Here is a 56238-nt window from a genome sequence, read left to right on the forward strand (position 1 = left end):
GCAGCAGCTGGCCCAGCCCCGGACCACCCGGGACCACCAACAAGGTAACGGGAGGCGGGTCAGGGGCGCTGGGCGACGGCCTCGATCTCGACCCTGGCGCCCAGCGGCAGGGCGGCGACTTCGAAGGTGGCACGCGCCGGCAGGACCGGCCCCGTGAAGAATCGGGCGTAGACCTCGTTGACGGCCGCGAAGTCGGTGATGTCCGCGAGCAGCACGGTGGTCTTGACGACGTCGTCGTACCCCAGTCCCGCTGCCTGGAGAATGGCGCCCACGTTGGTGAGCACCCGCTCGGCCTGGGCGACGACATCGCCGTCGACCAGCGCCCCGGTGGACGGGTCGAGCGGCACCTGGCCGGAGACGAAGACGAGCGAACCGGGCCCGGCCCCGGTGGAGACTCCCTGGGAGTAGGGGCCGACGGCGGCGGGCGCACCGGTGGTGGAGACGGCAGTGGGCATGGGGGCTCCTTCGCTGGGGTTCTCTCGCCGACCCCGGTCCAAGACGGGCCGGCTCGGACCAGCGTATCCGCGCCCGCCCCGCCGCACCGGCACGCCCCGACAAGCTCCGGAACCACCCGCCCCTCCAGGCCGGCACCCCGCCCCAGTCGGCCCGGCAGGGGCCGGCGCACCCGCGACGAGGAGACGAAGAGACGGCGTACCCCCGCTCGGGACCCGGGCGTCCACCTAGCGGGACTCCCAGGACATCCTCAGTGACGGATGACACACTTGCCGCATGCACTCACGCGCAGGACTCCCCGCCCAACCAGAAGACCTCATCGACGTCGACGAGGTCGTCAACGCCTACTACGAGCTCGTCCCCGACCCCGCCGACCCCACCCAGAAGGTCGTGTTCGGAACCTCCGGGCACCGCGGCTCCTCCCTGGACACCGCGTTCAACGAGGCCCACATCGTCGCCACCACCGCCGCCATCGTCGAGTACCGCCGCAACCAGGGCACCGACGGCGTGCTGTACATCGGCCGGGACACCCACGCCCTGTCCGAGCCCGCCTGGCGCACCGCCATCGAGGTGCTCGCCGGCGCCGGGGTGACCACCGCCGTGGACTCCCGGGGCTCCTACACCCCCACCCCGGCCGTCTCGCACTCGATCCTCCTGGCCAACGGGGCCACCACCCCCGGCGGCGTGCGCACCACCGACCCGGGCCTGGCCGACGGCATCGTCGTCACCCCCTCCCACAACCCCCCGCGCGACGGAGGGTTCAAGTACAACCCGCCCCACGGCGGCCCCGCCGACTCCGACGCCACCGGCTGGATCGCGGCCCGGGCCAACGAGCTTCTGGCCGAGGGCTGGCAGAGCGTACCCCGCGTGCCCATCGCCGAGGCGCTCGACGGCAACTACGTCGTCAAGCACGACTACCTCGAGACCTATGTCGCCGACCTGGAGAACGTCGTCGACATGGAGGCCATCCGCGAGGCGGGGGTGCGCATCGGCGCCGACCCGCTGGGCGGGGCCTCCCTGGACTACTGGGGCGCGATCGGTGAGCGCTACGGCCTGGAGCTGACGGTGGTCAACCCCAAGGCCGACCCGGCCTGGCCCTTCATGACCCTGGACTGGGACGGCAAGATCCGCATGGACTGCTCCTCGCCCTACGCCATGGCCTCGCTGCGCGGCGCCATGACCCCCGACGCCGAGGGCCGCACTCCCTACGACGTCGCCACGGGCAACGACGCCGACTCCGACCGCCACGGCATCGTCACCCCCGACGGCCTCATGAACCCCAACCACTACCTGGCCGTGGCCATCGAGTACCTCTTCACCCACCGCCCCGGTTGGCCGGCGAGCGCGGCCGTGGGCAAGACCCTCGTGTCCTCCTCCCTCATCGACAGGGTGGTGGCGGTCATGGGCCGCGAGCTCATCGAGGTGCCGGTGGGCTTCAAGTACTTCGTGCCCGGGCTGCTCGACGGCTCGGTGGGATTCGGCGGGGAGGAGAGCGCCGGCGCCTCCTTCCTGCGCAAGGACGGCACGGTGTGGTCGACCGACAAGGACGGCATCATCCTGGCGCTGCTGGCCAGCGAGATCATCGCAGTGACCGGCAAGACCCCCTCCCAGCTGCACGTCGAGCAGGTCGAACGCTTCGGCGCCTCGGCCTACGCCCGGATCGACGCCGCGGCCACCAAGGAGGAGAAGGCCAAGCTCGCCGCCCTGTCGCCCGAGGACGTCACGGCCACCGAACTGGCCGGGGAGCCGATCACGGCGCGCCTCGTGCGCGCGCCCGGCAACGACGCCCCCATCGGCGGGCTCAAGGTGACCACGGAGAACGCCTGGTTCGCTGCGCGCCCGTCGGGCACCGAGGACGTCTACAAGATCTACGCCGAGTCCTTCAAGGGCGAGGAGCATCTGGCCCTCGTCCAGGAGGAGGCCAAGAAGGTCGTCTCGGCCGCCCTGGGCTCTTGAGCCCCACCCGGCACCATGGCTGACACCTTCAGGGTCGACGGCACGGCGGAGGCGACTCCCGCCGCGCCGTCGACCCGCTCCCGGCGCGCCCTGGGCATGGTCCGGGTCCTGCGGGCCCTGCGTACGGGAGCCGTGGTCGGGATCGTGCTCCTTGTCCCACTGAGCGCGCTGACCTGGCCGGGATACGTCCCCACGTTCCCGCCCGAGGGCAAGTACGTCGGCATCGCCCCCTCGTGGGCATGACCTGGGTGGTCGTCAGGCTGCAGGACGACCTGTGGCGGCCCGAGCCGCTGGGCCCCCTGGGCAGGCTTCTCCGGCTAGACAGGCCCCTCCGGCTTCCCGCCGCCCCGTGGCGCGGCCGCGGCGCACCCGATGGTGCCGCACCTGACCGCACCGCGCCCGGGTTCCTGCTGAGCACGGCCGTTGCCGAGGACCCCGACGCCGACGGCAACACGTTGGTCAGCACCACCCCGGCGGGCTGGATCGGACCGCCGGGGGACGGCCAGGTCCACCACGACCCCCTGACCCGGGTGCAGTACCAGGACACGAACTACTTCGAGAAGACCACCGTCGCGGCCGCTCCCGAGCCCATGTCCGGGCAGTGACGCCCCACCAGGCGGCAGAGGCGCGTCGCCATGGTCCGGTTGACCACGGCGACGCGCCCTCCGCAGCCTGGGCTGGGCCGCCGCGCATGCCCGATTGGTTAGGCTCACCGTTGTGACACAGCAGCGTCCCTCCGATCCTTCCCAGCGTCACGTCGAGTACGTGTCGGACGAGCCCGAGGCGGAGCCTGCGGCGGCCCCGCCCGCCTCCCCGGGCTCCGAGGACCCCGCCGACGGCCGCGAGCGCGCCGCGATCCCCCACCAGCAGTCGCGCCCGGGCCCCGAGGACGACCGGCTCCTGGCCACCGGTGAGCGGGTGCGCCCCTCCTCGGCCCGCCAGGGAGAGACCGGGCCGACGCCGCGGCCCACCCAGGAGGAGATCCGCCGCCAGCCGGGCAGGCGGGCCTGGGTGCCGCAGCAGCACGGCGCCTGGTCCATGCTCATCGTCCCGCCCCTGGTGGGCTGGGTCGTCGGCGGGGTGAGCTGGGTCAACCTTGTGCTCCTGCCCGCCTGGTGGGGCGCCTACTTCGCCTACTGGGCGTGGTCGCAGTGGCTCCGCACCCGCTCGGCGCGCAAACGCGCCCTGCTCGTGCTGCCCCTGGGCGTATACACCGCGTGGACGGCGGGTCTCGCCCTGCTCACCATCGTCGCGGCGCCCTACCTCATTGAGTGGGTGGTGCCGCTGGCCCCACTGCTCGCTCTCGCCGCCCACCAGGTCTGGCGGGGTCACGAGCGCTCGCTGGCGTCGGGGCTGGCGACAACCGCCGCCGCGAGCCTCATGGCGGCGGTCACCTACAGCGTGGCGGTCGACGGCGCCGGGGGGTTCCTCGGCACGGGCGCCGCAGTGGGGCTGCCCGGCGCGAGCCCCAACGGGGAGCTGGCCGGCTGGTCGTGGATGTGGCTCGTCACCGGGCTGACGGCCGCCTACTTCTGCGGGACGGTGCCCTACATCAAGGCGATGATCCGCGAGCGCTTCAACACCCCGCTGCTGGCGTGCACCGTGGCGACGCACGCGGCGGTGGCGGCGACGACCGTGTGGCTGGCCGCGGGCGGCTACGTGTCGTGGGCGATGGCCGCGCTGTGGGTGGTCCTGGCGGTGCGCTCCCTGGTCATGCCGCTCCTCCAGTGGCACCTGGCCCGCTCCCGCCACCGTCCTTTGCGCCCCGGGGTCATGGGGGTGGTCGAGATCGTCATGTGCGTCCTGCTCCTCATCTCGATCGCCGTGGCCTGACCGCACCACAGCAGCACCGCGCCGCCCGACCGGCCGGCACGTCCTCGCCCCGTCGCTCGACCGGTCCGGTCCGCCGGGTCAGGGCTGCGGCCGCCGTCGTCGGCCCCCTGTCACGCCTCCCGGCCGGCGCGGAAGGCTGCGGCGGCGGCGAGCACCCGCTCGTTGTCAGCCGTGGTGCCGATACTCACCCGCACCCCCTCGCCCCTGAAGGGTCGGACGAGCACGCCGGCCTCGGCGAAGTGCGCGGCGAGCTCCTCGGTACGGGCGCCGACCCCGAGCCAGAAGAAGTTGCCCTGGGCATCGGGGATCTCCCAGCCGCGGTCGCGCAGCGCCGCCACGACGCGGTCGCGCTCCGCGGCGACGACGGCGGCCCTCCGGGCGGTCTCGGCCAGCGCCTCGGGGGCGAGCGCGGCCAGCGCCGCCGCCTGGGCAGGCAGGTTGACGCCGAAGGGCGTTGACACCGAGCGCACCGCACCGATGAGGCCGGGCTCCCCCATGAGGTAGCCCACCCGCATGCCCGCCAGGGCATGCGCCTTGGAGAAGGTGCGTGCCACGACGAGGTTGGGGTGGTCCTCGAGCAGATCAAGGGCGTTGCCCACACGCGCGTCGGTGACGAAGTCGAGGTAGGCCTCGTCAACGAGCACGACGACGTCGGTCGGCAGGCCCTGAACCAGGGCGCCCAGCTCGGCCCGGCTCAGCGTCGGACCCGTGGGGTTGTTGGGGGTGCAGGCCAGGACGACGCGGGTGCGCGGCGTCACCGAGGCGATCATGGCCGGCACGTCGTGGCGGGCGTCCTCGGTCAGCGGCACCCTGACGGCCCTGGCCCCGGCGACCGCGGCGCAGATCGGGTAGGCCTCGAAGGAGCGCCAGGCCATGACGACCTCGTCACCGGGCTCGCAGACCGTGTCCAGCAAGTGCTGAATGAGGGCCACCGAGCCGTTGCCGACGACGACCTGCTCGGGTTCCAGGCCGTGGCGGGCGGCCAGCGCCGCGACGAGGGTCTGACCGGTCATCTCCGGGTAGCGGTTGACGCCGGCGGCCGTCTCGGTCAGGGCGGCGAGGACGGAGTCCTGGACCGGGAAGGGGAGCTCATTGCTCGACAGCTTGGCGACACTTTCGCTGCCGGGTCGCGCTCCCGGGACGTAGGAGGGCAGGCTCGCCACGGCGGGACGAATGCGCACGGGACTCGTGGAGGCGCTCATGGACGCATCCTGCCACCACCGTCCGGTCCGGCGTCCGGTCCGGCGTGCACAGCACCGGCACAGGCCGGCCTGGCAGGATGCTCCCATGGAGTTCATCGTGCGCACCATCGGCAACGCGGCCGGCCTGTGGCTGGCCGTGACCGTGCTGGACGGGATGAGCGTGCCGGGGGCACCCTCGACGCTGCTCATGATCGTCAACCTGCTCGTCGTCGGCCTGGTCCTGGCGCTGGTCAACTCGCTGGTCAAGCCGGTGGCGCGCTTCGTCACCTTCCCGCTGTACATCCTCACCTTCGGCCTGTTCGCGCTCGTGGTCAACGGGGCGATGCTCATGCTGACCAGCCGCCTGACCGACGCGCTCGTGGGGGTCGGCGCCGAGGCCGGGGTGGCCCTCGGCCTGCATGTCGGGTCCTTCGGGACCGCTGTCGTCGGTTCCCTCATCATCGCCGTCGTCTCCTCCCTCATCGTCAGCCTCCTGGGCTCCCAGGACGACTGAGCCCCGAGGCGGGCTCCCCCACCCACCCGGGTGTCAGTCCCGCCACGGCTAGCTGGTGTCCTCGGGGAGCGGCTCGACCTCGCGGGTGATGTCGAAGACCATCTCCGTGGTCTGCGCGTTGTCCTCGCCGGCCCCGGTCAGGGCCGCCAGGCCGTCGTTGTACTGGTCGATGCTCGGGTTGCCCGTCATGCCGTCGGTGGTCTGGGCGTAGACGCTCTGCGCGTGGGGGTGGGTCTCGATGTCGGCGTTGCTGGAGTCGATGGTCACCACGGTGCGCGAGGTGGTGCGCGGGGTGCGGGCCCCGTCGAGGGCGGGCACGACGTCCCGGTCGTCCTCGATGTGCACCGCCTCGACGCTCGAGGGCAGCACCGCACCGGCGGTGGGGGCCCCGGCGGTCAGGACGCTGGTGATCGTGAACTGCTCGGCGATGGCCGGATCGGCGGCGATGTTGACCGCCGTGGCCCCGCCCTGGGAGTGGCCGTAGAGTCCCACCGGCTCCCCGGGCTGGATGCCCGCCTGCCGCATGGCGGTGACGACGGCGGTCTCCATATCGGTCGGGCGGCCCGAGACCGCCTCGAGGTTGGTCAGCTGGTCCTGCGGGTTGGAGTCTCCCAGGGTCCATTCTCTCGTGCCGGGGATGACGACGACCCATGAGTTCGTCCCGTCCTCGTGGGTGGTGCGCAGGATCGAGACGACGCCGCTGTCGGGGCCTTCGGCCTTGACGGAGTCGGCGTACTCGATCAGCCCCGAGATGGAGTCCAGCCCGAGCGGGTCGCTCGTGCACTGCGTCTGGCAGGCCTGCCCCTCCTGCGCGCCGACCCCGCTCCTCAGGGTGCGCCCCTGCGCCCAGACGCCGCCGCCCACGGCAGCCACCGCCGTCCCCAAGCCGAAGGGGTCATCCACCCCGGGCGGGACCGTGACGCCCTGCCCCCCGCGGGGGGTGACCGTCACGCCGGTGCGCCGGCCGAACTGGGTCTGACCGTTGGACTCCGAGAGCATCGCCAGGTAGTAGGACACGCGCTGCATCGGCGTCAGCGAGGAGGTCTCGACCATCCTGGAGCCCACCTGCACCTGGTCGGGCAGCTGAGCGCTGACCGCGTCGTCGACGCGCGCGGCGGTCTCGGCCAGGTACTGCTCCATGACCGGGGAGACATCGCCCTGGTCCGCCTTGGCGGCCCAGCTGGCCAGGACGGCGAGCAGCAGGAGGTCCCCCGCGACCCAGGTCGTCAGCTCGGCGTCCTGGAGGATGACCTGGAGGTTCTGCAGCGCCGCGGCCGTCCCCGCATCCAGGCTCCCCACCTCCCCCAGGCCCAGCGTGCGCGAGACCGCTCCGGCCATCATGACCACCGCGCCCCAGTTGCTCCACCCCATCGTCAGCGACATGACGCGCACGTACCGCAGGGCCGCCTCGACCTCGGGGCTGGCTCCGGCCGCGTTCTCGGCGGTGCCGTAGGTCTCGGAGGCCTGCGTGACCTGGGAGGCCAGGTCCCGCAGGGACAGGGCGGCCTCGTCGAGGCCGTCCAGGAGGGACTCGAGCGCGTCCTCAGCGGTGGCTCGCCGCATCTCGAAGGCGGACAGGATCGACGGAGGGCCGACAAAGTACGGCACGATGGGGGTCATGGAGGCGTAGATGGCCGCACGGCAGATGGGGCGGTAGAACCCCGGGTGCGCCCACGGGGCCAGAATCGTGATGGGGGACTGTGTACCGAAGGACTCCTCCGGGCCCGCGTCAGGGCTGAAAGGCCCGCCGAGGCTCACCTCGTCGTCGGGCGGGGCCTCGGCGGCACGCACGGCTGCCAGGGCGTCCTCGGCGTGGATCGCGGCGTCATCCAGCCACTGCGCGGCGGAGGTGAGCGTGGCGGCGAAATCGTCCAGCTCCTCGGTGCTCACGGCGTAAGCACCCCCAGTGACGTAGACGGTGGTGCCCTCCTGCTGGCCCGGCCACATGAGCTCGCCCGGGCGGCAGATCCCCGTCTCGGGCTCAGCGGTCGGCGCGGGGCCGGGGGTCGCCGACGGCGTACGAGCCGGCTCGTCGGACGGGGCCGCCGCGGGCGTGGGTGCGGGGTCGGCTGCCGGATAGGGCGCCGGATTGCGTCCCGGTGCGGGGTCGGCCACCGGAAAGCCCGCTGAATCGGCGACGGGATAGGGCGCGGGCGCTGTCGAGCTCATGAGGACTCCTTGTGCTAGTCGGTGCTAGTCGGCGGCCATGTCGTCCAGGGCGGAGATGGCGTCGTAGGCGGTGGTCAGCAGGGCGTCGAGCCCGCTGAGAAGGAGGACGGCCTCGTCGAGGTCGGTCTGGCAGGCGTTGGCGGCCAAGCCCGTCCACCCCGAGGGGACCAGGGTCGGCACCATGGCGACCGCGGTATCGGCGTCGTCCTGCGCGAGGGAGACGTGTGAGGAACTCATGCCTCGACCGTAGGCGGCCCACGGCGCCCGCCGCTCAGGGCCTGTGGACGCGACGGGCGCCGGGGTGCACGAACCGTGCCTGTGGAGCACCTCTATGCGGGACTCCACTGGCCGGCAACCGGCGCCCATGATCGCCCTCACCCGGCCGTGACCCGCTCACCCCGAGACCGGGACTCACGTCCTCGGCCCCGAACTCGTGCACCCAGGCCGTGGCTCCCACCCCGCCCCGGAGAATCAATCCTCTAGACGAGGTCGCGACGACCCACGAGCCAGGCGCCCCCGGCCAACAGCGCCGCCGCCAGACCCGTCAGGACCAGTGCACCCGTCCAGTCGAGAGCGGGCGAGCCGGGGCCCAGCGCCAGGACCGGTGGCACGTGCTCAAGCACCGACAGGTTCCGCAACCACTGGGGCAGGCCGAGCAGGTCGGACACCAGGGTGAGCATGGCCGTCCAGGCGAACAGCCCCCACACCGCGGCACCCACCGCCCTGCCGACGCCGGTGACCAGTGCTCCCGCACCGATGAGTGCGAGGCAGGCCGGCCACGCGCCGAGCGCGGAGATCAGTGCGTCGCGGGCCAGTTCCCACTGTCCGGTCGTCGCCGCACTGGTCACCCCCAGGCAGGCGGCGCCCGCGACGATGGTGGCCAGGCTGCCTGCGGCGGCGGCCGCGGCCACGGTGCACACCCGCTGGGCGCGGGGGCGAGGAGCCGCCAGGATCGCCTCGGCGCGGCCGGCGAGCTCGTCGCGCCACGCCGATGCCACGACCGTCATGCCCGCCCCGGCCGCAAGGAGCGCCACGAAGGCGAAGAAGACCGACACGTAGCTGCGCGGGGCGAAGCTTCCCCCGAGGAAGGCGGTGAAGTACTCCGACTCCTGAGAGATCGTGCCGAGAGCTCCCTCGAGGGAGCCGGCCAGTCCGCCATAGAGGGCGGCCATGGCCACCGCCCCGGCCACCCACCACAGCGCGGCTCTCGCCTGGATGCGCAGCGCCAGGGCCCACGGGCCGCGCGGCCCCGGTCGTCCCAGGCCGGGAGGGCTCGGCCAGGCGATGGCCGGTGCCTCCAGGTCGCGTCGGGAGGCCAGGCGCAGCGCGAGGAGGGCCACGGCGTCGGCGACGAGGATGAGGACCACGGCCCACCCCCAGCTCTCCCCCGCCCAGGGGCGCATGGCCTGGGCCCAGCCGATCGGGGACAGCTGGGAGAGCCACGCACCCTCCTCCCCCATCGCGTGCAGGACGTCGCCGACGGCGCGCAGGCCGAAGGCCGCGAGCAGTGCCAGGAACGCCAGCCCTCGGGCCGAGCGCGCCGACGGCGCGACCTGGGCGGCCAGGAGCGCCGCGGCTCCCAGGCACATGCCCACACCCAGCGACCCGGCGGTCATGGCCAGGGCGCCGGGGACGGCCAGCCCTCCCAGGACGAGCCCGGCCACGATTCCCAGGCCGACGGCGGTCAGGCAGATGTCGAGCACGAGCAGCACGACCCAGGCCTCGGCCCCGGGTCGCAGGGCGCCGGCGCGCACGAGGCCGGCCTGGCCGGTCTCCTCGGTGGCGCGGGTGTGGCGGATGACCAGGACGACGGCAAGCGCTGCCACCCCCAGGGCGACGTAGAGGAGGAGCTCGTTGGCGACGAGTGCCGCCAGGCTCGGGGCGACGCCGTCGGCGACCCCCTCCATGCCGTGGCCCGGTCCGGTGAAGGCGGCCATGCTCGGGGTGCGTTCCAGGGCGCCTGCGGCCAGGCGCAGCTGCTCGGTGCTGTAGCTCCTGCCCAGGGCGTCCACGGAGTACCAGCACAGGGCACCCAGGCCCAGGACCCATACGACCAGGCCCCGCAGCTCACGCAGGAGCATCGCCCGGGCCAGCGCCGCCAGGGCCATGACCTCGGCGAGGCGGTCCCCGACCGGGAAGGGCTCGGGCGGGGCTGCCTTCGGCGCCGCCCCGGAGGGCGCCGGCGAAGGGCTCCCCGGGCCGCGTTCGTCGGCCGGACCTGCGAGGTTGCCGGCCGCGCCGCTCATGCCGGGGCTCCGTTGTCGTGCCTGCGGGCGTGCGCCAGGAAGACGGACTCAAGGTCGGTGCCGGCAGTCAGGGCGAGGTCGTCGGCGGTGCGGCCCCGCAGGACGATCGTGGCGCGCGAGGCCAGTGCTGTGACCTCGGACAGGACATGGCTGGACAGCAGGACCGCGGTGCCTCGCGCGGCGGCCTCGCGCACCAGCTGGCGAAAGACCTCCTCCATGAGCGGGTCGAGGCCGGTGGTGGGCTCATCGAGGACGAGCAGCTCTGTGTCCACCGAGAAGGCCGCCACGAGGGCCACCTTCTGCAGGTTGCCCGTCGAGTAGGAGCGGATGCGGCGGCTGGGGTCGAGGTCGAAGCGCTCAATGAGCTCGTCGCGGCGCGGGGCGCGACCGGACAGGCCGCGCAGGCCCTCGAGGGCGTCAAGGGCCTGGGCGCCGGTCAGCGAGGGCCACAGCGCGGCGCGGGCGGGAACGTGGGCCAGACGGCGGTGGAGGGACACGGCGTCGGACCAGGGGTCGCCGCCCAGGACGCGTGCCGTCCCGGAGCCGGCGCGGATCATGCCCAGCAGGATCCGGATGGTCGTGGTCTTGCCGGCGCCGTTGGGCCCCAGGAAGCCGACGACCTCTCCGGGGTCGACCCGCAGGTCCAGTCCGTCCAGGGCGCGAACGGCTCGCCGCCCCCTGCCGAATGTCTTGCTCAGGGCGGTGACCTCGACTGCCGGAGGCGCCGTGCTGCTCATGGCCTCATTGTCCCCCGGGGAGATGCGGCCTGGTCGACACCGGTGTCATATGTCCCGATCTCGAGGTGCCATATGTCCCGATCTCGCGGAGGAGTCGGGGCGGGGTGGGTGGGCAGGTGCACCTGCGACAATGTCGCCATGAGCCGTGAGCCCCGTGTCGACCTGTCCATCCTCACCCCGCCCGTCGCCCTGGGGCCGCTGGACGGCCGCTACCGCGCGGTCGCCGCCCCGCTGACCGACCACCTGTCCGAGGCCGCCCTCAACCGCGCCCGGCTGCACGTCGAGGTCGAGTGGCTCATCCACCTGACCGACCACCGGATCCTGCCCGGCGCCCCGTCCCTGTCGGACTCGGAGAAGGCCTACCTGCGCAGACAGGTCGAGACCTTCGGAGCGGCCGAGATCGCCGAGCTGGCCGCGATCGAGGCCGAGACCCGCCACGACGTCAAGGCCGTGGAGTACCTCCTCAAGCGGCGCCTGGCCCAGGCCCCGACCGCCCCGGGCCTGGCCGGCGCCGAGGGCGGCGCCACCGTCCTGCCCGGCCTGACCGAGGTCGTCCACATCTTCTGCACCTCCGAGGACGTCAACAACCTGTCCTACGGCGTGACCATCCGCGAGGCGATCGAGCAGATCTGGCTGCCCGCCGCCCGCGGCCTGGTCGCCGACCTGTCGACCATGGCCCGCGAGCACGCTGACGCCGCCATGCTCGCGCGCACCCACGGCCAGCCCGCCACCCCCACGACGCTCGGCAAGGAACTGGCCGTCCTCGCCTTCCGCCTGTCCCGTCAGGTCCGCCGCGTCGAGGCCACCGAGTACCTGGGCAAGATCAACGGGGCCACCGGCACCTTCGGGGCTCATGTCGTGGCCGTCCCGGGAGCCGACTGGCAGGCCGTGGCCCGCTCCTTCGTCGAGTCCCTCGGCCTGACCTGGAACCCGCTGACCACCCAGATCGAGTCCCACGACTGGCAGGCCGAGCTCTACGCCGACATCGCCCGCTTCAACCGCGTGGCCCACAACTTGGCCACCGACGTGTGGACCTACATCTCACTGGGCTACTTCCACCAGCGCCTCAGCGCCCAGGGCTCCACCGGCTCCTCGACGATGCCGCACAAGGTCAACCCGATCCGCTTCGAGAACGGCGAGGCGAACCTGGAGATCTCCTGCGCCCTGCTCGACTCCCTGGCCTCCACCCTCGTCACCTCCCGCCTCCAGCGGGACCTGACCGACTCCACCACCCAGCGCAACATCGGTGTCGCCCTGGGCCACTGCCTGCTCGCCATCGACAACATCCGCCGTGGCCTGGCGGGCCTCGACGTCGACCGCGAGCGCCTGGCCGAGGACCTCGAGTCCACCTGGGAGGTCCTCGGCGAGGCCGTCCAGCAGGCGATGCGCGCCGCCGCCCTGGCCGGCGCCACCGGCATGGCCGACCCCTACGAGCGCCTCAAAGAGCTGACCCGCGGCAAGAAGGTGACCCCCGAGGACATGCGGGGCTTCATCCGCGGCCTGGGCATGCCCGAGGACGTCGAGGTGCGCCTCCTGGCGCTGACCCCCGCCACCTACACGGGGCTGGCCGCACGGCTTGTCGAGCACCTCGAGGCCTGAGCCCAACATCGTCCCCCGAGCCCTTCCCCGGCGCCTCCGCGGCGCTGCCCCCCGGAGCCTTCCCCGAGGCGCCCCCGGACGCCCAGTGGCCCGGGACTGAGGTGGCCTCGACGTGCTCGCACGGCCCTCGAGGTCGAGCAGGCGGTCCTCGTCGTCGTCGTCGCCCAGCGAGCCCTCGGTTGCCACACAAAGTATGCCCCAGGCCGATGGCCGCGCGCGGGACCCGGTTCACGCCTTGACCTCGATACCCCCTAGGGGTATGTTGTCGGTCGTGGCCGCAGGGGCTTGAAGCACCCGGGTCACGGCAGCCAACCCAGACACTGCCGACACCGGAGACACCCGCGAGGAGATGACGATGGCCGGCTACTCGCAGACCCAGGCGGACCACCTCAGGCGGCTGCGTCGCATCGAGGGGCAGGTCCGCGGGATCTCCCGCATGGTCGAGGAGGAGACCTACTGCATCGACGTCCTCACCCAGATCGCCGCTGCCACGCGTGCCCTCGAGGCCGTCGGCCTCAGCCTCATCGAGGACCATCTCAGCCACTGCGTCCTCCACGCCGCCCGCTCCTCCGAGGAGGAGGGCCGAGCCAAGATCCGCGAGGCCTCCGAGGCGATCGCCCGGCTCGTCAAGTCCTGACAACCGCCGCGGCCACACCGGTCCCATCCACGAGACCAACACCCACACTGCCCACACTGCCCACCCTGCTAACCCCAATAACACCGCCAACACTGAGGAGCGCATCATGGCCGACTTCACCGCCGACGGCGTCGACCGCACGACCACCCTGAGGATCTCCGGACTGACCTGCGGCCACTGCGTCGCACACGTCACCGAGGAGCTCGAGGCCATCGAGGGGGTCAAGAACGTCTCGGTCATCCTCAACAAGGGCGGCCAGTCCACCGCCACCGTCGTCTCGGACGTCGTCGTCGACGACGCCTCCCTGGCCGCGGCCATCGCCGAGGCCGGCGACTACACCCTCGATGCCGTGGAGCGGGACCGGCCCTGACCCGTCCCCCAGCGCCTGGAGCACCATGGTCGAGCATGCCCCCGCACTGACGAGCCGCTCCGACCCGCACGCTGGTCGGGGCGGGTCGCGCACCGTCGAGCTGTGGGTCGAGGGGATGACCTGCGCCTCCTGCGTCGCCCGGGTCGAGAAGAGGCTGGGCAGGCTCGAGGGGGTCAGCGCAACGGTCAACCTCGCCACCGAGACGGCCCGGGTGAGCGCCCCCGCGCAGGTCTCCGACGACGAGCTCGTCGCCGCCGTCGTCCGGGCCGGCTACGCCGCCGGCCTGCGCGGCGCCGAGGCACCCGAGACCCCGACGACCCCCAGCGGCCCCGCCGTCGACGCCTCCCGCCCCGCACCGCCCAGCACCGGCTCGCCCGCGCGACCGGCCGGCGCCGGGGACCGCCCCGCCCCCGAGGCGCAGGCCCTCGGGCAGGGGCAGGCCGACCGCGCCCGCCTCCTGCGCGGGCGCCTCATCGTTGCCGTGGTCCTGTCGGTGCCCGTCATGGCGATCTCCATGGTCCCCGCCCTCCAGGTCGACGGCTGGCAGTGGATCGTCGCCGCGCTGGCGCTGCCCGTGGTCACGTGGGGGGCGTGGCCCTTCCACACCGCCGCCTGGCGCGCGGCCCGGCACGCGACCTTCACGATGGACACGCTCGTGTCCCTGGGCGTCCTGGCCGCCACCGTCTGGAGCCTGTGGGCCCTGACCCTGGGAGGCGCCGGCCAGATCGGCATGCGCATGGCGATGGAGCTGCTGCCCCGCTCCCAGTCCCACCACCCGCACCTGTACTTCGAGACGGCCGCCTGGGTGACGACCTTCCTCCTGGCCGGCCGCTACGCCGAGGCCCGGGCGCGCTACCGCTCCGGGGACGCCTTGCGCGCCCTGCTCGAGCTCGGCGCCAAAGAGGTCAGCCGCGTCCGGCTCGTCTCCCCGTCGGGATCGACCGACGCCGTCGAGGTCCTGACCGACGACGGCTCCCCGCGGCCCGGGGTGGGGCGCGAGGAGGAGCGCGTGCCCGTCGAGGCCCTGGCGGTCGGCGACCTCTTCGCCGTGCGGCCCGGGGAGAAGATCGCCACCGACGGCGTCGTGGTCGAGGGAACGGCCGCCATCGACGCCTCGATGCTCACCGGGGAGTCCCTGCCCGTCGACGCGGGCCCGGGCCAGGAGGTGACCGGGGGCTGCGTGGCCGTGTCCGGGGCGCTGCTCGTGCGGGCCACGCGCGTGGGCCAGGGCACGACCCTGGCGCGCATCGGCGCCATGGTCACCGCGGCGCAGGCCGGCAAGGCACCCGTCCAGCGCCTGGCCGACAGGGTCTCGGCCGTCTTCGTCCCGGCGGTCCTCGTCGTCTCGGCCCTCACGCTGGCGGGCTGGTTGGCGGCGGGGCGCCCCGCCCAGGTCGCCTTCACCGCGGCGGTGGCGGTGCTCGTCATCGCCTGCCCGTGCGCCCTGGGCCTGGCCACGCCGACGGCGCTGCTCGTGGGCACCGGGCGCGCCGCCCAGCTAGGGGTCGTCATCAAGGGGCCCGAGGTGCTCGAGTCGACCCGGGCCCTCGACACGATCGTGCTGGACAAGACCGGCACGGTGACCACCGGAGCCATGAGCCTGGATGTCGAGCACGACCTCGTGGTCGGCGACGGGGCGGCGCCCGGCTCCCGCCTGTCCGCCCGGGAGGTCCTCGTCCTGGCCGGCGCCGTCGAGTCCGCGAGCGAGCACCCGGTGGCGGCGGCGATCACCGAGGCGGCGGGCGCCGCCGTTCACCCGAGGGCCGGCTCCGCGCCGGCCGAAGCCGCGCCCGGGGGCCGGCAGGCGGCAGGTGCGGGCGGACTGCCGCACGTCGAGGGCTTCGCCAGCCACGAGGGGCGGGGCGTGACCGGCCGCGTCGAGGGCCGCGAGGTCCTCGTCGGCGGGCCGCAGTGGCTGGCCGAGCGCGGCCTCGGGCTCCCCGACGGGCTGCGCCGCGCGCTGGAGTCCGCCCAGGACTCCGGGGCCACCGCCGTCGTCGTCGCGGTGGACGGCCGGGCCGAGGCGGTCCTGGCCGTGCGCGACACCGTGCGCCCCTCCTCGCCGGCCGCGATCGCCCGGCTGCGCGAGCTGGGCCTGCGCCCAGTCCTGCTCACCGGTGACAACGCCCGCGCCGCGGCCCATGTGGCGCGGGTCGTGGGGATCGACGCCGCCGATGTGCGTGCCGAGGTCCTGCCCGCAGACAAGCGCGAGGTCGTCGCCGGGCTCCAGGCCCGCGGCGCCGTGGTCGGGATGGTGGGCGACGGCATCAACGACGCCGCCGCACTGGCCCAGGCCGGCACGCGAGGGCTGGGCATGGCGATGGGCACGGGCACCGACGTGGCCATCGAGGCCGCCGACATCACCCTCGTGCGCGCCGACCTCGGGGCCGTCGTGGCGGCGGTCGGCGTGTCCCGGGCGACGCTGCGGGTCATCAAGCAGAACCTGTTCTGGGCCTTCGCCTACAACGTCGCTGCCATCCCCCTGGCCGTCGCCGGGCTGCTCAACCCGGCCATCGCCGGGGCGGCCATGGCCTGCTCCTCGGTCATCGTCGTCCTCAACTCCCTGCGCCTGCGCCGCGCCGCACCCGCCTGAGGACCGGGACCCGGGGCGCCCGCCGCACGGCGATGGGCTGGCCTCCTCCTTGAGGACCATGCCGCGCCGAAAACCCTGCCCATAAACTCGCCCCATGACCGACGCCCCCACCTCTGCCCGAGAGACCGTGGACCAGGCCCCAGCCACCTCGCCCGTCGGCATCCCCCGGATCGGACTGGCACCCGTGACGCCCCGGGAGGAGCGGCCGGCAAGCCCGGTGGTCAGCTCATCGACGCTCCTTGTCGACTCCTCCCCGCGGCGCATGCGCCGCAACGAGGACCTGCTCGACCTCGTCCTGACGGTCCTGGGCATCGGGAGCGTCCTCATCCTGGCCACCTACGCCCACGGCACGACCACCGGGGTGACCTCCGACGTCAAGAACGCCCTGGCGCTGGTCCTGCGCAGCATCCTCGTCTCCCCCCTCCAGGCGATCGAGGGACTGACCGCCTTCGCCGTCCCCGTGGCCGTCGTCGTCTCCGGACTCCTGCGCCGCTCCTGGTCGAGCATCCTCGAGGCCCTTCTGGCCGGGGTGCTCGGCACCGTCCTGGCCCTGCTGGCCCTGCACTCGCTCATCGCCTGGGCGCCCGACGCCCTGCTGGCGGGCCTGACCGTCTACGCCTCGGGCGAGGTCCAGGTCGGGGTCTCGACGGTCTTCGCGGCTCTGGCCGGCCTGCTCACCGGCTCGGGTGAGCGCCGCACCTCCCGGACGACGCACCACGGCTGGACCGTCCTGTGGGTCGTCATCGGCCTGGCCGTCCTGCGCGGGGCGCTGACCCTGCCCGGCGCCGTCCTGTCCATCCTCCTGGGACGCCTGGCCGGCCTGGCCGTGCGCTGCCTGTTCGGGGTCGACGACCGGCGCGCCCACGGCGTGGCCCTCGTGCGGGCCCTGCGCCGGGCCGGCATCGACGCCGTCCGCATCGTGCGCATGGACCGCGACCCCCACGCCCGTGCCTGGACGGTTCAGACCAACGCGCCGCTGGGGTACACCGAGCAGGTCCGCGAGAACCCGCTGGCCGCGCCCGTCGACCTCGGCGAGGTGGGGCGGGGCCCCATCGAGACGGCGGCACCCTCCGGCCTGCTGCCCTCGGTCGAGGACTCATCGGGGTCGATCGCGCCGGCCGACGACGTCGACCTCGCCGCGATCCTGGCCGAGGCCTCCTCGATCGCCCTGACCGAGGGTCGGCCCTCGGTCCACCGCATCTACGCGGTGTGGGACTCCGAGGGAGTGCGCCGCGACGTCACCATCATGGACGCCGACCGCCAGGTCGCCGGGTTCCTGTCGACGATCTGGGACCGCGTGCGCGTCAAGGGCCTGTCGCCCACCCGGGACCTGTCGGTGCGCTCGGCGGCCGAGCACGCCGCCCTCATGACCCTCGAGGCGAGGCGGGCCTGCGTGCGCACCCCCGGCCTGTTCGGCATGGCCGAGGCCGACGAGTCCGTCCTGCTCGTCACCGACCACATCCCCGGGGCGCGCTCCCTGTCCGAGCTCGGGGAGGTCCTGGACGACCAGGTCCTCGACCAGCTCTGGGAGCAGCTGAGCCGCGCCCACGCCGCCGGCCTGGCGCACCGGGCGATATCGACCTCGAGCGTCGTCGTCGACGACGGCGGGCGGGTGTGGCTGCTGGACTGGGACTCGGGCGAGACGATCTCCTCGGAGCTGTCACGCCGCGTCGACCTGGCGCAGACGCTCGCACTGACCGCGGCGACCACCGGGGTCGAGCAGGCCATCAGCGCCGCCTCGCGCTGCCTGAGCACCCCGCAGCTGGCCTCGATCGCGCCGATGCTCCAGCGTGTCGTCCTGCCCGCCGACACGCGCGAGGCGATGGGCCGGCGCGGCCGCCTCCTCCAGGAGCTGCGCGACGCCCTCGTGGACCTGACCCCCACCGCCCACGCCGAGCCGGCCAAGCTGACCCGGTTCTCCCCGCGCACGGTCATCATGGCCGTCGTCGGCCTCGTCGCGCTGTGGACGCTGCTGGCCCGCATGAACTTCACCCAGATCAGCTCGGCGGTCGCCGACGCCAACGCCTGGTGGATCCTGGCGGCCCTCGTCTTCTCCCTGGCCACCTATGTCGGCGCCGGGGTGTCGCTGACCGCCCTCTCCCCAGTGCGCCTGAGCCTGTGGCGGTCCACGGAGGTCCACCTCGCCTCCTCGGTCGTGGCGCTCGTGGCGCCCGCGGGCGTGGGCGGGGCGGCGATCAACCTGCGCTTCCTCAGCCGCCGGGGAGTGCCGATGCCCCTGGGCGTGGCCACCGTCGCCCTGCTCCAGGTCATGCAGTTCGTCGTCACGGTGGTCCTGCTCGTCGTCCTGGCGGCCGCGACCGGCCAGTCGACCGGCCTGACCCTGCCCTCGGGCTGGCTCGTGCTGGCCGGGGTGCTCATGGTCGCCGTTGTGGCCGTCGCCCTCCTCGTGCCCCGGGTGCGAGCCTTCGTGTGGGCCAAGATCGAGCCGACCTACCGCCAGGTGTGGCCACGGCTCGTGTGGATCCTGTCCAACCCGGTCCGCCTGGGCATCGGCATCGGCGGCACGATCATGCTGTCGGCCAGCTACGTCCTGGCCTTCGGCGCGAGTCTGTGGGCCTTCGGCTACACCCTGCCCTTGTCCGTCCTGGCCATCACCTACCTGGCCTCGAACACGGTCGGCTCGATCGTGCCCTCCCCCGGCGGCATCGGTCCGGTAGAGATCGCCCTGACCGCGGGCCTCGTGGCCGCAGGCATCCCCAGCGCCGTGGCCCTGTCGGCCGCCATCGTCTACCGGCTCGTCACCTTCTGGATCCCCATCCCCGTCGGATGGCTGAGTCTCCAGCGGCTCCAGCGCCTCGGGGACCTCTGAGCACGCGACGCACCGACCACCTGGCTTTTTCCAGCAGAGGTTCAGGGTTTTGTTAGGGTGGCCCGGCACGGATCATAGGTCACGATCAGATGAGCGGAGTGCGATGACAGCCGGCACTGTCCCTTCGGGCCCGGACGCTCGCAGGCGAGCCGGTTCTCGTGGCGTCCTCACCCGGCCCGACCGCCGCCCCTACGTCGCCGTCGGCATCCTGCTGGGGCTGGTCAACCTCGTCGTCAACGTCCTGTCCTTGGGCTCTGCGCCGGTCCTGGACCTGGGCTTCATGCTCGCCGCCCTCGTCCTGGTCTCCATCATCCCCGTGCGCCCCCTGGTCGGCATCGGCGCCTACATGGCCTGCTGGCTGCTCCTCGTGTCCCTGCCGAACACCTACTCGACGGACATGCTGGTCACCAACCTGGCCTTCCTGTTCTTCCTCGGCCGCTTCCTGCCGCCCTGGCCCGCCACGGCCCTGTGCCTGGGGGCCACCCTGGTCCAGGCCGTCACCGCCTCGCTGCATGTCGACCGCTCGACCACCGACTTCGGGACCCTGCTCTTCCAGCTCATCGCCGCGGCCGTCCTCCTGCCCGTCGGGGCCCTCCTGCGCTCCTCAGAGCACTCCCGGCGGGCCGAGGCCCAGCGCGCCGGGGTCCGCTACGACGACCTGCGCCATGAGATCGCCCGGGAGATGCACGACCTCGTCGCCTACTCGATGTCCCAGACCGCGCTGCGCGCCCAGCGGGCCTCCATGGACATGAGCTACCCGCCCGAGGCCCGCCAGGAGTTCGCCGCCCTGGAGTCCACCGCCTCCGACGCCCTGCACGAGTTGCGCCTGCTCCTGCGCACCCTGCGCCAGGACGCCCCCACCCGGGACATCGCCGCGGCCACCGGCCTGGGTGGCGTCGTGGCCGACCTGGGCACGGCCCTGCGGGCCATCAGCGACGACGTCGCCGGCTCGGGCTTCGACGTCACCTTCCGCAGCCTGGGCGAGGCCGTCCCCACCCGTTCCCAGGCCACCACCCTGTCCCGCGTGGCCCGCGAGATGGGCGCCAACATCATCCGCCATGCCGACCCGCGTGAGCCGGTGACGATCACCCTCGTCCTGGGGCCCGAGTCGATCCGGATCGTGTCGACCAACCGGATCGACGACGAGGCCCACCTGCCCAGCTCGGGCACCGGGATGCTCGGCATGCGCGAGCGCCTGGCCGCCATCGACGGCACACTGACCACACTGGCCGACTCCGGGTGGTGGATCGTGACCGCATCGGTCCCGGTCATCGCCACCCGCCCAGAACCACCAGCCTTGGAGAAGAGCTCATGATCAATGTCGGGCTCGCTGATGACGACGCCCTCGTCCGCCGCACCCTGACCGACCTGCTGGCCACCACCGAGGACGTGCGCGTGGCCTGGACCGCCTCGGACGGTCAGGAGGCCCTCGAGCTGCTGCGCGAAGGGGGCCAGACCCCCGTCCAGGTGCTCCTCCTCGACGTCCAGATGCCACGCCTGGACGGCATCGCCCTGGCCGAGATCCTCCAGGAGGAGTTCCCCGAGATCGGGGTTCTCGTCCTGACGACCTTCGTGGCCGACGGCGTCCTCGACCGCGCCCTGGCCGCTGGGGTGCGCGGCTTCATCGCCAAGGAGGATTCGGTCTCGGCCCTGGCCAACACCATCCGCAACGTCGCCTCGGGCAACATGGTGCTCTCCCCCGCCTCCTCGGCGATCATCGGCCGGCGCTCGGTCCCGGGCGGGGCCGTCGCCCAGCCGGTCGTCCCCCCGGCGCCCGCCACCGGGAACACCCTGTCCCCCCGGGAGTCCGAGGTGCTCTTCCTCATGACCGAGGCCCTGTCGAACAAGCAGATCGCCGCGCGCCTGGGGGTCAGCGAGGCCACCGTCAAGACCCACGTGTCCACCCTCATCGGCAAGCTCGGGGTCCAGGACAGGGTCGGCGCCGTCGTCTATGCCCTTCGCAATGGGCTTGTCTAGCCTCCCCCCATCGGTTGATCCGGATGGCCGATGCGCCCCCGCCCGGTCCGGGTCAACATGTAGCCGTCATGGACCGTCCACTGTTCCGACTATAGAGAGGCCACTCATGTACGAGAGCACGCCCGCTGGGGTCGCCGCCTGGAACCCCCTCTGGTTCTACTTCCGCCGTCGCTGAGGCAAGGGCCCCGCGCCCGAGCCTGCGACACCCTTCGAGAACTACTTCTCTGACAGTCAATCCCTGAGCCCGCCGGCCCCTGCCGGCGCCCTGAACGAGGCTGATCCCTGTCAGCCGCCCCGGTGGCGCCTCCCTGGACGTCACCTGCCACGGATGGTCCCTGCTATCCGTGGCCGCGGTGGCCCCTGCCGCCGCGCATCTCGGCCGACGCACAGGCCGCCTGCCTGGCATGCCCTGACATGTCATGGACCATGGCCGGTCCCTGCCGGCCATGGTCATCGCAGGTCATGGAGCCCGTCGAGGCCCCAGGGCGGCATTGGCGGCCGCCCCCGTCACCGGAAGGACTGGCGTCACCGTCATGCACCCAGTGGAAGCTCCCGCAGACGCCGCCCCGAACGCCGTCCCCGCCCCTCTGCACACCGGTCAGGGGGCCCGGCGCTACGACAGCCTGTCGCTGCGCGACCGCTCCGAGGTGACGACGATCGTCGAGGTCCTGTCCCTCATCAACGCCCCTTCTCTGGCCGACAAGCGCGTCCTCGAGCTCGCCTGCGGCTGGGGGCGCCTGACACTGCCCATGGTCGCCGCAGGCCACCCGGTGCTGGCCACCGACCTCGACCCCGAGGCGCTGGCCGACCTCGCCGAGCACCTCGTTCCCCAGGGCACGGTGTCCGCCGGCATCGAGCTGCGGCTGACGAGCATGACGGCCTTCTCCTTCGATGAGACCTTCAAGGCGGTCTGCCTGCCCACCGGGGTGACGACCCTGCTGGACCACACGGCCCGCCGCAACGCCCTGGAGCGGGCGGTCGAGCACCTCGCCCCCGGGGGCATGCTCATCGTGTCGACCGACTACATCCTCGACTCGGCGCCCACGACGATGTGTCTGGCCCTGGGTCCGCACACCACCCTGACCGAGCAGGTCCTGCCGGAGTCCGACCTTCGCCGGATGACCCTCAGCTGGAAGGACGAGCTGTACAGCTCCGACCTCCACATCGTCCCGGCGACCTGGGTCTCGCGCACCTGCACCCAACTGGGCCTGACCGTCACCTACCAGCGCTCCAAGCCCGACCCGCTCCTGACCGGCCGGGTCAACGCCGTCATCGCCGCGGTCAAGAACCCCTGAGCCGGCGGGGCCGACGCGCCGGCCTCCCCCCACGCCCGGGAGGGCCGGCCCGACACGCCCGGATCGGATCGCCCCGGCCGGCGCCTCCACTATCCTGGGGCCAATGAAGTCCCGTGCGCTCCCTGCTGTCCCCGTCGTCCTCGGCGCTTGGATCCTCATGGCCTACTCCATCGGGCAGTGGCGATCGATGACGGTGCCCAGTTGGGACCTGGCGATCTTCTCCGAGCTCGCCAAGGCCTACTCCCAGCTCGAGGCCCCGATCGTGCCGATCAAGGGCGACAACTACAACCTCCTGGGGGACCACTTCCACCCGATCCTCGTCGTCCTGGGACCGGTGTGGCGCCTCTTCCCCTCGCCCCTGACGCTGCTCATCGTCCAGGACCTGCTCATCGCCGCCTCCGCCTGGCCGATCACGCGCCTTGCCGTCCGGCTCCTGGGGGGGCCGGCGGGCACGGCCCTGGGCTTGTTCTACGTCCTGGCCTGGGGCTTCCAGGGGGCGGTGGCGGCCCAGTTCCACGAGATCGCCTTCGCCGTGCCGATGCTGGCCTGGGCCTCGGTGGCCTTCGTCGAGGGCCGGTGGCGGGCCTGCGCCCTGTGGATCGCCCCGCTGGTGCTCGTCAAGGAGGATCTCGGCCTGACCGTGTTCATGGCGGGACTGGCCATCGCCCTACGCGGGTGGCAGGCGAGCCGGGACGGAACCGAGGAGCCCGGGAGCTCGCGCGTGCCGGGGCCGATCGTCCTGGGGCTGGGGCTGGCGCTCTTCGGTGCGGTGGCCTTCGCCCTGACCGTCGGCGTCATCCTGCCGGCGCTCAGCCCGACCGGCACCTGGGAGTACGGGCTGAGCAGCGACGGAGTGGGCGGCGGCAACCCGCTGACCGGCCTGCTCACGCCCTCGGTCAAGGTCGCCACCCTGGCGATGGTCGCCTGCACGGCCGGGTTCATCGGGCTGGCCTCACCGTGGGCCGCCCTCGTGCTGCCGACCCTGGCCTGGCGCCTGGCCTCCTCCAAGGAGTTCTACTGGGACTGGCAGTACTGGCACTACAACGCGATTCTCATCCCCGTGGCAGTCGGCGCCCTGCTCGACATCGTCGCCCGGCTCAAGCGGCTGTCGCCCACCGGCGCCTGGATGGGCGCCCCGGTGCCGGCGCGCTGGGCGGTCGCCCTGGCCGTCGCCGTCCCACTGGCCACCGGCGCGGTCACCGCCTCGCGGCTGCCCCTGTGGGACATGACCTCGAAGGGCTATGGCTCGACCTCCCCGCGAGCCGGGGAAGCCGAGCAGATCATCGACCTCATTCCCGAGGGCTCGACCGTCGAGACCGACCTGACCCTGCTCGCCTACCTCGTGCCGACCACGACGGTCTCATGGGTGGGCACCTCGACCACCGACACCGACTACGTCGTCGTCGACTCCCTGTCCTCGGCATGGGGTGGCAACCCGCCCACCGATGCCGCCCAGTGGGCCACCGAGGGCTCGACGCAGGGGTCCCGCTACGAGCTCATCCTCGAGGTCGACGGCTTCCAGGTCGCCCGCCGTGTCGAGTGACCCTCGCGCCTCGCTGGCAGCGGTCGGGGCCGGCGGCGCGGTCGGGACACTGCTGCGGGCGGCGGCCGAGGCCGCGTGGCCGACGGCGCCGGGCCACCTGCCCGCCACAACGCTGGGGATCAACCTCGCCGGCGCCTTCTGCCTGGGTCTGCTGACCGGGGCCTGGGCCGGTCAGGGTTCTACGCGCACCCTGCGCCTGGCCCTGGGCACCGGGCTCATGGGCGGGCTGACGACACACTCGACCTACATCCTTGAGGCCCACGGCCTGCTCGCCGGGGGCAGCCCCGCCCTGGGGGCCGCCTACCTCCTGGGCTCTGCCCTGGCCGGACTCCTCGCGGCCGCACTGGGGCTGGTCCTCGGCGGGCGCCTGTGGGGCCGAGAAGAGCAGACGCAGGGACCCCGATGACGTGGGCGCTTGTGGCGGTGGCCGGCGGCCTGGGGGCGATAGCCCGGTTCACCGTGGATTCCCGAGTCAGCGCAGCGCTCGCCTCCCGCGGGGGCGCCGAGGGTCAGCGGGGCCACCGGGGCCACCGGGCACGACCGCCCCTGGGCACGATCGTTGTCAACCTGAGCGCCTGCCTGGCCCTGGGGATCCTGGTCGGCGCTGCGGTCGCCCCCGCCTGGCTACAGGTCACAGTCGGCACAGGCTTCCTCGGCGGCTACTCGACCTTCTCAACGGCCTGCCTCGAGGGGGCCCGGCTCTGGCTGGACGGGCGTGGCGCCGCGGCCCTTGTCCACGGACTGGCGATGACGGCGGGGACCCTCGCCGCAGCCGCCCTCGGGGTCCTGCTCGGAGCCATGGGTGCCGCCGCTCTGTGACGGGCCTTCCTCCCCATGTCCGATCCGGGCGCGGGGTGGAAGAATGGGCTCCACAACCTCATCCCACTTCGGAAAGACCCCATGAGCATGTTCCTGTGGTGCGCCGTCATCGGTTGCGGCGTCCTCGTCCTCGCCCTTGTGCTCGATGGCCTGTTCGACGGCCTCGATGATCTGCTCTTCGAGGGGGCGCTGCCGGTGTTGGCCTGCGCCCTCGGGGTCTTCGGCGCGGTGGGCCTCGCTGTCGAGGCCCTGGCCGGCCAGGCCACACCCGCCATCGCCCTGGGGGTTCCCGCCGTCGGCGCCGTGCTCTCCGGCGCCCTGACCCGCCGGGTGTGGACCCGTCTGCGCCGCGAGATGCCGCGCAACGCGGTGCCCATGACCCCCGGCGAGCTGGTCGGCACCGAGGTGCGCGTGCTGTGGTGGAAGGACGGACGCGGCGAGGTCGCCGCGACGACCCGCGGCCACCAGGCCACCCTGCCGGCGCGCTCCGAGGGGCCCTTGCGAAGTGGAGCCATCGCCTGGGTCACCGACACCGACGACGCCGTCCTCATCCTCACCGACGTCAACGGCACCGACCACACGGACGGCGGTGCGCCCAGCCCCTGAGCCGTGCGGACCGCCGGCCGCCCGCACGGCACGCCGCGCCGTCGCCCCCAGTGTCGACCCGGGCCCGCCCCGGCGACACGCGCCGAGCCCCCTGAATCCATCCATCCCCAACCACTACCAAGGAAACAACTGTGCTCATCGCCATCATCGTCGCCGCAGTCCTCGCACTGCTCATTGGTATCTACATGCTTACCCGGGTGGTCGTCGTCCCCTCGAACCTGACCGGCCTCATCTCCGGCTCCTCCCGCAGCGGAGAGGTCAAGATCGTCCGGCCCGGCGGTCGGGACTTCGTCCTGCCGATCATCCAGTCGATCCAGTACCTCCCCTTCACGCAGAACACGATCGGGTTCAAGGTCCGCGCCGAGGACGAGAACAAGATCAACGTCAATGTCTCGGCCGTGGCCGCGGTCAAGGTCGGCGACTCCGACGAGCAGGTGCGCGCCGCCGCCAAGCGCTTCCTGGGCAAGCCCAACACCGACCAGGCGATCGCCGACTCCGCGCGTGACGCCCTTATCGGCTCCCTGCGCTCGATCATCGGGCACATGACGGTCACCGACCTCATCTCCGACCGCGACGCCTTGCAGAAGAATGTCTTCGACGACGCCAAGTCCGTCATGGCCAACATGGGTCTGGAGATCGACGTCCTCCAGATCTCGGAGATCACCGACGACGGCGGCTACATCGAGTCCCTGGGCGTGCCCGAGCTGCAGCGCGTCGAGAAGGATGCGCGCATCGCTCGGGCCAACGCCGAGCGCGAGGCCAAGGACGCCGAGGTCACCTCGCGCCAGCAGATCGCCGAGCGGGAGCGCGACCTGTCGCTGCGCCAGGCCCAGCTGAAGTCCGAGACCGACAAGGCCCAGGCCGAGGCCGACTCCGCCGGACCGCTGGCGCGGGCCGCCAAGGAGCGCGAGATCGCCGTCATCGAGCAGGAAGCGGCGGAGGCCAAGGCCGTGCTGACCGAGCGCGAGCTCGACTCCACGGTGCGCCGCCCGGCCGACGCGGCCCGCTACCAGCGCGAGCAGGAGGCCGAGGCCGCCAAGGTCGAGGCGATCCGCCGGGCCGAGGCGGAGGCCGAGCGCACGCGCCTGGACGCCGAGGCTCAGGCCGCCGCGACGGTGGCCCGCGCCGAGGCCGAGGCCCGCGCCACCGCCGCCCGTGCCAAGGCCGAGGCAGAGGCGATCGCCGCCCGCGGCCGGGCCGAGGCCGAAGCCGTGCGCGCCGCCGGTGAGGCCGAGGCGCAGTCGATGAGCGACAAGGCCGACGCCCTGGCCAAGTACGGTCAGGCGGCCACCCAGCAGATGGTCCTCGACAAGGCTCCTGAGATCGCCCGCGCTCTTGCCGAGCCGCTGGCCGGCATCAAGGACATGTCGATCATCTCCACCGAGGGTGCCTCGGCGCTGCCCAAGGCGGTGGCGGGCAACGTCGAGCAGCTGGACGCGGTCATGCGCTCGCTGACCGGCTCCAGCCTGACCGACATGGTCGCGCGCTTCTCCGGGGGCACCGACACGAAGGCCTGAGCCGCAGCACCACCCTGACGGCCGCCTTCGTACCTTCCGTCCCGCAACCGGCCCCGCCGGCCAGCAGCCCACGCCGCGTTCGTACCTTCCGTCTCCCGTGCGCACCCTGATGGTGCGCAACGCCGACACAAGGTACGAACGCGGCCGTCTGGGAGAGCCAGTACCCCCACCAACCACACTGACGACAAGGGTCTTGCACTATGCGCTGTGACGGGTAGCATAGCGCGTGGTCTCACTTGGGGACTCCCGACACCGAACCCTGATGGTGGAGGTTGGCTCATGCCGTCTGCTTCCCGTCCGCCCACTCGCCCTGTCCCGACCCGCCTCCTGGCCACACTGAGTTGCCTTCTGGTCGCCTGCGCCCTGACCTCCTGCTCGGCCCTGTCCCGCGGCGAAGCCAGCGCCGCGCCCTCCGCCTGGGAGACCTGGACCCCCAGCCCGAGCGCCAGCGCGAGTGCCACGGCAAGCCCGTCACCCACCTACTCCGACGCCTACCTCAGCTCGTCGATGCGGACGAAGCGCCACACGGCGCTGTCGACGCCCAAGCCCGAGCACCCCGGTGGCTGGGGCGAGGAGGGCATGAACGGCGCGGTCGCCGCCGCCATCTATTTCATGAGCCTCTACCCCTACGTCTACGCCACCGGCGACCTCACCGACTGGGAGGCCATGAGCGACGACGCGTGCATCTTCTGCAATTCCGTGATCGCTGACGTCCGCGCCCTCCACGCCGACGGCGGCTGGATGGATCCGTGGACCCAAACGGTCATCTCAGTGGTATACGCCCCGCCTGCCGATGAGCAGGGCATCCACCGCGTCGACGTCACCGCCAGCGCCGAGGCCAGCACCGCACACGACGGCCGCGGCAAGGTGACCAGGGAGTACGACGCGATCGACAGCCAGACGATCTTCCTCACGCTCACAATGATCGACGGCCAGTGGATCATCCACGAAGGGGAGACCCCGTGAAGCCGCCGGGACATCTGCATCACCCCTTGAAGAAGCGGCCTTCAGGGTCTTGCATCTCGTATCGTGACGGGTATCATAGTTCACGGTTCCGCTTGGGACACCCTGACACCGAGCCCTGATGGTGGAGGTCGTTTCATGCCGCTTGCTTCCCGCCCGCCCACTCGCCCACGCTCGACCCGCCTCCTGGCCGCACTGACGTGCTTGCTGGCCGCCTGCGCCCTGACGTCCTGCTCGGCCCTGTCCCGCGGCGAGGCCAGCGCCGCGCCCTCCCCCTGGGAGACCTGGAGCCCCAGCCCGAGCGCCACGGCAAGCCCGTCACCCACCTACTCCGACGCCGAGCTCACCTCGGAGATGCGTACGAAGCGCAACACCGCGCTGTCCACAACCAAGCCCGAGCACCCCGACGGCTGGGGCGAGGAGGGCATGAACGGAGCCATCGCCGCCGCCACCTACTTCATGAGCCTCTACCCCTACGTCTACGCCACCGGCGACCTCACTGACTGGGAGGCCATGAGCGACGACGCGTGCATCTTCTGCAACTCGGTGATCGCCGACGTCCGCGCCCTCCACGCCGACGGCGGCTGGGCTGACATGTGGACCCAGGAGATCACATCTGTTGCCTATGCCCCACCTGACCCCGACAAGGAATACCACCGCGTCGACATCTCCGCTAGCTCCGCAGCCGCCACCGCATACGACGGCACAGGTCAGGTCACCACCGAGTCCGACCCCAACGAGAGCCAAACCATCATCCTGGCTGTCGGCATGGTCGACGGCGAGTGGATCATCCGCGAAGGAGAGACCCCATGAGAAGCGTGAGCGCTCTGGCTGTGGTCGCCGCCATGACCATGCCGATGGTAGGAGCAGACGGCGGTTCCTCCGAGCTCGACTGGTTCGGCCGGGGCGACGGCAATTCGGTCAGCCTGAGCGCGGAGAGCGTGAGCACCGTCGCACCGCGCGCTCAAGCGCCGGCGGGCGGGGGCCAGTGGACCGGCACGACGCAGGGCATGCCCGCCTCCGAGGAGACCCCCTTGGACTGGCAGGACAACGGCTGCTTCACGGCCACCGCGCCGGCCAATCCCGACCTCGCGGAGGACCCGACCTACATGGAGAACATCCCGCTGCTGACCGTCTGCCCGCCGCCCGGCGAGGCGGCCGCCACCGGCGGGACGGCTCCGGCGCCGCTCGTCGTCACGCGTGAGGACGTCGCCCAGGTGCTTGTCGACGGCTCGGGCATCAACCGTCAGCCACCCGGTGAGGAGGTCCTCGTGTCGAAGATCCTCATCGTCTACACCTCAGGGGACTCACGGATCCTCAGCACACAGGTCGGCTCGACACCCGTGGAAATCGAGGTCACCCCGACGACATTCACCTGGGAGTGGGGCGACGCCACCACCTCGACCGTCACCGATCCCGGGGCGCCCTTCCCCAACCACACGGTCTTCCACAAGTACCAGAGCACCGCCCTCGACGTCTCCCTGACGCTGACCACCACCTGGTCGGCCCGGTACCGGCCCGCAGGTGCGGGTTCCTGGCGCACCGTTCAGGGCACCGTCACGACCAGCGAAGTCTCCGAGCCCTTCGACATCGTGCGCACGGTCACCTACCTGACCGACGACGCCGAGGAGGCCCAGGGGCACTGAGGGCGGTGCCCGCACCGGGCCGGCAACCCGATCGGTGGACCCGGCGCAAGGACGACGACGGCATGACACACTGGCGCCATGTCTGTCGACTCCCCGGCGCCCGCGCGCCCGGGCAACCCCTACGGGGTCGCCCTCCTCGTCGTCATCGCCCTCGCCCTAGCCGTCACCGCGGGCTTCCTCGTCACCCGCGACGAACGCGCCCTGTCCTCGGCCTCGTCGACCGGATCCGCCGGCACCGCCCAGGCCGCGACAACCCCGACCACCGCCGCGACGGCGGCCCCGACCTCCGCACCCTCCCAGACCGACCCGACAACCCTGGAGATCCTGCACAGCGAGGTCACGCGGAACCCTGAGGACACCCGCGCCCAGGGGGCGGTCGACGCACCGGTCGTCATGGTGCTCTACTCCGACTTCGCCTGCCCCTCCTGCACCCGACTGGCCCAGGATGTCGAGCCCCAGCTCGCCGACCTCGTCGAGGCCGGCACCCTGCGCATCGAGTGGCGGGACCTCGCTCAGGTCTCCGAGACCTCCCCCCTGGCCGCACAGGCCGGGATCGCCGCCGCCAACCAGGGCATGTTCTGGGAGTTCCACGACGCCGTCTACGCCGCCGCGGACCCCACGGGTCACTCGGAGTACACCGAGCAGTCCCTCATCGACTTCGCCCAAGCCGTGGGCGTTCCCGACATCGAGCAGTTCACGGCCGACATGAACGACGCCGCCACCGCCCAGGCGGTCACCGACGCCACCCAGCACGCCCAGGGAATCGGCATCACCGGCACACCGTTCATGATCATCAACGACGCCTACATCCCCGGGTACCAGACGCCCGAGATCGTGCGCGCCACCATTGAGGAGCAGGCCGCGGCCGCGCAGTGAGCCCCTCGGCCGGCACAAGCCGCGCCGCCCCCTCCACCCCGGGGCTCCGACAGTCCCGGCACCGCCCCCCTGGGTCCCGGCCGCACCGCCGCTCAGACCCCGGGGGCGGTGCCGTGCTGGCGTGGACAACGAGCTCGGTGGGGATGACGAGCTGGTAGCCGCGGTCGATCACCGTGCCGGCGGCCTGCTCCAGGACGAGGCGCACCATCTCGGCACCCGCCCGCTGGAAGTCATGCTTGACGGTGGTCAGCGACGGGAAGGTGTACTCGGCCAGGGGCAGCCCGTCGAAGCCGACCACCGACACGTCCTCGGGCACGCGGCGCCCGGCCTCGTGCAGGGCGCGGATGAGCCCCAGGGCCACCTCGTCGTTGGCGCAGAACACCGCCGTGACCTGCGGGTCCGTGGCCAGGCGTCGGCCCGCCTCGTAACCGTCGCGCGCCTCCCAGCCCCCGGTGACCGGTGCGGGCGCCGAGATCCCTGACTCCTCGAGACGGCGAGACCAGGCAGCAGCGCGCACCACCGCCGACTGGGAGTCCCGCGGCCCGGTGACGTGGTGGACCGTGCGGCGCCCCAGGCCCAGCAGGTGGTCGACGGCGTCGCGCACCCCCTGCACCTGGTCGGCCGAGGCCGAGGGGTAGTGGCCCATGAGGGCGGAGTCGGAGGAGGCCACCGGCAGGCCCGTGGGGAGCATGAGGTGCTCGGGCCCGGCCCGCCCGGACTGGACGATGACGAGGCCGTCGATCGCCTGGTGCTGGAGCCGGTACACGGCGTCCCGGACCTCCTGGGTCTCGGGGTGCTCGACCTGCGCGAGGGAGACCGAGTAGCCGGCGCGGGCGGGGGCCTCGAGCACTCCGCTGGTCGTGTAGGCCTCGCCCGTGCGCTGGATCTGCTGGGTGAGCACGCCGATGACGTTGAAGGAGCCGCTGCGCAGTGCCCGCGCCGCCCGATTGGGTGCGTAGCCGCGCTGGTCCATTGCCTTGAGGACCTTGTCCCGCGTGTCCGGCCGGACGTTGTCGACCCCGCGTGAGACCCGCGAGACGGTCTGGGCCGAGACGCCGGTGAGGCGGGCGGCGTCGCCGATCGACGCCGCCCCGGCACTACGAGTGCCTCTCCGTCCTCCACGAGAACACGCTGCCCGCCCACGCCTACTACGTCCCCGCCACACTCCCCCTGACCGGAGGGCCCGGCGACCGGGAGGCATCCGACCGCCTCCGCCTGCTCAACGGCGCTTACGCCGGCTACAGCCAGGTCTCGCACGCCACGGCCGAGTTCGATGTGACCGCACCCCTGCGCACGGCCCACTACCCGGCCCAGCCCGTGCTCTACCAGCTGTGCGACGAGTACGGCTTCTACGTCATGTCCGAGGCGGACAACGAGAGCCACGGCACCCAGGCCCAGTACCTGGCGGATGAGTCGTGGGACAACGTCGTCGAGCAGTGGAGCCCTCGGATCGCCGACAACCCCGAATGGACCGAGGCGACGGTCGACCGGGTGCGCCTGTGCGGCGGGTTCGTCTGGGAGTGGTGCGACCACGCGGTGCGGGCCGGGAGCACACCGGAGGGCCGGCCGGTCCACCTTTACGGCGGGGACCATGGCGAGGCCGTCCATGACGCGAACTTCTGCGTCGACGGCCTGGTCTCCCCCGAGCGCGGCCGGTGCCACCTGCTCGTGTCCTACCGGCTGGCGGCACCCCGCCCGCTGCTGAGGGCCGGGCACGAGCTCGGCTTCGACGAGGTGGTGCTGCCCACCCGCGACCCGAGGCACCGCGAGGCCGCCCGGATCCTTGACGCCCCCGTGCGGGGCACGGTGCCCCGGGTGGAGGACACGGGAGGGACCATCACCGTGCACGGCGCGGAGTGGACCTACCGGTTCGACACGCGCACCGGGACGCCGCAGGGGCTGGAGGTCGGCGGCACACCGATCCTCACCCGCCCCGTCGAGGTCAACACCTGGCGCGCCCCCACCGACAACGACCGGACCGTCCGACGCCGGTGGGAGCGGGCCGGCTACGACCGGGCCGTGCTGCGGGCCCGCGGCTGCGCCGTGTCCTGCGAGGACGGGGAGGTCACGATCACCGCCGACGCCGTCATGGCCGCCGCCGCCGTCCAACCCTTCCTCGCCCTGGCGCTGCGGTGGATGATCCGCCCCGACGGGGTGCTCGGCCTGAGGATGGAGGCCAGCCGCGACACCGCCTTCCCCGAGCTGCCCCGCCTCGGCCTGCGCCTGTTCCTGCCTCCGGCCGTCGACCGGGTCGTCTACGACGGGCTCGGTCCCTGGGAGAGCTATGTCGACAAGCGCCGCTCCTGCCGCCACGGGCGGTTCACGACGGGCGTCGACCAGATGCACGAGGACTACATCCGCCCCCAGGAGAACGGCAGCCGCGCCGACTGCGCCTACATCGAGCTGAGCGGCGGCGGAATGAGCCTGACCGCCGTCAGCGCCACCCCGCTGTCCTTCAACGCCTCCCGATACACCCAGGAGCAGCTGAGCACGACGCGGCACGAGGCCGAGCTCGTCCCCAGCGGACACACCGTCCTGTGCCTGGACGCCGCCATGGCCGGTATCGGCTCGGCCAGCTGCGGGCCCGAGCTGGCCCCCGAGTACCGCGTCGACGACGCCGAGCTGTGCCTCGATGTGCGGCTCGTGCCGGCGCGCGGGGCCCGGCGCCCATGACGCCGTCGGGCCGCCGGTGCCGCAGGCACACCCCACTGACACCACGACACCCACACCCCACTGACACCACGAGGTGACCCCATGAATGAGAAGAAGTACCTGCGCTGGTACAACAAGGTCGGCTACGGGTCGGGCGACGTCGCCGGGAACGTCGTCTACGCCCTCCTGTCTGCCTTCACGATGATCTACCTGACCGACACCGCCGGCCTCAACGTCGGCGTCATCGGCACCCTCATGATGCTCTCGAAGTTCTTCGACGGGTTCTCCGAATCATCCTGGTCGTGTTCATCATGACCCAGATGTTCACCGCGACGCTCAACATGGGCATCTACTTCATGACCTACATCCTGGGCAACGCCAACCTTCTGGGAGGATTCGCCTGGGCGATCAACATCCCCCTCATCGCCGAGGCCAGCGAGCACACCTTCCTGCGCTCGGGCAAGCGCATCGACGGGCTCATGTTCTCCTGCACCTCCCTGGGGGTCAAGATCGGCTCGGGCCTGGGAACCGCCCTGGCGGGCTGGCTGCTGGCCGCCTCGGGCTACATCGCCAACGCCCCTGAGCAGACCGGCTCGGTCATCACGATGCTCTACGTCATGTACCTGTGGATTTCCGCGGTCGCCAACGCGATCATCCTGGCGCTGCTGTGGCGGCTGGACGTGGAGAAAGCCAATGCCCGGCTGCGCACCCGTGCCGTCGACGGCGGCGGGGAGGCCCCGGGGGCCAGGGACGGGGACGACGCCGGAGCGGGCGCCAGCACGGACACCGGCGCAGAGGTGTAACCGCTCGCGTCAGTCCGGGGCCGGCGCCGTCATTCCGGGACTCGGTTCGCGAGTCCGGGGCTGCGTCGGGCAAAGCGGGGCTCTGCGGTGATTCCGGGGCGGAGACCCCCGGAATCACCGCAGATCCCCGGACTCAACTACCAAGCCCCGGAACGACCGACCTGGGCCCTGGGCGGCGATGGCCGCGGCAACCTCGGCGGCCGCCGCCGAGAAGTCCTCAAGCACCGTCCGCTCCTGGACCTGGGCCAGGAACACCAGGTGAGGCACCGCCTCCTCCAGACTCGCCACCGACGCCGTCATCCTCCCCGTCAGACAAAAGGCCGGCACAAAACCCACGACCTGCCCCACACCCACCGGACCCAGACGCTCAATCACCTCATCAACCACGGGCCTCCCCCGTGTCCTCATCAGTGAAAGAGTCAACATCCCCCCACGTAAGCGTGATACCACCCATGCGCTCACGCATGACCGGATCCACCATGTCTTGGGCATTACCAGCGTCGGGGCGGATCCATCCGAGGATCGGGTTGATGCTCAGCGCGGGACCGGAGACCTCACCCCACAGCTCCATCGCACCCATCGCGGTACGGGTCAAGCACCACCACCGCTGAGCCGGGAAAGGCAGAGCCACCCCGTCCAGCCACGCGTCAACCACCGGCTCCCACTCCAAAGGATCAGCAAGCCAGAAACGCCCCTCACCGAAACCGTCAAAACCAAAACGCCGCCACACATAAAGCACCGACTCCGGCATCACACCCGAGAACCGCTCCACATGCTCGACAGTCAACGGACGCCCCGCCCCCATCGGCGTCCAGCCCTCGTAGTCCAGCAGGTCCTCCTGCACCCTTGCCTCAACCCAGTCCAGGTCCCAGGGAAGATCAACCATAAACACCACACTACCCACCACAACCACCCCCCGACCAGCACGCCGACACCACAGACCTCCCCCACCCAGACCACCCCGCCACCGACCCTCGCCACCCGCACGCACACCCTCCGACCACAGGCGGAACACCCACCTCCACGTGATATACCGCACGTAGCCCTGCTCTATTTAGGTGAGACTAACCTCCACTACGGTCGGAGTGGCTGTCGCCGTCACGACCGCCTCGACCAGTACCGCCCCACAGAGAGCCGTCAACACCGTGTCCGTCTCCCGTAAGTCCTTCCTCCTGGCCTCCCTCCTCGTGCCCGCAGGCCTGGCCGTCTCGGCCTGCGGCTCGTCGTCCTCCGGATCGGGCAGCCCCTCGGCCACCACGGGCGGCGACACCGGGAGCCTGAGCGTCACGCACGCCTTCGGCACCACCGAGGTCCCCGGCGTCGTCGAGCGCATCGCCTGCGTCAACTGGGGCAACCACGACGTCCCGCTGGCCCTGGGGATCATGCCGGTGGGCATGGCCAAGCAGACCTGGGGCGTCGAGGACGACTCGGGCATGCTGCCGTGGACCAAGGAGAAGGTCGACGAGCTCGTGGCCGACGGCGCCCAGGCACCCGAGCTGTTCGACGAGACCGACGCCATCGCCTTCGAGGCCGTCGCCGCCACGACCCCCGACGTCATCCTGGCCGCCTACTCCGGTCTCACCCAGGAGGACTACGACACGCTGAGCAAGATCGCCCCGACCATCGCCTACCCCACCGTCGCCTGGGGCACCCCGTGGCGCGAGATGATCACGATGGACGCCACCGGCATGCGCCGCACCGCCGACGGCGAGGCCCTCGTCGCCGAGCTCGACACCCTCATCACCGACTCCCTGGCCGACTACCCCCAGCTGGCGGGCAAGACCTCCGCCTTCTTCTACCTCGACCCCACCGACACCTCCACCATCGGCTTCTACACGACCGCCGACCCGCGCACGGCCTTCCTGTCCGACCTCGGGATGGCGGTGCCCCCCTCGGTCCAGACCGCCTCCGACGCCGACCCGGACACCTTCTACGTCACGGTCGCCTCAGAGAACGCCGACACCCTCAACGACGTCGACCTCATGGTCTGCTATGGGCAGGCCGACACCCTGGCCACCCTCCAGGCCGACCCGCGGCTCGGCACCATCCCGGCCATCAAGAACGGTGCCGTGGCCATGGTCGGGGACGCCACCCCGCTGGCCGCCTCGACCAACCCCGGCCCCCTGTCCCTGCCCTGGGGGCTCGCGCAGTACCTGGAGCTCATCGGCGCCGCCGCCGACAAGGTCCAGTGACCCCCGCCGACGGCCGCCCGGCCCGTCGGGGAGGCTCGGCCCGTCGGGGCCGCTCGGTTCCGCGGGGCCCCCTCGCCCTTGCCCTCCTCCTTGCCGCCGTGGTTGTGGCCGCCGTCTGCTCGGTGGCCTTCGGCGCCCGGGTCGTCGGGATCGACGAGATCCTGCGCGGGCTGGCCGGCGGCGCCCAGGACCTCGGGGCGATCTCGGTGGCCGAGCGGGTCCCGCGCACCGCGACCGCGCTCGTCAGCGGGGCGGCGCTAGGGATGGCCGGTGCCCTCATGCAGGCCGTCACCCGCAACCCGATCGCCGACCCCGGCATCCTGGGGATCAACACGGGCGCCTCGCTGGCCATCGTCGTGGGGATCGCCTTCGTGGGCATCTCGACGACGCCCCAGTACATCGCCGTGGCCCTGGCCGGCGGGGCCGCCACCGCCGTCGTCGTCCACGCCGTGGGCTCGGCCGGACCGGGGGGCGCGACACCCGTCAAGCTGGCGCTGGCCGGGGTGGCGACAACGGCCGCTCTGTCCTCACTGGTCTCAGCCGTCGCACTGCCCCGGGCCGCGGGGCTGGAGGACTTCCGCTTCTGGCAGGTCGGGTCCACCGGGCGCGGGACCTGGGAGGCACTGGGCGCCGTCGGGCCCCTGCTCATCGTGGCGGCGCTCCTCGCACTCACCCTGGCCCGCCCGCTCAACTCCCTGGCGCTGGGCGAGGAGACCGCGGTAGGCCTGGGCGTGGCGGTGGGACGCACGCGCCTGCTCGCATCGGGCGCCGGGGTCGTCCTGTGCGCGGCGACGACGGCGCTGGCCGGCCCCATCGGCTTCGTCGGCCTCATGGTCCCCCATGCGGTGCGCATGCTCGTGGGCCCCGACCACCGCTGGCTGCTGCCGCTGTCGGCACTGGGCGGGGCGAGCCTGCTCACCGTCGCCGACGTCCTGGGACGGGTCATCGCGCGCCCGGCCGAGGTCAGCGTCGGGGTGGTCACGGCCTTCGTCGGAGCCCCCGTCCTCATCCTCATCGCCCGCGGCGCGAAGGTGCGCGAGCTATGAGCCCGACCCGTCCTGCGCCTGAGAGAGCCGGCTCCGTCCCGCTTGGCTTCACCGCTCCGGGCCGAGGCCGTCGGGCCCGCCGCCGTCTCGCGGTCACCTGCGCTCTGACCCTGCTCGTGGCGGCCCTGTGGTGGGCGAGCGTCCTTCTCGGCGAGACCCGGTACAGCCCGGCAGAGGTTCTGCGGGTCATGGCCGGGGAGACGGTCCCGGGCGCCTCCTTCGTTGTCGGCGAGCTGCGGCTGCCGCGGGCCCTCGTCGGCCTGCTCACCGGGGTGGCCTTCGGCATGGCGGGCACGACCTCCCAGACCATGCTGCGCAACCAGCTGGCCAGCCCCGACATCATCGGGATCACCTCGGGGGCCTCGGCCAGCGCCGTGCTCGCCATCCTCGTCCTGGGGTGGTCGGGGGCGTCGGTGACGGCGCTGGCGGTGGTCGCCGGGGTGGCGACGGCCGCCGTCATCTACCTGCTGTCCGGCTCGGGGAGGTCCCAGGGCGGGCGACTCATCCTCATCGGGATCGGGGTGTCCTCGATGTTCTCCTCGGTCATCGCCTACCTCCAGATGCGGGCGTCGGTCTACGACGTCGCCGACGCCATGCGCTGGCTGTCGGGCTCGCTCAGCTCGGCCTCCTGGGAGCAGGTGCCGCTCGTGGCCGTCACGCTTCTCGTACTCGGTACGCTCCTGGCCGTGGTCGGCCGGGACCTGGGGCCGCTCGTGCTCGGTGAGGAGGCGGCCACCGGCCTGGGCGTACACGTCGTGCGCACCCGGGCGGTACTCGTCCTGGCGATGGTGGGGCTGTCGGCTGTGGCCACCGCCGCAACCGGCCCGATCGCCTTCGTGTCCTTCCTGGCCGGACCGATCGCCGCGCGCCTTGTCGGTCCCACCGACCGCACACTGCTCGTCCCAGCGGGACTCATGGGCGCCGCCATCGTTCTGGGCGCCGACCTGCTGGCCCAGCAGGTGCTGCCCACGGCGCTGCCCGTGGGGGTCGTGACCGGGATCGTCGGCGCCCCCGCTCTTGTCATCCAGCTTCTCCGCATCAACCGTCAGGGGGCCAGCGCATGAGCGCCACCGCACCCGCCGTCCCGCACGGCACCGCACCGGCCGTCCCGCGCCACCTGAGCACGACCGCGCTCAGCTCCGGCTATGGCCGACGCACCATCGTCGACGGAGTCGACCTGGAGGTGCCGACCGGCCGGATCACCGTCATCGTGGGCGCCAATGCCTGCGGGAAGTCGACGCTGCTCAAGACGATGGCGCGGATCCTGGCGCCCAGCGCCGGCGCCGTGCTCCTCGACGGGGAGCCGGTGGGATCGATCCCCACCAAGCGCCTGGCGACCCGCCTGGGGCTCCTGCCCCAGCAGCCCATCGCCCCCGAGGGCATCGCCGTGTCGGACCTCGTGGGCCGTGGGCGTCACCCCCACCAGGGGGCCTTCCGCTCCTGGACCGCCGAGGACCGGCGGATCGTCGAGGAGGCGCTCGTGGCCACCGGGACGGCGCCGCTGGCCGACCGCGCCATCGACGAGCTCTCCGGAGGGCAGCGTCAGCGGGTGTGGATCGCCATGGCGCTGGCCCAACGCACCGACGTCCTCCTGCTCGACGAGCCGACCACCTTCCTCGACCTGGCTCACCAGGTCGAGGTCCTCGACCTGCTCACCGACCTCAACCGTGACCGCGGCACGACCATCGTCATGGTCCTCCACGACATCAACCTGGCCGCGCGGTACGCCGACCACGTCGTGGCCATGAAGGCCGGGCGGGTCGTGGCCGCCGGACCGCCGCGCGAGGTGGTCGACCCCGGGCTCATGCGGGAGGTCTTCGGCCTGTCGGCCGAGGTCATCACCGACCCGGTCTCGGGCACGCCGCTCATCGTGCCCCGCGGCCGGTACCACGGCGGCGATCCGGCCGGGACCGCCGGGGCCGGGGATGCCGGGCCGGCCGGCGAGCCCGCTGACCCGCAGGACAGTGCCGACGAGCCGGGTAGAGCCATCGGCGCGGTCCGGGGCGGGCCCGTCGAAGATGCCGACAGCGAGCAGGCTCACGGCGAGAAGCCCCGCCGGCACGAGGAGGGGCGATGAGCAACCCGTTCCGCTTCTTCCGCGTGCGTGTCGCCGGGGTGGAGGACCTGACTCCCTCCTTCCGACGAGTCACCTTTGCGGGCGAGGACCTCGGCTCCTTCGCGGACCCCGGGTGGGACCAGCGGATCAAGCTCGTCCTGCCGGCACCGCGCAGCGGCTATCGGCACCTGCCCGAGGGCGACGCGTGGTACGCCCGCTGGCAGGCGCTCGAGGAGGCCGACCGCCCACCGATCCGCACCTACACGACGCGCGCCGTGCGGCGGGGCGCCGGGGGCACCGAGGTGGACGTCGACGTCGTCCTGCACGGGCCGACAGGCCCGGCGGGCCGGTGGGTGGAGGCTGCTCGCCAGGGATCCGAGGCAGTGCTGCTGGGGCCCAACACAGACTTCAGGGGGCCTTGTGGAGGCGTGGACTTCGTTCCCCCGGAGGTCACCGAGCGCCTCCTGCTCGGGGGCGATGAGACCGCCGCCCCCGCGATCTCACGGATCCTCGAGGACCTCGCCCCCACGGCGCGTGGCATCGCGGTGATCGAGGTGCCACGGGCGGCAGACGCGGCCTACCTGCCCACTCACCCCGGCGTCGAGCTGCGAGTCGTCAGCCGCGACGGTGGCGCCCACGGCGAGCTGCTCGTCACGGAGGTGGCGCGGGCCGTGGCCGAGATGTGCCCGGCCGGGACGCCCCAAGAGGTCGAGGAGATCGACGTCGACCACGACCTGCTGTGGGAGGTGCCCCGCACCGCCAAGGGCGGGGCGGCGCTGCGGCGGGCGAGCCTGTACGCCTGGCTGGCAGGCGAGGCGGGCGCGGTGCGCACGATGCGCCGCCATCTCGTGGCCGAGCGCGGCCTGGACCGCCGGACCGTGGCCTTCATGGGCTACTGGAGGCTGGGCAAGGCCGAGAACTGAGGCGGCTGCCGTCTCCGCCGCCGACCCTCCTCCTGGCCGGGCTCGATGACGACGTCGTCCATGCCACCGCCGGGCGTGAGGCGTCACTTCTCCCGGTCTCGCGGGGTGAGGGTCGGGGCCGAGGCGGGGGTGGGGTCGGCGGGGCCCACGCCGTCGCCGTCGAGGTCGAGCTCGTCGATGATCTCCGGGTCGACCTCGTCGGGGTCGCGCATCGGGGCGTCACCGGCAGACAGGAACAGTCCCACCCACCGCGAGCGCTCGTCGGAGTCGATGAGCAGGCACTTGACGAACAGGGTCAGCGGCACCGCCAGGATCGCACCGAGCGCGCCGATGATCTGGCTCCAAAAGAGCAGGGACAGGAAGGTGGTCGTCGTGTTGAGGCCCACGGCGTCGCCGGTGAACTTGGGCTGGATGAGGGACTGGATGAGGAAGTTGAGCACCGTGTAGGCCACGACAACCCACAGCGCTGTCCATGGCCCGGAGTCGACGAGCGCCAGCAGCGCCGGCGGGAGCACCCCGATGAAGAAGCCGATGTTGGGGATGTAGTTCGTGATGAAGGACAGCACCCCCCAGGTCACCGCCATCGGCACCCCGAGGATGCCCAGGGCGATGACGTCGAGGACGGCGACGATGAGGCCGAAGATGGTCGAGACCAGCCAGTAGGAGCGCACCGAGGAGGCGAAGTCGGCCAGCGCCGAGGCGATGCCCGGCTTGAGCCTGCTCAGCGCCGCGGCGCGCACCTCGATGCGGGACATGTCGAACATGAGGAAGACGACCGCCAGGGCCATGACGCCCAGCACCGAGCCGATGCCCGAGATCTGTGAGAGCAGCCCCTGGGCGAGGGAGACCACGCGGCTGGTGTCCATCGCTCCGGCGACCTGGCTCAGGAGAGTCGACTGGTCGACGCCGAAGCGGGCGAGCAGGTCCTGAATGTTGATCCAGATCGCCTCGAACTCGTCGCTGTAACGTGGAAGGGTGTCGATGAGCTGGACGATGGCCACCCCCAGCGCGAGGAACATGATGACCACGAAGGTGTAGATGAGCAGGATCGCCGCCACGGCCGACACCGCCCGGGGGACCCCGTGCCGGCTCGCCCAGCTGATGAGCGGCCGGACCGTGATGACAAGGGTCAGGGCGAAGAACGCCGGCCCGATGAGGCTGCGGGTGTAGTAGATGCCCCCGCAGCCGACCACCAGGGCGGCGATGACCAGCGCGATGGACTCCCCCTGGCTGCGCGTGCCGCCGGGGCGCCCGGGACTGTCGGAGGAGGCTGGCAGGGTCTCACAGGTCTGGCTCATACGGCGATCCTTCCACAGGAGAGCGACGAAGCGCCGCAGCCCAGAGCCGGAGGGGTGGACACCTGCCGCAGGGAGCCGCTGCGTCGTCGTCGCCGCGCCCGGGCACCGTCCAGCTGCGGCGCAAGACGCGGAGCGGCGCTCAGCGCGCCGGCCCCGCCCTCAGCGCAGCGCCTCCATGGCGCGCACGCCGTCGAGGGCCCGCAGGTGGGGCAGGGGGTTGAGCCCGGCGTCCAGGACGAAGTCGGTCAGCTGCGTGCGCACGGTGGCCTGCAGCCGCGCGGGGTCCCACGGCTTGGCGATGTAGTGGTCGAGACCGGCCTCATTGACCGCGCGGATCGTGTCGGCCTGATCGGCCTGCCCGGTGACGAGCACCTTGCGCGCCGCCGCCGTCGACTCCTCCTCGCGCATCTCGACGAGCATGTCGACACCACTGCGCCCCGGCAGGCGGTGGTCGGCCAGGACCAGGGCGATGAGGTCGCCGTCGGCGACGACCTCGGAGACCACCTCCCAGGCGTCCTCGACGTCCTCGGCCGGCTCGACGCGCACCACCCCCGCGAAGGGGGCCAGGTCACCGACCACTGCGTCGCGGACCTCCGGTTCGTCCTCGACGACGAGGATGACGAGCTTCATGATGCCTCCTGTGGGGTTGGGGCGGTCTCGACGGGGCGGGTGGGCAGGATCACAGTGACACAGGTGTGCCCCGGACGGGAGGCCACCGAGATCGTGCCCCCGTGGGCGTCCACCACGCTCTTGGCCAGGCCCATGCCCAGGCCCAGTCCGAAGCGGACCTGGCCGTGCTTGGTGGTGAAGCGGGGCTCGAAGATGCGCGGCAGCACGTCGTGCGGGATGCCCGGCCCGTTGTCCTCGACCTCGATGCGCACCGCCTCGGGCGCGGGCGCCGCGCGCAGGACGACGCGGGAGTGCGGGGCATCCTGCCCGGCGTCGGCGGCCACCTTGGCCTGCGCGGCCAGGGCGTCGGCGGCGTTGGCCAGGATGTTGGTCCACACCTGGGCGAGCTCGCCGCCACGGGCCGGGATCCGCGGCACCTCGGCATAGTCCCGCTCGATCTCGACGCCACGCAGACGGTGGGCGGTCAGGCGCAGGGCGTCCTCGAGGACCTCACGGGGGTCGACGTCGACGGCCTGCTCGCCCTCGGGTCGCACGTAGGTCGACAGGGCGGCCACCAGGCCGGAGATGCGCGCGGTCGCCAGGCCGATGTTGCGCTCGCCCCTGCCGATGGAGGCCGCGGCCTCGGTGGTGCGCAGCCGCACCGGGTCGGCCGCCAGGGCCCGCACCTCGGCGGGGTCGGAGTCCGGGCCGTATCCCAGGGCGACCAGTCGTCTGGCGGTCTCCCGGTCCCCCAGGACCGCCTCGAGGGCCTTGCGGGCCGCCCGCTCGGTGCGGGTCGATGCGGCCGGCCGCGTGCGCGCCGCGTCCGCCGCGGCGCGGATGGCGGGTCCGTCGGGGTGGGTGAGCAGGATCGAGGTGATGTCCTCACTCAGGTGCGCCCCGGCGCGCTCGAGGGCGGCCACCGGGTTGTTGAGCTCGTGGGCCACGCCCGCGGCGAGCTCGCCCAGCGTGGCGAACCGCTCCTGGGCCAGCAGCTCCAGGCGCGCCTGCTCGAGGGCCGCCAGCGCCTCCTGGGCCTGGGCCTTCTCGGCGGCCACGGCGGCCGCCAGCTCGGTCTTCTCGACCTGGAGCACCTCCGAGCGCGACAGCCGGGTGGTCAGGGAACCGATGAGCAGCGCCGCCAGGGTCTGCTCCGTGGCCGGGTTCTCCCGCAGGGAGCGGTCGAGCTGTTCAATGGACAGCAGGATGAGCTCGACCTCGGTCGTCGTGGTCGCCGTGACGTAGGCCCGGCCGTGGCCGGCCAGCGACACCAGGCCGATGACACGGCCGGTCGTGGCGTGGTGGAGCACGACCTCGCCCACCCGGGTGTGGCGGGTCAGCGCCACCGCCCCGGAGACGACGATGCACACCGAGTCGACGATCTGGCCCTGGTGGGTCAGGCGCACCCCCGGCGGCAGGCGCAGCCGGGGCCGGGGCCCCAGGACCGCCTCACAGGCGGCGATGAGCTCGGCGGTCAGGACGTCGGCGCTGTGGCCCAGGGCCTCCAGCAGGGGGGACCGGCCGAGGTCGGGGACGCCGTGGTCGACGCCGAGCTCGTGGCTGCGCTCGTCCTGGGGCCGGTGGTCGCGCATCCAGCGCCGGGTCTGCGCGGCCGCCCGGTCGGCGATGGCGCCCGGGGTCCAGGGCACGGCGACGACCTCCCGCACGAGGTCCTCGTCGATGGCCCGCCCGAGGTTGCTCAGCTCGGTGCGCTCGGTGAGCAGGACGAGCCGGGCGGTGGCCAGGGAGGGGTAACGGTCCACCGCGGCGGCGACGTCGTCGAGGCTGCCGACCTCATCGGTGGCGACGATGAGCGGGACCGTGGGCAGCGGGGCCTCGCCGGCCCCCGCCGCCCGGGCGAGCAGCTCGGCCAGGGAGCGCAGGCGCACGACATCGGCCACCGCCGCCACGGCCGGCCCGATCTCGTGGGCGGCCTGGCTGCCCAGGGACGCCGGGGAGACGACCGCCACCGCCAGCCTCTCGGGGGACTGCTCCGGGGTCACCGCACCCTCCTCCACCTCACACCAGCCCCAGGGCCGACCACAGCGGGGGCATGAGCAGGACGAGCAGCGCCGTGCCGACCACGCCGACGATCAGCCCGACCTTGGCCATGTCGGCGGTGGTCACCTCGCCGGTGGCGTAGGCGATGGCGTTGGGCGGGGTCGAGATCGGCAGGCTCATGCCCAGGGAGCAGGCCAGGGCCAGGACCACGGCGATCGTGATCGGCTCGAGCCCCTCGATGCCCGTGGCCAGACCCATGGCCAGGGGGATGAGCAGGTTGGAGGCCGCCGAGTGGCTGATGACGTTGGACAGGCCCAGCCCCAGACCGCCCATGACCACGATGACCACGAGGGCGGGCATGGCGTTCCAGTCGAACAGGCCCAGGATCCAGGTGTCCAGGCCGGTGGCCGCCACGCCGTCGCCCAGAGCGATGCCCCCGGCCACGAGCCACAGCACCGGCCAGGACAGGCGGCCGAGGTCCTCCCCGCCCATGACCCGGGTGACCAGCAGGGCCACGACCGCCAGGAAACCGACGACGTTGGCACTCAGGCCGTGGAGGGCCTCGGTCATCCAGGCCAGGATCGTCACCGCGGCGATGACGTAGAAGGTGATGGCTTTGCGGTCGGTGTCCCACGTGGCCTGCATGTCGAGCTCGACGCCCAGTCCCGCCGGGATGAACAGGAGGGCCAGGAGCAGCCAGGCCCCCAGGAGGATGACGACCATAAGGGGCACGGCCATGACCATCCAGTCCAGGAAGCTGACGTGGTACCCGGCCTCGCCCAGGGCGCCCAGGGCGATGGCATTGGGCGGGGTGCCCACGGGCGTGCCGATGCCGCCGACGTTGGCGGCCACCGGGATGGACAGCGCCAGGCCTGCGCGCGGCCGGCCCTCGGGCAGGGCCCCCAGGATCGGGATGACGACGGCGAACATCGTGGCGGTGGTCGCCGTGTTGGACATGAACATGGACAGCAGGGCGGTGATGACCATGAGGCCCAGGACCGTCCGGCGCGCCGAGCCGGTGAAGGGCTTGATGAGCACCGCGGCGAGGTTCTTGTCGAGGCGGTACTTCTCCGCGCCGTCGGCGATGAGGAAGCCGCCGAGGAACAGGATAATGACCGGGTTGGCCAGCGCCCCGAGGAAGGCGGCGTAGGGCATGGCCTCCGCGGGCACCGGCAGGAGCGCCTGGTCCGAGACGAGCAGCACCTCCAGGGCGATGACGAGCACAGCTGTGGCCACCAGCGGGATCGCCTCGGTCACCCACAGCACGATCGCCAGGAGGAAGACGGCCAGCATCCGCTCGCCCACGTCATCGAGGCCCGGCACGTCGGCGAGCAGCGGCAGGAGGAAGGCCAGCACTCCCAGGAAGATGCCGACGATCTGCGTACGGGTCAGGGCCGGTGCGGGGGCGACGGGTCGCCGGACGGTACGCGGACGGGTCGGCATCGAGCTCCTCCTCATGGCGCACGGCGCCATCGCCGGTGGGACGTGGTCGGCGCGGCCGCCGACCACCGGCATCGTAGGCACGGTCGCCGGACCGGGCGTGGGACCTTCATCGTGGAGCGCGCAGCCCCGCGAGGGCAGGGCGAGGTCGACCTCGAGGTCGACGGGTACCCCGGGAGCCTGTCACGCCATCACCGCAGAACGCGGCTCAGCCAGGGGTCGACCGCGGCGTAGAAGCCCTCAGGACGGCTGCGCCGCACATCGTGCGCGGCTCCGGGCACGAGCGCAGTGTCGACGCGCGGATTGACCCCGGCCAGGATGGTCAGGCCCTCGGGCCCGACCCGCGCGGCCCCGGGGCGGTCGCCGGTGACCAGGAGCGCGGGCACCTCGAGGGCCGCCATCGCGGCCTCCCAGGGGATCTCCGGGGCGACCACCCCCGTGGCCAGCAGTGCCGGGTCGACCCACTGACTCGCCCACACCCCGGCAACCGCCTCCATCCGGGGGACCTCGGGATCGGACAGCGCACGGGCGACGGCCGCCACGGGGTCGGCCACCTCGCGGGCCAGGGCCCGCGCACGGGCCGCCCCACGGGCGAGGAGCTCCTCTGGCCGGCGTGTGCCGAAGCGGGCGGGGTCGGCCAGGACGACGCCCGCGATGAGCTCCGGCCGACGGATCGCCGCCACCATGGCGGTGGCCGCGCCCATGGAGTGTCCCAGGAGGACCGGGGGGGCCGCGTGCCTCAGGCCGAGAGCCGCCCGGCCGCGGGCCTCGGTGTCGAGCTCCTCGACGGCGCCCAGGGCGTCCTCGACGAGCACCTCGCCGGCACGCTCGAGGCCGTCGGGGTCCCACCGCGGCGAGAGCCCGTGCCCACGGGCGTCGAGGGCCACCACCCGGTAACCGCGCCCCGCCCAGTGGGAGATGGCCTCGGCCTGGGAGACGGCCGAGCCGGTGATCCCATGGAGGAGGACGAGGGTGGGGGCGTCGGCGGCCCCGACGATGACACGCGCCAGCGGTGAGCAGGACATGCTCCGATTGTCCCGCTCCGGAACTATCGGGGCCACCGGCGCCGACGTCGCGGGTCCGGGGCCGGCGGCACGTGTCCGGGGCCGGCGCGGTTAGCCTGGGGGCATGAGTGAGCACCAGCCCCGGGGGGCCGCCGACCTGCCGCGCGTGAGCCGGATGAACGTCGAGTCCTTCAACCTTGATCACACCGCCGTCCTCGCCCCCTTTGTGCGCGTGGCCGACCGCAAGCGCCTGCCGGGTGGCAACGAGCTGGTCAAGTACGACGTGCGCTTCTGCCAGCCCAACCGCGACCACCTGGAGATGGACGCGGTCCACTCCATCGAGCACCTGACCGCCGAGCTCATGCGCAACCACACCGACCGGCTCATCGACTTCAGCCCCATGGGCTGCCAGACCGGGTTCTACGCCCTGACCCTGGGACTGGAGCCGGTCGAGTTCCTCCCCCTGCTGGAACGGACCTTCCGCGACATCCTGACGGCCGACGAGGTCCCGGCGGCCAACGAGGTGCAGTGCGGGTGGGGAGCCAACCACTCCCTGGCGGCCGCCCAGGCCGCGGTGCGCGCCTTCCTGGCCGAACGGGACCAGTGGGAGACAGTGGTCCCCGCCTGATGCGGTGCCCGCGGGCGCCCCGACCCCGGGCCGCGGCGTTGAGGGCCCGCGCGGCGCCGTAGGCTCTGGCCCATGCACCCGCCCACGACCGTCACCACCCTGGAGCTCGCCCCCGAGAGCCCCATCCTGCTGTTCACGGTGCTCCTGCAGCCGGGCATGCTCCTGCTGGCGTGGCTGATCGGGGTGCTGACCAAGCGGGTGATCCGGCGCTGGCACGCGCACCTGTCGACCTCGGCCGCCACCTTGACCGCGCTCATCGCCCTGTGGGTGGGCCTGGGCGCAGGGGCATGGGTCTACGCCGAGGACTACCTGTGGGCGCCGCGCATGCTGCTGAGCGCCACGGCGGTCGCCGTCGTCACAGTCATCCTGACCGCCCTGATCGTCACGCGCCTTCAGCACGAGCCGCCGCTGCCGCCCATCGCCGAGGTCGCCGCCCAGGGCGAGTCCGACCGCCTGGAGTTCAAGTCCTCGGCGAGGGTCAACATGCGCACGGGGGCCAAGGACGAGACCATGGAGACCATCGTGGCCAAGACGGTGTGCGCCTTCCTCAACTCCCGCGGCGGCACGCTGCTGCTCGGCGTCGATGACGACGGCAGCCTCATCGGCCTCGAGGCCGACTACGCGACCCTGCGCAGCCCGGATGCCGACCGTTTCGAGCTGTTCTTCCGCGATCTCCTGCGCAACCGTCTGGGGACGAACGCCGCCGCCCTGCCGCGGATGGACTTCGCACCCGCCGCCCAGGGCTCGGGCGAGGCCTGCCGGGTGACGGTGCCCTCCTCCCCCGAGCCGGTGTACATGCGCCCCAAGGGCTCGGGCCCCGAGTTGTGGGTGCGCGTGGGCAACTCCACACGCCGCCTCGAGGTCGACGACGCCGTGTCCTACATCGCGCAGCGCTGGCCCCGTCATGTCCGCCACTCCCTGCGGGAGCGTCTGGGCACCTACCTGCTCTACCGGCGCAAGCGCACCGAGGCGCCCACCGGCGGCCGGCAGGGATGAGCCCTACCGCGGGGCCCCGCCGCCGGGCGGGCGACGACGCCGATGCTGATCAGCATCTGCCGAGCTCGCGGGGGCGCGGGCCCGCCGGCTCCTGTCGGCCCCGGGTGCGGCGGCCCCGCAGGAGGCGCCTGCGCGCCCAGTCGGATCATCGCCGTAGGCTCCTGCCTGTGACGAGCACTGATCCCGCGGAGTCCCGGCAGCCACTGGCCCGGCACCTGGCCGGTCGCCTCGAGGACGAGGACGCCCCCGTCCTCGTCCTGTCCCACGGCATCACCGACTCGGCCGCCTGCTGGGCCGACGCCGTGGGTCGCTGGACCGCCTCGGGCTACCGGATCGTCGCCCTCGACGCCCGCGGACACGGCGACTCGCCCCGGTGGGACGAGGGGGACCTGGTCAACCAGGAGACAGCGGGCGCCCGCCTCGCCGCCGACCTCACCGCTGCGCTGGTGGACCTGCGCGCCCACGGGCTCCGCGGCGAGGGCCCGCTGCGAGCGCCCCTCGTAGCGGTCGGGCACTCGATGGGTGGGGTGACGAGCCTCGACGTGGCTGCACACCGCCCCGACCTCGTCGACGGCGTCGTGGCGGAGGACCCGGCCTTCGTCACCCCCGCCTGGCGGCGGCTGCTGGCGCTGGACGCGGTCAGACAGGTGCGCGAGATGCGTGAGATCGCAGCCGACCCCGAGGCGCGCATCACCCAGGAGCGGGCCGCGCACCCCACGTGGCCGCCCACCGAGGTCAGGGCGAGCGTTGAGGCCTCCTGCCGGGTCGACCTGCGCTTCCTCGCCCTGGGCTGCGTGAGCCCGCCCACGCCATGGCAGGAGGTCGTCGACTCCCTGGCCGTTCCCACGCTCATCGTCACCGGCACCGACCGAGTGGTGCTGCGGGGGGACAACCTCACCAACCTCACCGCGCGGGCCAACCCGTGGATCTCCACCGCGGTGCTCGTCGGCGCGCCGCACTGCGTGCGCCGGACCTTCCCCGAGCGCTTCCACGCCGTGACCGACCCCTGGCTCGCCCACCTCCCCCGAGATCGGGACTCATGACACCCCGAGATCGGTAGAAATGACACCCCGAGATCGGTACATATGACACGCCGGTTCTGATCCTGGCACCCGAGGACACGGTCTCCCTCAACCGGTGAGCACCACGCGCCCACGGTCCGACCCGGTCCTGGGGAACCCCGGACACGAGGGCATGCGCGACCACGGACGATGCTCGAGCCACTAACCTCGGTGTCATGAACACGCACGAGGCCCTCGGCCGGCTCGTGGTCCGGGGCTACCGCTCTATCCGGGAGATCGACCTGGAGCTGACCACCGGTGTCACCGTGCTCATCGGTGCCAACGGCTCGGGCAAGTCGAACCTCGTGGGAGCCCTGGAGCTCATCTCCCGCATCTGGGACGACTCCTTCCAGGAGCACGTCGCAGCCCGCGGGGGGATGTCCGGCCTGCTGTTCGAGGGGGAGACGGGACCGGCCCCGGAGGCGCTCATCGAGATCCACTCGAGCCCGGACGCCGAGGACTGTGTCAACGGCTACCGGGTCGAGCTGCGTCCCACGGACGACGACGCCGCTGTCCTGACCGAGTCGATGCTGTTCCACGACCGCCGCGTCTACGAGCGGCCCTACGACCGACGCCTGGGGACGGGACGCTCGAGCCGGGCACGCCGTGTCGCCGAGGTATCCGCCGATCCCAAGGAGGTCGCCTTCGCCGGCCACATCACCCCGCTCCTGGCGGGGTGCCGGGTCTACCACTTCGACGACGTCGGACCCACCGCCCCGGTCAAGGGCTGGTCGACCGTGGGCGACGACATCGCCCTGCGCTCGGACGCCGAGAACATCGCCGCCTACCTGCTGCGGCTCCGGGAGGACCACCCCCTCCACTACCGTCGCATCGTCACCGCGGTCCGCCATGTCACACCCTTCTTCGACGACTTCGTCCTCGTGCCCTCCCCGGGGGAGCGCGTGCGGCTGCGCTGGCGCCAGCGCGGGCTCGACCGCACCTTCATGGCTCGCGAGGCCAGCGACGGCACCCTGCGTTTCCTGTGCCTGGCGACGCTCCTGCTGGGACCGGACCGGCCGGCCACCATCATCCTGGACGAGCCCGAGCTCGGTCTGCACCCGGCGGCTATCGCGCTGCTCGCCGAGATGGTCCACGACGCCGGGCGCGACCGGCACAGGGTCATCCTCGCCACCCAGTCGGTGCCGCTGCTGTCGCACTTCCACCTCGATGAGATCGCCGTCCTGGACCGGGTCGACGGTGCCACCACGGTCAACCGCCCCGACGCCGAGCGGCTCGCCGGCTTTCTTGAGGAATTCTCGGTCGGGGAGGTCTGGGAGATGAACCTCTTGGGCGGACGTCCCTCGCGGCAGGAGGCACGGCGATGAGGCAGGTGGTCGTCCTTGTCGAGGGGCAGACGGAGGAGGCCGTCGTCGACGAGGTGCTGGCACCGGTCGCCTGGCTCCAGGACATCCACCTCCGCCCGATCATTGTGCGGACCTCGGCGACCCACCGCGGCGGCGGGCACTGGAAGCACTACGACCTCATGCTGCGCACCTTCCTGGACCAGCCGCACTGGAGCGGCGTGGGCCTCGTCGTCGACTACTACGGCTACCCGCCGGGCGCGCCGGGCGGCACCGGCGAGCTGTCGGGGGAGGCCCGCCGCCTCCAGCTCGTCGCCGCACTGTCCGACCGGTACCCCGACCCCCGTTTCCACCCCCTGGTCATGCCCCACGAGATCGAGGCACTCGTCCTGGCGGCCATCGCCGCCGGTGCCGGGGACGGGATCCTGCCCCCGGCGGCCCTCAGCAGGCTGCGGCGGCAGGTGCGTCAAGCCGGCGGTGCGGAGAAGGTCAACACGGGAGCCGAACGCATCCCCTCCAGGCGGCTGGCACGCGCCGACCCCGACTACTCCAAGACCGTCACCGGCCCCCTGCTCATCGCCGAAGCGGGTCTGGAGCCGGTTCTTGAGGGCTGCCCGACCTTCGCCGCCTGGTGGCGCGGGCTCCTCGACCCAGCGGCGGCCCCGGCCGGTCACCGGGCCTGAGGAGGCCGGACGGCCCTCGCCCGCGACCTCGAGGGGCCCAACCCCTCAGGCGGCCACCCGCAGACGGACCGGGGCGTAGGCCCCCTCATCTGGCGGGACGGCGGGCGGCCGGCTCTCGGGGTGCTACGAGCCGGTGTGACTAGGGCCCGGAGCGGGCTCCCTTCCCGCGGCGCCCCCTGCTCGGCGGCCGATCCGCACGCGTGGCGACCGCGGCCGGCCCCGGCGCCTCAGCCCTCGCGCAGCCGCTCCTCGACGCGCTCGACCTTCGCTGCCATCTGGCCGGTCCACCCCGGGCGGATGTCGGCCTTGAGGACGAGGGCCACTCGCGGGCTGACCTCGGCCACCGCCTCACAGGCGCGCTTGACCACGGCCATGCACTCGTCCCACTCGCCCTCAAGGGTGGTGAACATCGAGGTGGTCTCGCAGGGCAGCCCCGACTCGCGGCACACACGCACGGCGCGGGCCACTGCCTGGCTGACCGATCCGTCCGGGGAGTCGGTGGTCGTGGGGGACACGGAGAAGGCAACGAGCATGACCCCACCCTAGATGAGTGATTCCCAGGGGCGGGGCACGGGCTGGGCCGGCTTGGACCGGTGGAGCGGGCCGTCGGTGTGCCGGCGCGCATCGCCCGGGGCCCACCGGTGTCCGCATCGACCGCGAGCCACCTCGAGCCGGTTGACACAACCGCACCATTCCGCGGCTGGGAGGTGCAGTGGGCCTCAGCCCCCGCGCTCGGGGTCCTGGACGACGGCGCGGCGCAGGCGCAGCTCGGGGGTGATGATCCGGTGCTCCCCGGCGCCGGCCGGGCGACCCGGGCCGGAGCGGGAGACTCGGCCGTCGACAACGAGCAGGTCCAGGACATCGCGGGCCACGAGGTCGATGCGCTGGTCGATGCTCGACAGGCCGACGGCACGCGCCACGGCCGTGTTGTCGAAGCCGACGACGGGGACCTGGGCGCCGACGACGAGGAAGGCTCCCAGGGCCAGGGAGTCTGAGGCACAGACGATGCCGTCGATGTCGCGGTGCCGGGCGAGCAGGGCGGTGGTCGCCCGCATGGCCTCCTCGACCCCGTCGGGGCAGGTGCCCACCTGCGTGGCGATCTCCTCGTCGTCGGCCAGACCGTGGGCCAGGACCGTCTGGCGCCACCCCTCCAGCCGCGAGGCGCCCTGCCCGGCGGAGTCCGGCCAGCCCAGGAAGCCGAGACGCCGCGAGCCCGAGGCGATGAGGTGCTCGGCGGCCGCCGCCGTGCCGGCGGCGCCGTCGACGTCGACCCAGGGGTGGACCGCCACGTCCTCAGCGCCCCAGGGCCGCCCGAAGGTGACACAGGGCAGGTCCTGCTCGAGCAGCCAGGCCGGCCGGGGGTCGTCGGGGTGCGTCCCGGTGAGGATGACCCCGTCGACGTCGCCGGAGGCGACGAGCTCGCGCAGGCGGTCGACCTCGGAGGCGGGGTCATGGGCGGTGTAGAGGACGATGCCGAGCCCGACCTCGGCCGCGCGGACGGTGACCTCGTGAAGGAAGACGTCGAGGATCGTCCCTGAGATCCCGCCCGGCAGCGGGGCCAGGCGCAGGGCGATGGTGTCCGAGCGCCGGGTGCGCAGGCGCCGGGCCGAGGCGTGGGCGCGGTAGCCCAGCTCGTCGACGGCGCGACGGACCCGGCGGGCGGTCGCGGGTCGGACCCGCTCGGGGCGGTTGAGGACGTTGGAGACGGTCTGGGTCGACACGCCCGCACGGCGCGCGACGTCCTGGATGGTGACCGCCCTGGGGGTCATGGCGCCTCCGGCCTGTCTGGACTGCCGCCCCGGCGGCGGCCGGCACCAGGGTAGGCCACCGCGCGGAACGGCACCAGAGTATATCGATCAAAGTCGCTCACAATCTGTGTTTGATCGTTAAAACCATGCGAGGTACGGTATCCCTCGAGTCGTCCCCGTCCCGCCCATCACCGTCGATGCCAGGAGAGCCCGCCGTGCGTCACCTCCAACCCCTCCTCCACGAGCAGGTCGTCCTCGTCAGCGCCCCGGCGCAGGTCCTCTCCAATGCAGACGGCTCCCTGGGCTCCCACGCCGTCGAAGGCGTCTACCACTCCGACATCCGGCTCCTGCGCCACCGGACCTGCACCCTGTCCGGCTCGGGGATCGAGCACCTGGCCACCACGGGGCTAACGGCCTCCTCCTGCCGCCACCTGGCCGTCGCCCGGGACCTCGACCGCGACGGTGCCGACCCCCGCACGACCCTGACGACCGAGCGCGAGGTGACCGCGAGCGCCGAGGGGGCCGTACTCACCGAGACCCTCATCGTGCAGGCCGCCTGGCCGGCTCCCGTTCACACCGTGCTGACCGTCGAGCTGGCCTCGGACCTGTCGGGCATGGACACGGTCAAGGCCGGACGCTCCGTGGAGGACCTGGCCTGGATCGTCGAGGAGGACGGGGCCCGGGTCGAGCGCGGCGCCGCCCGGGCGCTCGTCAGCGCCCCGGGGGCGCGCCTGAACGCCGAGGGGACCGTCCTGCGCCTGAGCTGGCAGGTGACCGCCGAGGCGGGCCGCCCCTTCACCGCGACCTGGACCCTGACGGGCACCGACGAGGACGCGGTCGTCCAGGCGGCCGCCGGCCTGCCGCAGCGGGTGCGGCCCACGCCGGCCGACCCCGCGGCCGCCGCCTGGAGCGCGACGGCCCTCGACGACCTCGACCACCTCCTGCTCGCCCGCCGACCGAGCCCCGACCGGCCCTTCGCCGCGGCCGGCGCGCCGTGGTTCCTCACCCTGTTCGGCCGCGACTGCCTGTGGACCGCCCGCATGCTCCTGCACGAGGGCGACCCGTGGTCCCTGGCCCTGGCCGAGGGCACCCTGCGCACCCTGGCCGACCTCCAGGGCCGGCGGCACGACCCGGAGTGCGCCGAGCAGCCCGGCAAGATCATGCACGAGCTGCGCCGGGCCACCAACGACGTCGACGGCACCGTCGTGCTGCCGCCGCTGTACTACGGCACCATCGACGCCACCGCCCTGTGGGTCCTCACCCTCGACGACGCCCACCGCGCGGGCCTGCCCCCGGAGGTCGTGCACGACCTCCTGCCGGCGCTGCGGGCGGCGCTGACCTGGCTGACCGAGCACGCCGACTCCGACTCCGACGGCTTCATCGAGTACATCGACACGACCGGGCACGGCCTGGCCAACCAGGGGTGGAAGGACTCCGGAGACTCCATCCAGCACGCCGACGGCTCACTGGCCCGCGGCCCGATCGCCCTGGTCGAGGTCCAGGGCTACGGCTACGCCGCCGCCCTGGCCGGCGCCCGCCTGCTGCGCGCACTCGGCCAGGGGCGGGCCGACACCGAGCGCGCCGCGGCCCTGGAGGCCTGGGCCGCGGGGCTCAAGGAGCGCTTCACCGATGCGTTCTGGTGCGGCGATGCCGCAACCGGCCACCCGGTCATCGCCCTGGACGCCGACAAGCGGCAGGTCGACTCCTTGACGAGCAACATCGGGCACCTCCTGGGCACGGGGATCATCGACGCCCAGCGCGCCCGGCGGGTGGCCGAGCTCCTCGTCAGCCCCGAGCTGTTCTCGGGCTACGGCCTGCGGACCCTGGCCACGACGATGGGCGGCTACTGGCCGCTCAGCTACCACGGCGGGAGCGTGTGGACCCACGACACGGCCATCGCCATCGACGGGCTTCTGCGCGAGGGCCTGACCGACCAGGCCGGCACGCTGGCCCGCGGCCTGCTCGCCGCCGCGCCCGCCTTCGGGTACCGGATGCCCGAGCTCTTCTCCGGCGCGTCGGCCGACGACGGCGCCCCGGTCCCCTACCCGGCCTCGTGCCGCCCCCAGGCCTGGGCCGCAGCGGCCAGCGCCGTCGTCGCCCGCGCGGTCTGAGCCCGCCACCTCCCCCGGCCACCACCACCTCACGCCCCTCGGCACCCACAAGGAGACAACCATGACCATCTCGCGTCGCGCCTTCGGCGCCTCCGCCCTCACCGCCGCCGTCGCGGCCGGCCTGGCCGCCTGCAGCGGGTCGGGCTTCGACTCGGAGTCCTCCTCCTCGGGCTCGGCCTCCTCCGGTCTGACCCTGCTCATCGGCTCCTCGGGCGAGGCCGAGACCACGGCCGTCAAGGACGCGGTCGCCGCCTTCACCCAGGAGACGGGCATCGAGGTCTCCGTCCAGCTCGCCACCGACCTCAACCAGGAGCTCGCCCAGGGCTTCGCCGCGGGCAAGCCCGCCGACGTCTTCTACCTCGCCCCCGACTTCCTGGCCTCCTACGCCGAGAACGGAAGCCTGTACGCCTACGGGGACCAGCTGGCCAACAAGGACGACTTCTACCCCTCGCTCGTCGCCAACCTCACCTACGGCGGCACCCTGTACGGCGCCCCCAAGGACTTCTCAACCCTCGCCCTGTTCATCAACACCGACCTGTGGGCCGCCGCGGGCCTGACCGAGGCCGACTACCCCGCCGACTGGGCCGGCCTGGAGTCGGTGGCCCAGAGCCTGACCTCCGGGGAGGTCGTGGGCCTGACCTGCTCGGGGGAGTACGCCCGGGTCGGGGCGTTCATGGCCCAGGCCGGCGGCGGCCTGACCAACGCCGAGGGCACACAGGCCACGGCGAACTCCGAGGGATCGGTGGCGGGCCTGGCCGAGGTCAAGAAGCTCCTGGAGGCCGGGACCCTCCGCTTCGCGGCCGACCTGGGCACCGGGTGGGGCGGGGAGGCCTTCGGCTCGGGCCTGGCGGCCATGACCATCGAGGGTAACTGGCTCGTGGGGGCCATGAAGGCCGACTACCCCGACGTGCCCTACACCGTCGTCGAGCTCCCGGCAGGTCCGTCCGGCCAGGGCACGATGCAGTTCACCAACGCCTACGGCATCGCCGAGGCCTCCTCGCGCAAGGAGGACGCCATCGCGCTCGTCGAGTTCCTCACGAGCACCGACCAGCAGCTGGCCTTCGCCCAGACCTTCGGCGTCATGCCCTCGATCCAGTCGGCGGCCGATCAGTGGGGGACCGACAACCCGGACATGGCCGCCTTCCTGGCCGGGGCCGAGTACGCCATCAACGTGCCGACCGCCAACGGCGCCTCCGACGTCGTGGCGGACTTCAACTCCCAGCTCGCCTCGCTGGCCACCTCCGACCCCCAGGCGATCCTGGACTCCGTCCAGGTCAATCTCGAGGCCGTGATCGCGTGAGCACTCGCCGACCCCGCTCCGCCGGC

The 56238-nt window shown here is 72.6% G+C and carries 52 protein-coding genes and 1 pseudogene (1 of these 53 only partly in view); 37 read left to right on the forward strand and 16 right to left on the reverse strand.

The annotated features are described in order from the left end of the window. Positions 1 to 59 precede the first annotated feature (59 nt). On the reverse strand, positions 60 to 455 hold the full coding sequence (locus Q4C85_RS02935) for a RidA family protein (protein ID WP_303139374.1): 396 nt from the start codon (positions 453 to 455) through the stop codon (positions 60 to 62). A gap of 274 nt (positions 456 to 729) precedes the next feature. Between Q4C85_RS02935 and pgm the strand changes: the two genes are divergently transcribed. The 4 genes from pgm to Q4C85_RS02955 all read left to right on the forward strand — a co-directional run bounded on the left by pgm (position 730) and on the right by Q4C85_RS02955 (position 4242). Then, entirely contained in the window at positions 730 to 2409 is a 1680-nt protein-coding gene (gene pgm, locus Q4C85_RS02940) for a phosphoglucomutase (alpha-D-glucose-1,6-bisphosphate-dependent) (protein WP_303139376.1), read from the forward strand. Between the two features lie 15 nt (positions 2410 to 2424). Beyond that, the gene (locus Q4C85_RS02945; protein WP_303139379.1) at positions 2425 to 2652 is read left to right on the forward strand and encodes a hypothetical protein; all 228 of its coding nucleotides are present in this window, start codon (positions 2425 to 2427) and stop codon (positions 2650 to 2652) included. Then, the gene (locus Q4C85_RS02950) at positions 2649 to 3014 is read left to right on the forward strand and encodes a hypothetical protein (protein WP_303139382.1); all 366 of its coding nucleotides are present in this window, start codon (positions 2649 to 2651) and stop codon (positions 3012 to 3014) included. The genes Q4C85_RS02945 and Q4C85_RS02950 overlap by 4 nt, the downstream gene beginning before the upstream one ends. A gap of 112 nt (positions 3015 to 3126) precedes the next feature. Further along, a complete protein-coding gene (locus Q4C85_RS02955; RefSeq protein WP_303139383.1) occupies positions 3127 to 4242 on the forward strand; it encodes a YwiC-like family protein in 1116 nt (371 codons plus the stop codon). Between the two features lie 110 nt (positions 4243 to 4352). Here the strand turns inward: Q4C85_RS02955 and hisC are convergent, their stop codons facing one another. Beyond that, positions 4353 to 5444 (reverse strand): histidinol-phosphate transaminase, encoded by a 1092-nt coding sequence (gene hisC / locus Q4C85_RS02960; protein WP_303139385.1) that lies wholly within the window; start codon positions 5442 to 5444, stop codon positions 4353 to 4355. 85 nt (positions 5445 to 5529) lie between these two features. On the opposite strand from hisC, the gene Q4C85_RS02965 reads away from it, so the two are divergent. Next, complete coding sequence (locus Q4C85_RS02965; protein ID WP_303139386.1) at positions 5530 to 5937, forward strand: phage holin family protein; 408 nt, start codon at positions 5530 to 5532, stop codon at positions 5935 to 5937. A gap of 48 nt (positions 5938 to 5985) precedes the next feature. Here Q4C85_RS02965 and Q4C85_RS02970 read toward each other — a convergent pair whose 3' ends face one another. The 4 genes from Q4C85_RS02970 to Q4C85_RS02985 all read right to left on the reverse strand — a co-directional run bounded on the left by Q4C85_RS02970 (position 5986) and on the right by Q4C85_RS02985 (position 11089). Next, positions 5986 to 8106 (reverse strand): hypothetical protein, encoded by a 2121-nt coding sequence (locus Q4C85_RS02970; protein WP_303139388.1) that lies wholly within the window; start codon positions 8104 to 8106, stop codon positions 5986 to 5988. A 24-nt stretch (positions 8107 to 8130) separates the two neighbouring features. Next, positions 8131 to 8343 carry a hypothetical protein gene (locus Q4C85_RS02975; protein WP_303139390.1) on the reverse strand — a complete coding sequence of 71 codons (213 nt, stop codon included), beginning with the start codon at positions 8341 to 8343 and terminating at the stop codon, positions 8131 to 8133. Between the two features lie 242 nt (positions 8344 to 8585). After that, positions 8586 to 10352, reverse strand: a complete 1767-nt coding sequence (locus Q4C85_RS02980) for a hypothetical protein (protein ID WP_303139392.1) — start codon at positions 10350 to 10352, stop codon at positions 8586 to 8588. Beyond that, positions 10349 to 11089 carry an ABC transporter ATP-binding protein gene (locus Q4C85_RS02985; protein ID WP_368501401.1) on the reverse strand — a complete coding sequence of 247 codons (741 nt, stop codon included), beginning with the start codon at positions 11087 to 11089 and terminating at the stop codon, positions 10349 to 10351. Before Q4C85_RS02985 ends, Q4C85_RS02980 begins: the two co-directional genes overlap by 4 nt. A 138-nt stretch (positions 11090 to 11227) precedes the next feature. Between Q4C85_RS02985 and purB the strand changes: the two genes are divergently transcribed. The 17 genes from purB (at position 11228) to Q4C85_RS03070 (ending at position 30360) form a co-directional block, all read left to right on the forward strand. Then, complete coding sequence (gene purB, locus Q4C85_RS02990) at positions 11228 to 12688, forward strand: adenylosuccinate lyase (RefSeq protein WP_303139394.1); 1461 nt, start codon at positions 11228 to 11230, stop codon at positions 12686 to 12688. A 355-nt stretch (positions 12689 to 13043) separates the two neighbouring features. Continuing rightward, positions 13044 to 13325 (forward strand): metal-sensitive transcriptional regulator, encoded by a 282-nt coding sequence (locus Q4C85_RS02995; protein WP_303139396.1) that lies wholly within the window; start codon positions 13044 to 13046, stop codon positions 13323 to 13325. A gap of 106 nt (positions 13326 to 13431) precedes the next feature. After that, positions 13432 to 13695, forward strand: a complete 264-nt coding sequence (locus tag Q4C85_RS03000; RefSeq protein ID WP_303139397.1) for a heavy-metal-associated domain-containing protein — start codon at positions 13432 to 13434, stop codon at positions 13693 to 13695. Between the two features lie 25 nt (positions 13696 to 13720). Continuing rightward, entirely contained in the window at positions 13721 to 16288 is a 2568-nt protein-coding gene (locus Q4C85_RS03005) for a cation-translocating P-type ATPase (protein ID WP_303139400.1), read from the forward strand. Positions 16289 to 16382: 94 nt separating this feature from the next. Beyond that, positions 16383 to 19118, forward strand: a complete 2736-nt coding sequence (locus tag Q4C85_RS03010) for a lysylphosphatidylglycerol synthase transmembrane domain-containing protein (protein ID WP_303139402.1) — start codon at positions 16383 to 16385, stop codon at positions 19116 to 19118. Positions 19119 to 19221: 103 nt separating this feature from the next. After that, positions 19222 to 20433: a sensor histidine kinase gene (locus tag Q4C85_RS03015; protein WP_303139405.1), complete on the forward strand. Its 1212-nt coding sequence runs from the start codon at positions 19222 to 19224 to the stop codon at positions 20431 to 20433. Further along, complete coding sequence (locus Q4C85_RS03020; RefSeq protein ID WP_303139408.1) at positions 20430 to 21095, forward strand: response regulator transcription factor; 666 nt, start codon at positions 20430 to 20432, stop codon at positions 21093 to 21095. The genes Q4C85_RS03015 and Q4C85_RS03020 overlap by 4 nt, the downstream gene beginning before the upstream one ends. 542 nt (positions 21096 to 21637) lie before the next feature. After that, positions 21638 to 22390, forward strand: coding sequence for a bifunctional 2-polyprenyl-6-hydroxyphenol methylase/3-demethylubiquinol 3-O-methyltransferase UbiG (locus Q4C85_RS03025; protein ID WP_303139410.1), 753 nt, complete (start codon positions 21638 to 21640; stop codon positions 22388 to 22390). A gap of 103 nt (positions 22391 to 22493) precedes the next feature. After that, the gene (locus tag Q4C85_RS03030) at positions 22494 to 23933 is read left to right on the forward strand and encodes a DUF2079 domain-containing protein (RefSeq protein WP_303139412.1); all 1440 of its coding nucleotides are present in this window, start codon (positions 22494 to 22496) and stop codon (positions 23931 to 23933) included. Further along, positions 23923 to 24339: a CrcB family protein gene (locus Q4C85_RS03035; RefSeq protein ID WP_303139415.1), complete on the forward strand. Its 417-nt coding sequence runs from the start codon at positions 23923 to 23925 to the stop codon at positions 24337 to 24339. Before Q4C85_RS03030 ends, Q4C85_RS03035 begins: the two co-directional genes overlap by 11 nt. Then, positions 24336 to 24752 (forward strand): CrcB family protein, encoded by a 417-nt coding sequence (locus tag Q4C85_RS03040; protein ID WP_303139417.1) that lies wholly within the window; start codon positions 24336 to 24338, stop codon positions 24750 to 24752. Before Q4C85_RS03035 ends, Q4C85_RS03040 begins: the two co-directional genes overlap by 4 nt. Before the next feature lie 81 nt (positions 24753 to 24833). Then, the gene (locus tag Q4C85_RS03045) at positions 24834 to 25358 is read left to right on the forward strand and encodes a nodulation protein NfeD (protein ID WP_303139419.1); all 525 of its coding nucleotides are present in this window, start codon (positions 24834 to 24836) and stop codon (positions 25356 to 25358) included. Between the two features lie 131 nt (positions 25359 to 25489). Beyond that, entirely contained in the window at positions 25490 to 26875 is a 1386-nt protein-coding gene (locus Q4C85_RS03050) for a flotillin family protein (protein ID WP_303139422.1), read from the forward strand. Between the two features lie 279 nt (positions 26876 to 27154). After that, the gene (locus tag Q4C85_RS03055) at positions 27155 to 27841 is read left to right on the forward strand and encodes a DUF6318 family protein (RefSeq protein WP_303139425.1); all 687 of its coding nucleotides are present in this window, start codon (positions 27155 to 27157) and stop codon (positions 27839 to 27841) included. Positions 27842 to 27976: 135 nt separating this feature from the next. Beyond that, positions 27977 to 28651: a DUF6318 family protein gene (locus Q4C85_RS03060; protein ID WP_303139429.1), complete on the forward strand. Its 675-nt coding sequence runs from the start codon at positions 27977 to 27979 to the stop codon at positions 28649 to 28651. After that, positions 28648 to 29484 (forward strand): zinc transporter, encoded by an 837-nt coding sequence (locus tag Q4C85_RS03065; RefSeq protein WP_303139431.1) that lies wholly within the window; start codon positions 28648 to 28650, stop codon positions 29482 to 29484. The genes Q4C85_RS03060 and Q4C85_RS03065 overlap by 4 nt, the downstream gene beginning before the upstream one ends. 78 nt (positions 29485 to 29562) lie before the next feature. Next, a complete protein-coding gene (locus Q4C85_RS03070) occupies positions 29563 to 30360 on the forward strand; it encodes a thioredoxin domain-containing protein (protein ID WP_303139433.1) in 798 nt (265 codons plus the stop codon). Here Q4C85_RS03070 and Q4C85_RS03075 read toward each other — a convergent pair. Continuing rightward, positions 30278 to 31561, reverse strand: a complete 1284-nt coding sequence (locus Q4C85_RS03075) for a LacI family DNA-binding transcriptional regulator (RefSeq protein ID WP_368501402.1) — start codon at positions 31559 to 31561, stop codon at positions 30278 to 30280. The genes Q4C85_RS03070 and Q4C85_RS03075 overlap by 83 nt on opposite strands. Before the next feature lie 74 nt (positions 31562 to 31635). Between Q4C85_RS03075 and Q4C85_RS03080 the strand changes: the two genes are divergently transcribed. Next, a complete protein-coding gene (locus tag Q4C85_RS03080; RefSeq protein ID WP_303139435.1) occupies positions 31636 to 33033 on the forward strand; it encodes a glycoside hydrolase family 2 TIM barrel-domain containing protein in 1398 nt (465 codons plus the stop codon). A gap of 81 nt (positions 33034 to 33114) precedes the next feature. Beyond that, a pseudogene (locus Q4C85_RS03085) lies at positions 33115 to 33815 on the forward strand (MFS transporter). A gap of 114 nt (positions 33816 to 33929) precedes the next feature. On the opposite strand, the gene Q4C85_RS03090 reads toward Q4C85_RS03085, so the two are convergent. Further along, the gene (locus Q4C85_RS03090) at positions 33930 to 34202 is read right to left on the reverse strand and encodes a hypothetical protein (RefSeq protein WP_303139436.1); all 273 of its coding nucleotides are present in this window, start codon (positions 34200 to 34202) and stop codon (positions 33930 to 33932) included. Then, positions 34195 to 34701, reverse strand: a complete 507-nt coding sequence (locus Q4C85_RS03095; RefSeq protein WP_303139437.1) for a GAD-like domain-containing protein — start codon at positions 34699 to 34701, stop codon at positions 34195 to 34197. Before Q4C85_RS03095 ends, Q4C85_RS03090 begins: the two co-directional genes overlap by 8 nt. Before the next feature lie 199 nt (positions 34702 to 34900). Between Q4C85_RS03095 and Q4C85_RS03100 the strand changes: the two genes are divergently transcribed. From Q4C85_RS03100 to Q4C85_RS03120, 5 genes are all read left to right on the forward strand, one after another. After that, positions 34901 to 36007, forward strand: coding sequence for an iron-siderophore ABC transporter substrate-binding protein (locus tag Q4C85_RS03100; protein ID WP_303139438.1), 1107 nt, complete (start codon positions 34901 to 34903; stop codon positions 36005 to 36007). Positions 36008 to 36105: 98 nt separating this feature from the next. Then, positions 36106 to 37053, forward strand: a complete 948-nt coding sequence (locus Q4C85_RS03105) for an iron ABC transporter permease (RefSeq protein ID WP_303139440.1) — start codon at positions 36106 to 36108, stop codon at positions 37051 to 37053. Then, on the forward strand, positions 37050 to 38117 hold the full coding sequence (locus tag Q4C85_RS03110; RefSeq protein ID WP_303139441.1) for an iron chelate uptake ABC transporter family permease subunit: 1068 nt from the start codon (positions 37050 to 37052) through the stop codon (positions 38115 to 38117). Before Q4C85_RS03105 ends, Q4C85_RS03110 begins: the two co-directional genes overlap by 4 nt. After that, positions 38114 to 39130, forward strand: coding sequence for an ABC transporter ATP-binding protein (locus tag Q4C85_RS03115; protein ID WP_303139443.1), 1017 nt, complete (start codon positions 38114 to 38116; stop codon positions 39128 to 39130). The genes Q4C85_RS03110 and Q4C85_RS03115 overlap by 4 nt, the downstream gene beginning before the upstream one ends. Next, the gene (locus tag Q4C85_RS03120; RefSeq protein WP_303139445.1) at positions 39127 to 40032 is read left to right on the forward strand and encodes a siderophore-interacting protein; all 906 of its coding nucleotides are present in this window, start codon (positions 39127 to 39129) and stop codon (positions 40030 to 40032) included. The genes Q4C85_RS03115 and Q4C85_RS03120 overlap by 4 nt, the downstream gene beginning before the upstream one ends. 83 nt (positions 40033 to 40115) lie before the next feature. Here Q4C85_RS03120 and Q4C85_RS03125 read toward each other — a convergent pair whose 3' ends face one another. The 5 genes from Q4C85_RS03125 to Q4C85_RS03145 all read right to left on the reverse strand — a co-directional run bounded on the left by Q4C85_RS03125 (position 40116) and on the right by Q4C85_RS03145 (position 46405). After that, positions 40116 to 41330 (reverse strand): AI-2E family transporter, encoded by a 1215-nt coding sequence (locus Q4C85_RS03125; protein WP_303139447.1) that lies wholly within the window; start codon positions 41328 to 41330, stop codon positions 40116 to 40118. Between the two features lie 159 nt (positions 41331 to 41489). Then, complete coding sequence (locus Q4C85_RS03130) at positions 41490 to 41960, reverse strand: response regulator (protein WP_303139449.1); 471 nt, start codon at positions 41958 to 41960, stop codon at positions 41490 to 41492. Further along, positions 41957 to 43942: an ATP-binding protein gene (locus tag Q4C85_RS03135; RefSeq protein WP_303139451.1), complete on the reverse strand. Its 1986-nt coding sequence runs from the start codon at positions 43940 to 43942 to the stop codon at positions 41957 to 41959. The genes Q4C85_RS03130 and Q4C85_RS03135 overlap by 4 nt, the downstream gene beginning before the upstream one ends. A 16-nt stretch (positions 43943 to 43958) precedes the next feature. Continuing rightward, positions 43959 to 45383, reverse strand: a complete 1425-nt coding sequence (locus Q4C85_RS03140; protein WP_303139455.1) for a DASS family sodium-coupled anion symporter — start codon at positions 45381 to 45383, stop codon at positions 43959 to 43961. Between the two features lie 188 nt (positions 45384 to 45571). Then, positions 45572 to 46405: an alpha/beta fold hydrolase gene (locus Q4C85_RS03145; RefSeq protein ID WP_303139457.1), complete on the reverse strand. Its 834-nt coding sequence runs from the start codon at positions 46403 to 46405 to the stop codon at positions 45572 to 45574. A gap of 154 nt (positions 46406 to 46559) precedes the next feature. Here Q4C85_RS03145 and Q4C85_RS03150 point away from each other — a divergent pair, with 154 nt between their 5' ends. The 5 genes from Q4C85_RS03150 to Q4C85_RS03170 all read left to right on the forward strand — a co-directional run bounded on the left by Q4C85_RS03150 (position 46560) and on the right by Q4C85_RS03170 (position 51053). Continuing rightward, complete coding sequence (locus tag Q4C85_RS03150; protein WP_303139600.1) at positions 46560 to 47012, forward strand: S-ribosylhomocysteine lyase; 453 nt, start codon at positions 46560 to 46562, stop codon at positions 47010 to 47012. 72 nt (positions 47013 to 47084) lie between these two features. After that, complete coding sequence (locus Q4C85_RS03155) at positions 47085 to 48008, forward strand: helix-turn-helix domain-containing protein (protein WP_303139459.1); 924 nt, start codon at positions 47085 to 47087, stop codon at positions 48006 to 48008. Positions 48009 to 48175: 167 nt separating this feature from the next. Then, a complete protein-coding gene (locus Q4C85_RS03160; protein WP_303139461.1) occupies positions 48176 to 49051 on the forward strand; it encodes an alpha/beta hydrolase in 876 nt (291 codons plus the stop codon). 194 nt (positions 49052 to 49245) lie between these two features. Then, on the forward strand, positions 49246 to 50394 hold the full coding sequence (locus Q4C85_RS03165) for an AAA family ATPase (protein WP_303139463.1): 1149 nt from the start codon (positions 49246 to 49248) through the stop codon (positions 50392 to 50394). Then, positions 50391 to 51053, forward strand: coding sequence for a DUF4276 family protein (locus Q4C85_RS03170; RefSeq protein ID WP_303139466.1), 663 nt, complete (start codon positions 50391 to 50393; stop codon positions 51051 to 51053). The genes Q4C85_RS03165 and Q4C85_RS03170 overlap by 4 nt, the downstream gene beginning before the upstream one ends. 227 nt (positions 51054 to 51280) lie before the next feature. On the opposite strand, the gene Q4C85_RS03175 is transcribed toward Q4C85_RS03170, so the two are convergent. Then, entirely contained in the window at positions 51281 to 51586 is a 306-nt protein-coding gene (locus Q4C85_RS03175; protein WP_303139468.1) for an MTH1187 family thiamine-binding protein, read from the reverse strand. 186 nt (positions 51587 to 51772) lie between these two features. Continuing rightward, positions 51773 to 52822 (reverse strand): LacI family DNA-binding transcriptional regulator, encoded by a 1050-nt coding sequence (locus Q4C85_RS03180; RefSeq protein WP_303139470.1) that lies wholly within the window; start codon positions 52820 to 52822, stop codon positions 51773 to 51775. Positions 52823 to 53016: 194 nt separating this feature from the next. Between Q4C85_RS03180 and Q4C85_RS03185 the strand changes: the two genes are divergently transcribed. From Q4C85_RS03185 to Q4C85_RS03195, 3 genes are all read left to right on the forward strand, one after another. After that, entirely contained in the window at positions 53017 to 54912 is a 1896-nt protein-coding gene (locus Q4C85_RS03185; protein ID WP_303139471.1) for a glycogen debranching N-terminal domain-containing protein, read from the forward strand. 61 nt (positions 54913 to 54973) lie between these two features. Then, a complete protein-coding gene (locus Q4C85_RS03190) occupies positions 54974 to 56212 on the forward strand; it encodes an extracellular solute-binding protein (RefSeq protein ID WP_303139473.1) in 1239 nt (412 codons plus the stop codon). Beyond that, positions 56209 to 56238, forward strand: the beginning of a protein-coding gene (locus Q4C85_RS03195) for a carbohydrate ABC transporter permease (RefSeq protein WP_303139475.1). 1080 nt of this gene lie beyond the right edge of the window; only the first 30 of its 1110 coding nucleotides appear in the window; the start codon lies at positions 56209 to 56211; its stop codon lies beyond the right edge, outside the window. Before Q4C85_RS03190 ends, Q4C85_RS03195 begins: the two co-directional genes overlap by 4 nt.

The sequence above is a fragment of the Actinomyces sp. genome (assembly GCF_030524025.1).
Taxonomy (GTDB): domain Bacteria; phylum Actinomycetota; class Actinomycetes; order Actinomycetales; family Actinomycetaceae; genus Actinomyces.

Bases quoted from the DNA above. Each gene is read 5' to 3' on its own strand.
- Q4C85_RS03055 (WP_303139425.1), top strand. From the start codon at position 27,155: ATGCCGTCTGCTTCCCGTCCGCCCACTCGCCCTGTCCCGACCCGCCTC.
- Q4C85_RS03120 (WP_303139445.1), top strand. From the start codon at position 39,127: ATGAGCAACCCGTTCCGCTTCTTCCGCGTGCGTGTCGCCGGGGTGGAG.
- Q4C85_RS02945 (WP_303139379.1), top strand. From the start codon at position 2,425: ATGGCTGACACCTTCAGGGTCGACGGCACGGCGGAGGCGACTCCCGCC.
- Q4C85_RS03000 (WP_303139397.1), top strand. From the start codon at position 13,432: ATGGCCGACTTCACCGCCGACGGCGTCGACCGCACGACCACCCTGAGG.
- Q4C85_RS03115 (WP_303139443.1), top strand. From the start codon at position 38,114: ATGAGCGCCACCGCACCCGCCGTCCCGCACGGCACCGCACCGGCCGTC.
- Q4C85_RS03145 (WP_303139457.1), bottom strand. From the start codon at position 46,405: ATGTCCTGCTCACCGCTGGCGCGTGTCATCGTCGGGGCCGCCGACGCC.
- Q4C85_RS03020 (WP_303139408.1), top strand. From the start codon at position 20,430: ATGATCAATGTCGGGCTCGCTGATGACGACGCCCTCGTCCGCCGCACC.
- Q4C85_RS02995 (WP_303139396.1), top strand. From the start codon at position 13,044: ATGGCCGGCTACTCGCAGACCCAGGCGGACCACCTCAGGCGGCTGCGT.
- purB (WP_303139394.1), top strand. From the start codon at position 11,228: ATGAGCCGTGAGCCCCGTGTCGACCTGTCCATCCTCACCCCGCCCGTC.
- Q4C85_RS03095 (WP_303139437.1), bottom strand. From the start codon at position 34,701: ATGGTTGATCTTCCCTGGGACCTGGACTGGGTTGAGGCAAGGGTGCAG.
- pgm (WP_303139376.1), top strand. From the start codon at position 730: ATGCACTCACGCGCAGGACTCCCCGCCCAACCAGAAGACCTCATCGAC.
- Q4C85_RS02965 (WP_303139386.1), top strand. From the start codon at position 5,530: ATGGAGTTCATCGTGCGCACCATCGGCAACGCGGCCGGCCTGTGGCTG.
- Q4C85_RS03150 (WP_303139600.1), top strand. From the start codon at position 46,560: ATGAACGTCGAGTCCTTCAACCTTGATCACACCGCCGTCCTCGCCCCC.
- Q4C85_RS03165 (WP_303139463.1), top strand. From the start codon at position 49,246: ATGAACACGCACGAGGCCCTCGGCCGGCTCGTGGTCCGGGGCTACCGC.
- Q4C85_RS02975 (WP_303139390.1), bottom strand. From the start codon at position 8,343: ATGAGTTCCTCACACGTCTCCCTCGCGCAGGACGACGCCGATACCGCG.
- Q4C85_RS03170 (WP_303139466.1), top strand. From the start codon at position 50,391: ATGAGGCAGGTGGTCGTCCTTGTCGAGGGGCAGACGGAGGAGGCCGTC.
- Q4C85_RS02935 (WP_303139374.1), bottom strand. From the start codon at position 455: ATGCCCACTGCCGTCTCCACCACCGGTGCGCCCGCCGCCGTCGGCCCC.
- Q4C85_RS03015 (WP_303139405.1), top strand. From the start codon at position 19,222: ATGACAGCCGGCACTGTCCCTTCGGGCCCGGACGCTCGCAGGCGAGCC.
- Q4C85_RS03005 (WP_303139400.1), top strand. From the start codon at position 13,721: ATGGTCGAGCATGCCCCCGCACTGACGAGCCGCTCCGACCCGCACGCT.
- Q4C85_RS02980 (WP_303139392.1), bottom strand. From the start codon at position 10,352: ATGAGCGGCGCGGCCGGCAACCTCGCAGGTCCGGCCGACGAACGCGGC.
- Q4C85_RS03065 (WP_303139431.1), top strand. From the start codon at position 28,648: ATGAGAAGCGTGAGCGCTCTGGCTGTGGTCGCCGCCATGACCATGCCG.
- Q4C85_RS03180 (WP_303139470.1), bottom strand. From the start codon at position 52,822: ATGACCCCCAGGGCGGTCACCATCCAGGACGTCGCGCGCCGTGCGGGC.
- Q4C85_RS03030 (WP_303139412.1), top strand. From the start codon at position 22,494: ATGAAGTCCCGTGCGCTCCCTGCTGTCCCCGTCGTCCTCGGCGCTTGG.
- Q4C85_RS03125 (WP_303139447.1), bottom strand. From the start codon at position 41,330: ATGAGCCAGACCTGTGAGACCCTGCCAGCCTCCTCCGACAGTCCCGGG.
- Q4C85_RS03070 (WP_303139433.1), top strand. From the start codon at position 29,563: ATGTCTGTCGACTCCCCGGCGCCCGCGCGCCCGGGCAACCCCTACGGG.
- Q4C85_RS02970 (WP_303139388.1), bottom strand. From the start codon at position 8,106: ATGAGCTCGACAGCGCCCGCGCCCTATCCCGTCGCCGATTCAGCGGGC.
- Q4C85_RS03155 (WP_303139459.1), top strand. From the start codon at position 47,085: ATGCACCCGCCCACGACCGTCACCACCCTGGAGCTCGCCCCCGAGAGC.
- Q4C85_RS02985 (WP_368501401.1), bottom strand. From the start codon at position 11,089: ATGAGCAGCACGGCGCCTCCGGCAGTCGAGGTCACCGCCCTGAGCAAG.
- Q4C85_RS03175 (WP_303139468.1), bottom strand. From the start codon at position 51,586: ATGCTCGTTGCCTTCTCCGTGTCCCCCACGACCACCGACTCCCCGGAC.
- Q4C85_RS02950 (WP_303139382.1), top strand. From the start codon at position 2,649: ATGACCTGGGTGGTCGTCAGGCTGCAGGACGACCTGTGGCGGCCCGAG.
- Q4C85_RS03040 (WP_303139417.1), top strand. From the start codon at position 24,336: ATGACGTGGGCGCTTGTGGCGGTGGCCGGCGGCCTGGGGGCGATAGCC.
- hisC (WP_303139385.1), bottom strand. From the start codon at position 5,444: ATGAGCGCCTCCACGAGTCCCGTGCGCATTCGTCCCGCCGTGGCGAGC.
- Q4C85_RS03060 (WP_303139429.1), top strand. From the start codon at position 27,977: ATGCCGCTTGCTTCCCGCCCGCCCACTCGCCCACGCTCGACCCGCCTC.
- Q4C85_RS03140 (WP_303139455.1), bottom strand. From the start codon at position 45,383: ATGCCGACCCGTCCGCGTACCGTCCGGCGACCCGTCGCCCCCGCACCG.
- Q4C85_RS03045 (WP_303139419.1), top strand. From the start codon at position 24,834: ATGAGCATGTTCCTGTGGTGCGCCGTCATCGGTTGCGGCGTCCTCGTC.
- Q4C85_RS03190 (WP_303139473.1), top strand. From the start codon at position 54,974: ATGACCATCTCGCGTCGCGCCTTCGGCGCCTCCGCCCTCACCGCCGCC.
- Q4C85_RS03130 (WP_303139449.1), bottom strand. From the start codon at position 41,960: ATGAAGCTCGTCATCCTCGTCGTCGAGGACGAACCGGAGGTCCGCGAC.
- Q4C85_RS03075 (WP_368501402.1), bottom strand. From the start codon at position 31,561: ATGCCTCCCGGTCGCCGGGCCCTCCGGTCAGGGGGAGTGTGGCGGGGA.
- Q4C85_RS03110 (WP_303139441.1), top strand. From the start codon at position 37,050: ATGAGCCCGACCCGTCCTGCGCCTGAGAGAGCCGGCTCCGTCCCGCTT.
- Q4C85_RS03010 (WP_303139402.1), top strand. From the start codon at position 16,383: ATGACCGACGCCCCCACCTCTGCCCGAGAGACCGTGGACCAGGCCCCA.